The 57,671-nt window shown below is 71.9% G+C and carries 47 protein-coding genes; 22 read left to right on the plus strand and 25 right to left on the minus strand.

All coding sequences use genetic code 11. The annotated features are described in order from the left end of the window. The 12 genes from ACLF6P_RS00870 to ACLF6P_RS00925 form a co-directional block, all read left to right on the plus strand. A partial coding sequence (locus ACLF6P_RS00870; protein WP_415947318.1) for a condensation domain-containing protein occupies positions 1-1,707 on the plus strand: 1,707 nt, incomplete at its 5' end. After that, positions 1,704-7,385 (plus strand): amino acid adenylation domain-containing protein, encoded by a 5,682-nt coding sequence (locus ACLF6P_RS00875; RefSeq protein ID WP_415947319.1) that lies wholly within the window; start codon positions 1,704-1,706, stop codon positions 7,383-7,385. The genes ACLF6P_RS00870 and ACLF6P_RS00875, both read left to right, overlap by 4 nt. Positions 7,386-7,678: 293 nt before the next feature. Further along, a complete protein-coding gene (locus ACLF6P_RS00880; RefSeq protein ID WP_415947320.1) occupies positions 7,679-10,312 on the plus strand; it encodes an amino acid adenylation domain-containing protein in 2,634 nt (877 codons plus the stop codon). A gap of 91 nt (positions 10,313-10,403) precedes the next feature. Continuing rightward, positions 10,404-11,375: a TauD/TfdA family dioxygenase gene (locus ACLF6P_RS00885; RefSeq protein ID WP_415947321.1), complete on the plus strand. Its 972-nt coding sequence runs from the start codon at positions 10,404-10,406 to the stop codon at positions 11,373-11,375. Positions 11,376-11,425: 50 nt separating this feature from the next. Beyond that, positions 11,426-12,466, plus strand: coding sequence for a 2,3-diaminopropionate biosynthesis protein SbnB (gene sbnB, locus ACLF6P_RS00890; RefSeq protein ID WP_415947322.1), 1,041 nt, complete (start codon positions 11,426-11,428; stop codon positions 12,464-12,466). 100 nt (positions 12,467-12,566) lie between these two features. Next, the gene (gene sbnA, locus ACLF6P_RS00895; RefSeq protein ID WP_415947323.1) at positions 12,567-13,544 is read left to right on the plus strand and encodes a 2,3-diaminopropionate biosynthesis protein SbnA; all 978 of its coding nucleotides are present in this window, start codon (positions 12,567-12,569) and stop codon (positions 13,542-13,544) included. A 68-nt stretch (positions 13,545-13,612) separates the two neighbouring features. Next, positions 13,613-13,828 (plus strand): MbtH family protein, encoded by a 216-nt coding sequence (locus tag ACLF6P_RS00900; RefSeq protein ID WP_415947324.1) that lies wholly within the window; start codon positions 13,613-13,615, stop codon positions 13,826-13,828. Further along, positions 13,818-14,420, plus strand: a complete 603-nt coding sequence (locus ACLF6P_RS00905) for a YbaK/EbsC family protein (RefSeq protein ID WP_415947325.1) — start codon at positions 13,818-13,820, stop codon at positions 14,418-14,420. The genes ACLF6P_RS00900 and ACLF6P_RS00905 overlap by 11 nt, the downstream gene beginning before the upstream one ends. Beyond that, positions 14,417-15,394 carry a TauD/TfdA family dioxygenase gene (locus ACLF6P_RS00910; RefSeq protein WP_415947326.1) on the plus strand — a complete coding sequence of 326 codons (978 nt, stop codon included), beginning with the start codon at positions 14,417-14,419 and terminating at the stop codon, positions 15,392-15,394. The genes ACLF6P_RS00905 and ACLF6P_RS00910 overlap by 4 nt, the downstream gene beginning before the upstream one ends. Positions 15,395-15,490: 96 nt before the next feature. Continuing rightward, positions 15,491-17,005, plus strand: a complete 1,515-nt coding sequence (locus tag ACLF6P_RS00915) for an anthranilate synthase component I family protein (protein WP_415947327.1) — start codon at positions 15,491-15,493, stop codon at positions 17,003-17,005. Further along, complete coding sequence (locus tag ACLF6P_RS00920) at positions 17,002-17,595, plus strand: anthranilate synthase component II (RefSeq protein ID WP_415947328.1); 594 nt, start codon at positions 17,002-17,004, stop codon at positions 17,593-17,595. The genes ACLF6P_RS00915 and ACLF6P_RS00920 overlap by 4 nt, the downstream gene beginning before the upstream one ends. Beyond that, positions 17,583-18,296, plus strand: coding sequence for a response regulator transcription factor (locus ACLF6P_RS00925; RefSeq protein ID WP_415947329.1), 714 nt, complete (start codon positions 17,583-17,585; stop codon positions 18,294-18,296). Before ACLF6P_RS00920 ends, ACLF6P_RS00925 begins: the two co-directional genes overlap by 13 nt. Positions 18,297-18,416: 120 nt before the next feature. Here ACLF6P_RS00925 and ACLF6P_RS00930 read toward each other — a convergent pair whose 3' ends face one another. The 4 genes from ACLF6P_RS00930 to ACLF6P_RS00945 form a co-directional block, all read right to left on the minus strand. After that, positions 18,417-19,025, minus strand: coding sequence for a sensor domain-containing protein (locus ACLF6P_RS00930; RefSeq protein WP_415947330.1), 609 nt, complete (start codon positions 19,023-19,025; stop codon positions 18,417-18,419). Positions 19,026-19,167: 142 nt separating this feature from the next. Continuing rightward, entirely contained in the window at positions 19,168-19,488 is a 321-nt protein-coding gene (locus ACLF6P_RS00935) for a chorismate mutase family protein (RefSeq protein ID WP_415947331.1), read from the minus strand. Positions 19,489-19,649: 161 nt separating this feature from the next. Beyond that, complete coding sequence (locus ACLF6P_RS00940) at positions 19,650-20,249, minus strand: flavin reductase family protein (protein WP_415947332.1); 600 nt, start codon at positions 20,247-20,249, stop codon at positions 19,650-19,652. 83 nt (positions 20,250-20,332) lie between these two features. Then, positions 20,333-21,871, minus strand: coding sequence for a tryptophan halogenase family protein (locus tag ACLF6P_RS00945; RefSeq protein ID WP_415947333.1), 1,539 nt, complete (start codon positions 21,869-21,871; stop codon positions 20,333-20,335). Positions 21,872-22,158: 287 nt separating this feature from the next. On the opposite strand from ACLF6P_RS00945, the gene ACLF6P_RS00950 reads away from it, so the two are divergent. Then, positions 22,159-22,344: a hypothetical protein gene (locus ACLF6P_RS00950; RefSeq protein WP_415947334.1), complete on the plus strand. Its 186-nt coding sequence runs from the start codon at positions 22,159-22,161 to the stop codon at positions 22,342-22,344. Between the two features lies 1 nt (position 22,345). After that, positions 22,346-23,446, plus strand: a complete 1,101-nt coding sequence (trpD, locus tag ACLF6P_RS00955; RefSeq protein ID WP_415947335.1) for an anthranilate phosphoribosyltransferase — start codon at positions 22,346-22,348, stop codon at positions 23,444-23,446. Between the two features lie 224 nt (positions 23,447-23,670). Here the strand turns inward: trpD and ACLF6P_RS00960 are convergent, their stop codons facing one another. After that, positions 23,671-24,303: a DUF6875 domain-containing protein gene (locus tag ACLF6P_RS00960; protein ID WP_415947336.1), complete on the minus strand. Its 633-nt coding sequence runs from the start codon at positions 24,301-24,303 to the stop codon at positions 23,671-23,673. Between the two features lie 281 nt (positions 24,304-24,584). Between ACLF6P_RS00960 and ACLF6P_RS00965 the strand changes: the two genes are divergently transcribed. Together ACLF6P_RS00965 and ACLF6P_RS00970 are read left to right on the plus strand one after the other, a co-directional pair. Next, complete coding sequence (locus tag ACLF6P_RS00965) at positions 24,585-25,607, plus strand: trypsin-like serine peptidase (protein ID WP_415947337.1); 1,023 nt, start codon at positions 24,585-24,587, stop codon at positions 25,605-25,607. A 58-nt stretch (positions 25,608-25,665) separates the two neighbouring features. Continuing rightward, positions 25,666-26,277 (plus strand): hypothetical protein, encoded by a 612-nt coding sequence (locus ACLF6P_RS00970; protein ID WP_415947338.1) that lies wholly within the window; start codon positions 25,666-25,668, stop codon positions 26,275-26,277. A 322-nt stretch (positions 26,278-26,599) separates the two neighbouring features. Here ACLF6P_RS00970 and ACLF6P_RS00975 read toward each other — a convergent pair whose 3' ends face one another. The 7 genes from ACLF6P_RS00975 to ACLF6P_RS01005 form a co-directional block, all read right to left on the minus strand. Then, positions 26,600-27,370 carry a bestrophin-like domain gene (locus ACLF6P_RS00975; RefSeq protein WP_415947339.1) on the minus strand — a complete coding sequence of 257 codons (771 nt, stop codon included), beginning with the start codon at positions 27,368-27,370 and terminating at the stop codon, positions 26,600-26,602. An 11-nt stretch (positions 27,371-27,381) separates the two neighbouring features. Continuing rightward, positions 27,382-28,026, minus strand: a complete 645-nt coding sequence (locus tag ACLF6P_RS00980) for a hypothetical protein (RefSeq protein ID WP_415947340.1) — start codon at positions 28,024-28,026, stop codon at positions 27,382-27,384. 116 nt (positions 28,027-28,142) lie between these two features. Then, entirely contained in the window at positions 28,143-28,793 is a 651-nt protein-coding gene (locus ACLF6P_RS00985) for a hypothetical protein (protein WP_415947341.1), read from the minus strand. A gap of 159 nt (positions 28,794-28,952) precedes the next feature. Beyond that, a complete protein-coding gene (locus ACLF6P_RS00990; RefSeq protein WP_415947342.1) occupies positions 28,953-31,514 on the minus strand; it encodes a dolichyl-phosphate beta-glucosyltransferase in 2,562 nt (853 codons plus the stop codon). A gap of 6 nt (positions 31,515-31,520) precedes the next feature. After that, the gene (locus ACLF6P_RS00995; RefSeq protein WP_415947343.1) at positions 31,521-32,195 is read right to left on the minus strand and encodes a GntR family transcriptional regulator; all 675 of its coding nucleotides are present in this window, start codon (positions 32,193-32,195) and stop codon (positions 31,521-31,523) included. 161 nt (positions 32,196-32,356) lie between these two features. Then, positions 32,357-33,721 (minus strand): aspartate aminotransferase family protein, encoded by a 1,365-nt coding sequence (locus ACLF6P_RS01000; protein ID WP_415947344.1) that lies wholly within the window; start codon positions 33,719-33,721, stop codon positions 32,357-32,359. Between the two features lie 105 nt (positions 33,722-33,826). Then, entirely contained in the window at positions 33,827-34,234 is a 408-nt protein-coding gene (locus tag ACLF6P_RS01005) for a putative quinol monooxygenase (RefSeq protein ID WP_415947345.1), read from the minus strand. Between the two features lie 246 nt (positions 34,235-34,480). Between ACLF6P_RS01005 and ACLF6P_RS01010 the strand changes: the two genes are divergently transcribed. Both ACLF6P_RS01010 and ACLF6P_RS01015 read left to right on the plus strand, forming a co-directional pair. Further along, positions 34,481-36,445 carry a serine/threonine-protein kinase gene (locus tag ACLF6P_RS01010; protein WP_415947346.1) on the plus strand — a complete coding sequence of 655 codons (1,965 nt, stop codon included), beginning with the start codon at positions 34,481-34,483 and terminating at the stop codon, positions 36,443-36,445. 179 nt (positions 36,446-36,624) lie between these two features. After that, positions 36,625-38,157 (plus strand): PstS family phosphate ABC transporter substrate-binding protein, encoded by a 1,533-nt coding sequence (locus tag ACLF6P_RS01015; protein ID WP_415947347.1) that lies wholly within the window; start codon positions 36,625-36,627, stop codon positions 38,155-38,157. A gap of 40 nt (positions 38,158-38,197) precedes the next feature. Here ACLF6P_RS01015 and ACLF6P_RS01020 read toward each other — a convergent pair whose 3' ends face one another. Continuing rightward, a complete protein-coding gene (locus ACLF6P_RS01020) occupies positions 38,198-38,809 on the minus strand; it encodes a Uma2 family endonuclease (RefSeq protein ID WP_415947348.1) in 612 nt (203 codons plus the stop codon). A gap of 180 nt (positions 38,810-38,989) precedes the next feature. Between ACLF6P_RS01020 and ACLF6P_RS01025 the strand changes: the two genes are divergently transcribed. Beyond that, entirely contained in the window at positions 38,990-41,638 is a 2,649-nt protein-coding gene (locus ACLF6P_RS01025) for an MFS transporter (protein ID WP_415947349.1), read from the plus strand. Positions 41,639-41,687: 49 nt separating this feature from the next. On the opposite strand, the gene ACLF6P_RS01030 is transcribed toward ACLF6P_RS01025, so the two are convergent. The 3 genes from ACLF6P_RS01030 to ACLF6P_RS01040 all read right to left on the minus strand — a co-directional run bounded on the left by ACLF6P_RS01030 (position 41,688) and on the right by ACLF6P_RS01040 (position 43,584). Then, a complete protein-coding gene (locus tag ACLF6P_RS01030) occupies positions 41,688-41,939 on the minus strand; it encodes a type II toxin-antitoxin system RelE family toxin (RefSeq protein WP_415947350.1) in 252 nt (83 codons plus the stop codon). Then, entirely contained in the window at positions 41,936-42,187 is a 252-nt protein-coding gene (locus tag ACLF6P_RS01035; protein ID WP_415947351.1) for a type II toxin-antitoxin system Phd/YefM family antitoxin, read from the minus strand. The genes ACLF6P_RS01030 and ACLF6P_RS01035 overlap by 4 nt, the downstream gene beginning before the upstream one ends. Positions 42,188-42,300: 113 nt before the next feature. Further along, positions 42,301-43,584 (minus strand): adenylosuccinate synthase, encoded by a 1,284-nt coding sequence (locus ACLF6P_RS01040; RefSeq protein ID WP_415947352.1) that lies wholly within the window; start codon positions 43,582-43,584, stop codon positions 42,301-42,303. 184 nt (positions 43,585-43,768) lie between these two features. Between ACLF6P_RS01040 and ACLF6P_RS01045 the strand changes: the two genes are divergently transcribed. Then, complete coding sequence (locus ACLF6P_RS01045; RefSeq protein ID WP_415947353.1) at positions 43,769-44,656, plus strand: diacylglycerol kinase; 888 nt, start codon at positions 43,769-43,771, stop codon at positions 44,654-44,656. 15 nt (positions 44,657-44,671) lie between these two features. Here the strand turns inward: ACLF6P_RS01045 and ACLF6P_RS01050 are convergent, their stop codons facing one another. Then, on the minus strand, positions 44,672-45,169 hold the full coding sequence (locus ACLF6P_RS01050) for a GbsR/MarR family transcriptional regulator (RefSeq protein WP_415947354.1): 498 nt from the start codon (positions 45,167-45,169) through the stop codon (positions 44,672-44,674). A 92-nt stretch (positions 45,170-45,261) separates the two neighbouring features. Here ACLF6P_RS01050 and ACLF6P_RS01055 point away from each other — a divergent pair, with 92 nt between their 5' ends. Then, a complete protein-coding gene (locus ACLF6P_RS01055) occupies positions 45,262-46,257 on the plus strand; it encodes an ABC transporter ATP-binding protein (protein WP_415947355.1) in 996 nt (331 codons plus the stop codon). Continuing rightward, positions 46,257-47,915 carry an ABC transporter permease gene (locus tag ACLF6P_RS01060; protein WP_415947356.1) on the plus strand — a complete coding sequence of 553 codons (1,659 nt, stop codon included), beginning with the start codon at positions 46,257-46,259 and terminating at the stop codon, positions 47,913-47,915. The genes ACLF6P_RS01055 and ACLF6P_RS01060 overlap by 1 nt, the downstream gene beginning before the upstream one ends. Positions 47,916-48,003: 88 nt before the next feature. Here the strand turns inward: ACLF6P_RS01060 and ACLF6P_RS01065 are convergent, their stop codons facing one another. The 8 genes from ACLF6P_RS01065 to ACLF6P_RS01100 all read right to left on the minus strand — a co-directional run bounded on the left by ACLF6P_RS01065 (position 48,004) and on the right by ACLF6P_RS01100 (position 57,566). Further along, positions 48,004-49,218 (minus strand): cytochrome P450, encoded by a 1,215-nt coding sequence (locus ACLF6P_RS01065; protein ID WP_415947357.1) that lies wholly within the window; start codon positions 49,216-49,218, stop codon positions 48,004-48,006. Between the two features lie 303 nt (positions 49,219-49,521). Further along, on the minus strand, positions 49,522-50,208 hold the full coding sequence (locus ACLF6P_RS01070; RefSeq protein WP_415947358.1) for a response regulator: 687 nt from the start codon (positions 50,206-50,208) through the stop codon (positions 49,522-49,524). Between the two features lie 32 nt (positions 50,209-50,240). Then, the gene (locus ACLF6P_RS01075; protein ID WP_415947359.1) at positions 50,241-51,770 is read right to left on the minus strand and encodes a sensor histidine kinase; all 1,530 of its coding nucleotides are present in this window, start codon (positions 51,768-51,770) and stop codon (positions 50,241-50,243) included. A 230-nt stretch (positions 51,771-52,000) separates the two neighbouring features. Further along, the gene (locus ACLF6P_RS01080; RefSeq protein ID WP_415947360.1) at positions 52,001-53,194 is read right to left on the minus strand and encodes an NAD(P)/FAD-dependent oxidoreductase; all 1,194 of its coding nucleotides are present in this window, start codon (positions 53,192-53,194) and stop codon (positions 52,001-52,003) included. 121 nt (positions 53,195-53,315) lie between these two features. Then, positions 53,316-54,260 carry an RNA polymerase sigma-70 factor gene (locus tag ACLF6P_RS01085; RefSeq protein WP_415947361.1) on the minus strand — a complete coding sequence of 315 codons (945 nt, stop codon included), beginning with the start codon at positions 54,258-54,260 and terminating at the stop codon, positions 53,316-53,318. Positions 54,261-54,280: 20 nt separating this feature from the next. After that, a complete protein-coding gene (locus ACLF6P_RS01090) occupies positions 54,281-55,156 on the minus strand; it encodes an alpha/beta hydrolase family protein (protein WP_415947362.1) in 876 nt (291 codons plus the stop codon). A gap of 255 nt (positions 55,157-55,411) precedes the next feature. Continuing rightward, positions 55,412-56,635 carry a kynureninase gene (gene kynU / locus ACLF6P_RS01095; RefSeq protein WP_415947363.1) on the minus strand — a complete coding sequence of 408 codons (1,224 nt, stop codon included), beginning with the start codon at positions 56,633-56,635 and terminating at the stop codon, positions 55,412-55,414. Next, positions 56,628-57,566, minus strand: coding sequence for a tryptophan 2,3-dioxygenase family protein (locus ACLF6P_RS01100; RefSeq protein ID WP_415947364.1), 939 nt, complete (start codon positions 57,564-57,566; stop codon positions 56,628-56,630). Before ACLF6P_RS01100 ends, kynU begins: the two co-directional genes overlap by 8 nt. Positions 57,567-57,671: the final 105 nt, after the last annotated feature.

Below are 57,671 nucleotides of genomic sequence, written 5' to 3' on the forward strand. Positions count from 1 at the left end.
ACCACCCACGAAACAATCCTCTGCAACCTCTTCGCCGAAATCCTCGGACTCGACGGGCAACCCGACTGCGAGGCCGGGTTCTTCGCGCTCGGCGGCGACAGCATCCTCGCCATCCAGCTGGTGAGCAGGGCCCGTTCGGCCGGACTGCTGTTCTCGGCCCGCGATGTCTTCACGCAGCAGTCCGTCGCCCGGCTGGCCCTCGTCGCCGAAGCCGCTCCCGACGACCCGCACCCCACCGCCGACGACGACACCGGCAGCGGTGATCTCCTGGCCACCCCGATCATGCACTGGCTGCGTGAACTGGGTGGCGCCTGGAGCGGGTTCAACCAGTCGATGACCGTGCAGGTCCCCGCGGGCGCCGACGAACAGCGGCTCACCGACGCCCTCCAGACGGTCCTCGACCGGCACGACGCGCTCCGGCTGACCGCCCGCCAGGACGCCACCGGCTGGCAACTGCGGGTGTGCTCCCCCGGCGAGGTGCGCGCCGGCGATCTGCTGCACCGCGTCGACGCCCGGCGGTTCTACGGAAGTGCCCTCAAGGACACCATGGCCGCCGAGGGGGAGCTCGCCCGGCAGCGGCTCGACCCGGAGCACGGTGAGGTGATCCGCTTCGTCTGGTTCGACCGGGGCACGGACCGGCCAGGACTGCTGCTCGTCCTCGTCCACCACCTGGCCATGGACGGGGTGTCCTGGAGGATTCTGCTGCCCGACCTCGCGGCCGCCTGGCGCGGCGACGAGCCGGGGCCCGTCCCCGCGTCGTTCCGGCGCTGGGCCGCCGCCCTGGCCGCCGCCGCCCCGGCGCGGCGCGGTGAACTCCCGCGTTGGGAGGCCGTGCACGGCACTCCCGACCCGCGGCTCGGGCTCCGGGACCCTGACCCGGTGCGCGACACCGCCGTCACGGCACGCTCGCTCACCCTGTCCCTGCCGCCGGAGCTCTCCGAAAAGCTGCTCACCTCCGTCCCGGCCGCGGTGCACGCCGGCGTCGACGACGTGCTGCTGACCGGTCTCGCCCTGGCCGTGCGCGAGTACCGCGCGGCCCGCGGCACCGACCTGCCGTCCGTACTCGTGGACCTGGAGGGGCACGGCCGCCGTGAGATCGCCGACGGCCTCGACCTGTCCCGTACGGTCGGCTGGTTCACCACCCTGCACCCGGTGCGTCTCGAACCCGGTGACGGATCGCCGGGACAGGCACTGAAGCGGATCAAGGAACAGTTGCGGGAGCTTCCCGACCACGGCATCGGCTACGGCATGCTGCGCCATCTGGACGCGGACGGTGCAGCCGCCCTGGCCGGACGCGCCGCCCCACAGCTCGGTTTCAACTACCTGGGCCGTTTCCCCTCGGCCCCCGACCCCACGGAGTCCGGGTGGCTGGGCGGTGCCGACGACTGGACGGCCGTGTCCGGAGCCCCGTCCCCGGCACCCCGCGATCCGGACATGCCCGTCGGCCACGCCCTGGAGATCAACGCCGTCACGCGTGACCTGCCCGGCGGACCCGAGCTGAGCGCCACCTGGACCTGGCCCGGCGAACTGTTCACCGAGGACGAGGTACGGAGCCTTGCCACCGCCTGGTTCGCCGCCCTCGGCGCGCTCGCCGACGACGTACTGCAGAGCGGGACAGGCGGCCTCACTCCCTCCGACCTCTCCCTGGCCGGTCTGAGCCAGGACGAAATCGACGATCTCGAAGCAGAATTGAGGGACCTCGCATGAAGACATCGGGCCTCCAGGACATCCTGCCGCTCTCCCCGCTGCAGGAAGGCCTCCTCTTCCACGCCCTGGCCGACGCACCGGACACCGGCGCCTTCGACGCCGACGTCTACACGACCCAGATGGTCCTCGAGCTCACCGGCCCCCTCGCCCCGGCCCGACTGCGGTCGGCCGCCGAAGCCCTGCTGCGCCGGCACGCCAACCTCCGTGCCTCCTTCCGTCTGCGCGCGGGAGGCCAGCCGCTCCAGATCGTGCACCGTGAGGTGCCGCTGCCCTGGCGGGAAACCGACCTGGGACCGCTGACCGGCGAGGCCCAGAAGGACTCGCTGCGGGCCCTGCTGGCCGCGGAGCAGGCCGAGCCCTTCGACCTGGCCGCCCCGCCGGCCCTCCGCTTCCACCTGGTGCGCCACGGCGCACAGCGGCACACTCTGGCCCTGACCAACCATCACATCCTGTGGGACGGCTGGTCGGCCCCCGTCATCCAGCGCGAACTGCTCACCCTCTACCGCGACCACGGCGACCCCGGCGGACTGCCACCGGTCAGCCCGTACAGCAGCTACCTCGCCTGGCTCGCGCGCCGGGACCGCGACGTCTCGGCGCGCGCCTGGCGCCAAGCCCTCGACGGCCTGGCGGGGCCCACCCTGGTGGCCCCCGGGCCCGAGCGGGCACCCGTCCAGCCCGCATACGCGGAGACCGAGCTGTCCCCGGAGCTCACCGCCCGGATCCTCGACGGCGCCCGTACCGACGGCATCACCCTCAACACCCTGCTGCAGGGCGTCTGGGCGCTGACCCTGAGCGAGCTGACCGGCCATCAGGACGTGGTGTTCGGATCGGTGGTGTCCGGACGGCCGCCCGAGATACCCGGGATCGAGACGATGGTGGGCCTGTTCATCAACACCGTCCCCGTCCGCGTCCGGCTCGACGCGGCCCCGACGCTCACCGGGGTCCTCGCCCGTCTCCAGGACGAGCAGACCCACCTCCTCGACCACCAGCAGCTGCGCCTCGGCGACGTCCAGCGCATCGCCGGGGCGGGCGAACTGTTCGACACGGTACTCACGGTCGAGAACTACCCCGCAGGTGGCCAGGAACCCCCGTCCTACGACGGGGTGAGCGTCGCGAGCGTGTCCGGCAGCGATGCCGCCCACTACCCGCTGCGCCTGATCGCGGGCTTGTCCGGCGGACGACTGCTGCTGCGTCTGGAGCACCGCCCGGACCTGTACGGGCCCGATGCGGCGCGCACTGTACTCGACCACGTCGCACGGCTGGTCGAAGCGGCCGCGGACCGGGACGGACTCGCCGTGGCCGGGCTGCCCCGGCTCGGCGCACAGGAGCGGGCCGTGCTCCCCGCCTTCGCCGCCCCCGAGTCCGCGGCCCGGTCCGATGGCGCCAGGCCCGCCGCCACACCGCACCGCGGCGGGCCGACGAGTCCCCAACAGGAAATCCTGTGCGGCCTGTTCGGTGACGTACTCGGCCGTACCGGCCTCACGCCCGACGACAACTTCTTCGACGAGGGCGGCCACTCCCTGTCCGCGCTCAAGCTGCTCGGCCGGGTCCGCACCGTCTTCGGGACCTCCCTGCCCGTACGCGAACTCTTCGAGGCACCTACCCCGGCGCTGCTCGCCCGTCGCATCGAGCGGGCCGACACCGGCGCCGCCCCGGAACCCACGGCCCGCCCGCGCCCCCGGCACATCCCGCTCTCGTACGCCCAGCAGCGCCTGTGGTTCCTGCACCGCGTCGAGGGCCCGAGCCCCGCCTACAACGTGCCGATGCCGCTCCGGCTCACCGGGCGCCTCGACCTGCCCGCACTGGGCGCCGCGCTCGGCGACCTCACCGCGCGGCACGAGAGTCTGCGCACCGTCTTCCCGGACGACGCGGGCGAACCGCGGCAGCACATCCTGGCGACGGCGACGCCCCCGCTGGACGTCATCGACCTGACAGGTGCCGACGCGCCGCCCGCCGCCGGCGTGCTCGCCGACGCCGCGCGCCACGCCTTCGACCTCACCGGTGAGATCCCCCTGCGCGCCACCGTGCTGCGGCTCTCCGAGCGGGAACACATCCTGCTGCTGCTCGTCCACCACATCGCCGCCGACGGCGGCTCCGTGGCACCGCTGCTGGCCGACCTCGCCGAGGCGTACCGGGCCCGGCACTCCGGCACCGCCCCGACCTTCAGCCCACTGCCGCTGCAGTACGCCGACTACACACTGTGGCAGCGCGAGCTGCTGGGTGAGGAACAGGACCCCGACAGCCTGCTCAGCCGCCAACTCGACTACTGGCAAGGGGCGTTGGAAGGAGCACCGCCCCAGATCGAGCTTCCCCTCGACCGTCCGCGCCCGGCCGCCGCGGACCACCGGGGCGCCCTGGTGGACTTCCATCTCGACGCCGAGGCCCACCAGCGCCTGAGTGAACTGGCCCGCGGCTCGGGCTGCACCCTCTTCATGGTGGTACAGGCCGCACTGTCCACCTTGCTCAGCCGGATGGGCGCCGGTCACGACATCCCTCTCGGCACGGCGGTGGCCGGCCGCGGCGCGCCCGAGCTCGACTCCCTGGCCGGGTTCTTCGTCAACACCCTCGTCCTGCGCACCGACACCTCGGGGGACCCCACCTTCCGCGAGCTGCTGGGCCGCGTACGGTCATTCGACCTCGGTGCGTACGCCCACCAGGAGCTGCCCTTCGAGCGCCTGGTGGAGGCCATGAACCCGGTCCGCACGGCGGCCGTGCATCCGCTGTTCCAGGTGATGCTCGCCTTCCAGAACAACGCCGCCCCGCGGATGGAACTCCCCGGCCTCGCCGTCGGGTTCGAGGGGCTCGGCACCGGCACAGCCCGCTGCGACCTGTCGTTCAGCATCGGGGAGACCCACGCGGAAGACGGCACCGTGGCCGGACTGCGCGGCATCGTCGAGTACGCCACAGCCCTGTTCGACGCGGACACCGCACAGGATCTCGCCGACCGCCTCGCCCTGCTGCTCGGCAGCGCGGCCGAAGACCCGGACCGGCGGCTGAGCGCGCTGGACCTGCTGTCCCCGCAGGAGAAGGCAGCCCTGCGCGCCGCTGCCGCCGACGCGGAGGCCATCACCCCCGAGACGCTGCCCGCGCTGTTCGCCCGGCAGGCGGACAGCACCCCGCTGGCCCCGGCCGTCGAATGCGGTGACATCGTCCTGAGCTACGCGGAACTCAACTCCCGGGCCGAGGCCCTGGCCGCGCGCCTGGCCGCACTCGGCGCGGGCCCCGAGCAGTTCGTGGCCCTCGCCCTGCCCACCTCCGTGGAACTGGCCGTCGCCGTCCTCGCCGTCGCCAAGTCCGGTGCCGCCTATGTGCCGCTCGACCCGGACTACCCCGCGCAGCGGCTCGCCCTGATGCTCGCCGACACCCGGCCCAGAGCGGTGCTCACCACCGCCGGGCTCGCGGGCCGGCTGCCCGCCCACGACACCCCCACGCTGCTCCTGGACGCCGGAGGTGGGCAGGGGCTGCAGCCCGCGGACGCGCCGCCCACGCAGCCCGCGGACGCGCCGCCCACGCAGCCCGCGGCCTCGCAGGAAGCACCGCCCGCTGACCCACGGGAAACACCGCCGGCCCGCCGAGCCTTCCCCGCGCTGCGGCCGGACCACCCCGCGTATGTCATCTACACCTCGGGATCCACCGGCACCCCCAAGGGCGTCGTCGTCACCCACTCCGGACTCGCCGGGCTCGCCGCCGACAGCGCCGCCGTGCACGGGGCGGGCCCGGGCAGCCGGGTGCTGCAGTTCGTCTCGCCGAGCTTCGACGTGTCCGTCGCGGAGTTCTGCATGGCCTTGCTGACCGGGGCCTGCCTCGTCATTCCCGAACAGCGCCACGTGGGCGCCGAGCTGGCCCGGTTCCTCGCCGAGCGGCGGATCAGCCACGCCCATCTGCCGCCCGCCGTCCTCGCAGGACTGCCTGCCGAACCGCTGCCCGGCCTCCTCACCCTGATGTCGGGCGGCGAGGCCTCCTCCCCCACGCTCGTCGACCGCTGGGCGCGCGGCCGGCGGATGATCAACGCATACGGACCCACCGAGGCCACCGTCGAGGTGACGTACGCGGTCCAGGACCCCGACCGGCCCGAGGCCGCACGTTCCATCGGCCGGCCCGTCAGCGGAGTGAGGACGTACGTCCTCGACACCGCCCTGCGCCCAGTCGCCCCGGGCGCCGTCGGGGAGCTGTACATCGCCGGGCCCGGCATCGCCCGCGGCTATCTGCACCGTGCCGCGCTCACCGCCGCCCGCTTCGTCGCCGCGCCCTTCGGAACTCCCGGCGAGCGGATGTACCGCACCGGGGACCTGGTCCGCAGCCGCCGGGACGGGAGTCTCGACTTCGTGGGACGCGCCGACGGCCAGATCAAACTGCGCGGCTTCCGTATCGAGCGCGGCGAAATCGAGGCCGCGCTCCTGGCCGGGCCCGAAGTGACACAGGCCGCCGTCGTGGTGCGCGAGGACCGGCCCGGTGACCCACGCCTCGTCGCCTACCTGGTGCCGGGCCCCGACGGCCTGGATCCCGCCGGTGTGCTCGACGCGCTGCACGGCCGGCTGCCCGACTACATGATCCCGTCCGCGGTCGTCCCCCTGGAGGAGCTGCCGCTCACCGCCAACGGCAAACTCGACGAGCGCGCGCTGCCCGCCCCGGTGGCGACCACCGGCTCCGGCCGGGCCCCGCGCACCGCCCGCGAGGACACGCTGTGCCGCCTCTTCGCCGAGGTGCTGGGTCTCGACGAGGCCGGCATGGACGACAACTTCTTCGACCTGGGCGGCCATTCGCTGCTCGCCACGAAGCTCGCGGCCCTCATGGGACGGGTGCTCGGCGTCGAGTCAACCGTGCGCGATGTCTTCGAAGCCCCCACCCCGGCCCTGCTGCTGCGCCGCGCCGACGGCGAGCACGACGCCGCCGACGGGTTCGCGCCCCTGCTGATGCTGCGGCGCACCGGCTCACGCACTCCCTTGTTCTGTGTGCACCCGGTCAGCGGACTCAGCTGGTCCTACTCGACGCTGCTGCGCACCCTCGATCCGGAACAGCCCCTGTACGGACTGCAGGCCAACGGACTCGACGGGAAGGGCGAACCCGCCACCACCCTGCAGGAGATGCTCGACGGCTACGTGGCGCAGCTGCGCACCGTGCAGCCGCACGGCCCCTACCGGCTGCTCGGCTGGTCGCTCGGCGGTACTCTCGCCCACCTGATCGCCGGGGAACTCCAGCGACTGGGCGAGGAGGTCGAGCAGGTGGTGCTGCTGGACGCCTATCCGGTCGAGGAGGACAAGCGGACGGAACTGCCCACGGACCAGGTGCTGCGCGACCTGTTCCAGGCCTACGCCCGGCTGCACGGCGACGACCCCGATCAGGTGCCGGACCGGGTGGCTGTGCGGGAGCGCGTCATCGGGTACATGGGGCGCGGGGACAGCGAGCTGCGACACCTCGACGACGACGGGCGCGGCCGGGTCCTGGACGTCCTGGTCAACAACGTACGTCTCGTCTCGCCTGCTCGGCCACCGCTGTTCAAGGGCGACCTGCTGCTGGTGGCGGCCACCGAGAACGTGCGGCCCTGGGCCGATCAGCGTGCCTGGGAGCCGTACCTGTCCGGGGTGACCGAGCGCTTCGAGATCGCTGCCACCCATGAGGACCTGCTCGCCCCCGAACCGGCGGCAAGGATCGGGCGCATGCTCTCCGAGCGCCTGTGACGGCCCAGGGTGTGTCCGGCGGCATGTCGCCGGACACACCCTGGCCGCGTACGAGAACACGACGCGACCGCGGAACGGGCCCGGGTGCGGCGGCGAGCAGGTGCCGCCGCACCCGGGCCGTTCTCATGGGGCCGCTACGCGGGATTCCGCAGGCGCCCCGACGCGGTGTCCCACAGGCCGCGCCCCGACGCGGAATTCGGTCGATACTCCCGCGATAAAGCCGCTTTCTATCGTCGAGCGCGTCGAGGTGGAGCCGGTATCCGGGCCACCGGAGAAGACGTTGACTGTTCCCGATGGAGGCGACACCCGTGGTGAACGAGGCTGACGACGTCGGCGGTGTGGCCGGCCAGGAGTACTGGCGCGAGGTCACCCGCGCCGGCGGATTCACCGCCCTGCCGGGCTGGGCCGCCGACCCCGACGCCGACGGTACGGGTGAGGTCGTACTGCCCCTGACGGGCGGGACGGAGCACACCACGGCGCCGCTGCTCCTCGCGGCACACGCCAAGGTGGTCGCCGCGCTGACCGGCGACCCCGACACGGTCACCGGGTTCGTACCCGCGGGCGGCCGTGGTCTGATGACCCGGCTCACCGTCGAGGACGGCAGCTGGGCGGAGCTCGTCGACGTGGCCGCGGATGTGCTGCGGAGCGTCCGGGACTTCGCCGCCTGGGCCCCCCGCACCGCGATCCCGCTGTTCGACACGCTCGCCACCGAGCGGGCCGCCGACCTGCCGACCGAACTGCCGCGCGGCATCGTGCTCGGTGTCGCCGTCGACGCGGGCCGCCTGGTGGTACGTCACCGCACCACCGTCCTCGACTCCACCGCCGCCCGGCGGATCGCCGGCTACTACGACCGTGCGCTGCACCGAGCGGCCACCGAACCGGATGCCCCGCACGACGCACGGCACCTGCTCGACGCGTCCGAACTGCACTTCCAGTGGGAGCAACTGGCCGGTGCACAGCGTCCGTTGCCCGATCTGCGGGCGCACCAGCTGTTCGAGGAGCAGGTGCGGCTGCGGCCCGACGCGGTCGCCGTGAGCCAGGGCGGGCGCGCGTGGACATACGACGAACTGAACCGACGCGCCAACCGTGTCGCCTGGCGACTGCGCCACGCGGGGCTGTGGAGCGAGGACGTCGTCGCCGTCGTCACCGAACGCGACCTCCACTGGGCTGCCGCCGTGCTCGGGGTGCTGAAGGCGGGTGGCACCTACCTGCCCGTGGAACCGCATTTCCCGGCGTCCCGCGTCGCCTCCATGCTGCGTCGCAGCGACTGCCGGACCGTGCTGACCACCGGGCGGACGACCGGACCGCTCGATGCGGCCCTCGCGGAACTCTCCGGTGCGGGGGGCGCAGCTCCCACCGTGCTGCGTGTCGACGAGCTGCCCGGCACCGCCGACGGCCACGACCCGGACATCACGGACGACCGCCCCCCGGGTCTCACCGACGACCACGACCCGGACTTCCCCGTCGCCGCCGACGCCCTCGCCTACATCTACTTCACCTCCGGTTCCACCGGCGAACCCAAGGGCGCGATGTGCGAGCACGCCGGCTTCGTCAACCATCTCCTCGCCAAGATCGAGGACCTGGGCATCACCGCGGACAGCACGGTCGCGCAGACGGCACCGCAGTGCTTCGACATCTCCCTGTGGCAGCTCGTCGCCGCCCTGACCGTCGGCGGCCGCACCCATATCGTCGAACAGGACGCCGTCCTGGAGGTCGGCCGGTTCACCGAAATCCTGCGCAGCGAGCGGGTGCAGGTGGTCCAGCTCGTGCCGTCCTACCTCGAAGTGCTCCTGACGCACCTGGCGGGAGAGCACGATCCGCTGCCCGATCTGCGGGCTGTGTCGGCCACCGGTGAGGCTCTGAGACGTGACCTGACGGAACGCTGGTTCGCGGCCTTCCCCGGGGTGCCGCTGGTGAACGCGTACGGGCTCACCGAAACCTGCGACGACACCAACCACGAAGTGCTGCGCGAAGTACCCACGGGCCCCTCCGTGCCGCTGGGCAGGCCGGTCCGCAACGTCCGCGTCCAGGTCGTCGATGCCCGCCTGCGGCCGGTGCCGGCGGGCGCCCCCGGCGAGATCGTCTTCCAAGGGGTGTGCGTCGGCCGGGGCTACGTCAACGACCCCGAACGGACCGCCGCCGCCTTCGTACCGGTGCCCGGACGCCCCGGTGAGCGGCTCTACCGCTCGGGAGACTTCGGGCGCTGGGCCCCGGACGGGCGGCTCGAGTTCCGCGGGCGCCGCGACGCCCAGCTGAAGATCCGCGGCTTCCGGATCGAGATCGGCGAGATCGAGAGCCGCATGACCGACGTCACCGGGATACGCGACGCCGCGGTGGTGGCCGTCGGCGGCGGTGAGGAACGCTCCCTCGTCGGCTACTGCACCACCGTCGACGGCACGGCACCGGTGGGGCTGCGCGAGCGGCTTGCCGAGGTGCTGCCCTCGTACATGGTGCCCGCCCGGCTGGTCCACCTGGACGCCATGCCGCTCACCGCCAACGGGAAGACAGACAAGAAGCGGCTGGCCCGGCAGGCCGTCATCCCCGCCGAGCCGGCCGCCCCCGGTCTGCCCGGTGCCACCGGCCTGCCGGGCTCGGGCGACGCACTCGGCGCACTCGGCGCACCCGGCGCTTCCGGCGCACCCGGCGCTTCCGGCGCACCCGGCGCTTCCGACCTGCCCCGTACCGCCGTCGAGCACAGGATCGCCGAGCTGTGGAGCGCCCAGCTGAAGCTGCCGGTCGGGCACATCACGCGGGACGCGCACTTCTTCGAGCTGGGCGGCACCTCCCTGACCGCGATACGGCTCGCCATCGCTCTGGACCGGGTGGTCACCGTCGCCGAGCTGGCCCGCCATCCCGTCCTCGCCGATCTCGCCCGGCTCGTCGCCTCGCGTACCGGCGACGGTGCCGCCCATGCGACGGCCGGCTGAGAGCGCGTCGGCAAACCCGCTCCGAGTACCACCCGCCGCTGCCGGGAGCGCTTCCCGAGAACGCCGCCCGAGCGAACAAGGAGACAGCACCATGACGTCCGTCCTCGAACGCACCACGCCCGACCTGCGACTGCCGACCCTGACCGCCGACGCCCCCACCGGACCGACGGCCTGGGCCGAGCAGCACCGGGACGAGGTCCAGGCGGCCCTCGCCGCGCACGGCGCGGTGCTGGTGCGCGGCCTGGAACTCGACGGTCCGCGCTCCGTCGGCGCGGCCGCCGCCGCGCTCGGCATCCGGGCCATGCCCGAGCGCGAGGCGTTCGCGCCGCGCCGGGACCTGGCCCCCGGCGTGTACTCGTCCTCCGAGTGGCCCCCCGACGAGCCCATGTGCATGCACCATGAGGGCAGTTACGCCGCCGAGGTGCCGTCCGTCGCGGTCTTCGGCTGTCTCACCGCGCCCGCCTCCGGCGGGGCCACCGCGCTCGCCGACGCTCAGCGGGTTCTCGGGGCCCTGCCACAGGACCTCGTGGACCGCTTCGCCCGTGACGGCTGGCAGCTCACCCGCACCTACCGCGAGGTCGGCGTCGCGTGGTCCGAGGCCTTCGGCACCGAGGACCCGGCCGCGGTGGACGCCTATTGCGCCCGCTCGGGCATCGGCCACGCGTGGCTTGCGGACGGGGCGCTGCGCACCCGCCAGCGCCGGGCCGCCGTGATCACGCATCCCGCCACCGGCCGGCCGCTCTGGTTCAACCAGATCGCCTTCCTCAACGAACTGACCCTCGACCCGATGGTCCGCGACTATCTCACCGAGGTGTACGGACCCGACGCGCTGCCGTTCAACACGGCCCACGGCGACGGCGAGCCGATCGACGCGGACGTCGTCGAGACCATCGACCGGGCCTATCGAGACGCCACGTTCCGCGAGCCGTGGCGCACCGGCGACCTGCTGGTCGTCGACAACCTGCGGATGGCGCACAGCCGGGAGCCCTTCACGGGCGACCGGGAGATCGCCGTCGTGCTCGGCAACCCGGTCCGCCTGCCCGGCCACGTACTCGACCTGTGACCGGCCCGACCGGCGACCGGACCAACTCAACGACGAAACACGGAGCTTCCATGTCCCACGACACCGTGAGCCCCCCGCCGACGTTCGCCGTCGTCCCGGGAGCCGAGGTCGACCGGGTCCTCGGCGACCGGCATCGGGAGGTCACCGGCATCATCGAGGCGGCCTACCGCGCGCATGGCGCGGGCGCCACCGTCAATCCGCCCTCGTACTTCCTGCGCTTCCCCGACCGGCCGGACTCCCGCATCATCGCGCTGCCCGCATCGGTCGGCGACGGCATCGACGTCGACGGCCTGAAGTGGATCTCCAGCTTCCCGCAGAACGTCGCCGAGGGGCTTCCCCGGGCGTCGGCCGTACTGATCCTCAACGATCCCGTCACCGGCTACCCGCTGGCCTGTCTGGAGAGCTCCATCATCAGCGCCGCACGCACCGCGGCCTCCGCCGCGCTCGCCGCGGACCGGCTCTCCGCGGGACGCGAGCGCCCGCGCCGCGTGGGCTTCTTCGGCACCGGACTCATCGCCCGCTACATCCACGCCTTCCTCGCCGGCACCGGCTGGGAGTTCGAGGAGACGGGGGTCTTCGACCTCAGCCGCGATCATGCCGCCGGGTTCACCGACTACCTGGAGCGCGCGGGGGTACCGGGCGGCATCACCGTGCACGACAGCGCCGAGGAACTGATCCGCTCCAGCGACCTGGTCGTCTTCGCCACTGTCGCGGGTGAGCCGCATGTCGAGGACCCGGCCTGGTTCGACCACAACCCGTTGGTCCTGCATGTGTCGCTGCGCGATCTGTCGCCCGAGGTGGTGCTCGGCGCGACCAACATCGTCGACGACGTCGACCACTGCCTCAAGGCGAACACCTCGCTGCACCTGGCCGAACAGCGCACAGGCAACCGTGACTTCGTTGACGGAACGCTGTACGACGTGCTGACCGGCACCCTCGCCCTCCCCGCCGGCCGACCGGTGATCTTCTCCCCGTTCGGCCTCGGGATTCTCGACCTCGCGCTCGGCAAGCACGTCTACGACACCGTGCGCGCGGCGGGCGAACTCTCCGTCGTCGACGGCTTCTACCACGAGATGAGCCGCTACGGATGACCGCCCGGACATCGCATGCCCGAGCGCGGGAGGCGAAGGGTGCCGGGCCCCTCGGGCCCGGAGCGGGATTTCGACAACAGCTTCCAAGGCGGGAGGGCACATGCCGATCATCACGGCTCCGCAGGAATTCAACGAGGACGACCTCTACGTCGACCTCTTGCCGGTCCTCGGGGAATCCGTATTCCTCAAGTGCGAGGGATTCAACTTCAGTGGATCCGTCAAGCAGAAGGCCGCGCTCTCCATGATCGAGTCGGCCGAGCACAGCGGGGTGCTCACCGGGGACTCGGTCCTGGTCGAATCCTCCTCCGGAAATCTCGGCATCGCACTCAGCATGATCGCGGCGAGCAAGGGCTACCGCTTCCTGTGCGTCACGGACTCCCGCTGCAATCTCGCCTCCCGGCGCCTCATGGAGGCCCTTGGCGCCGAGGTGCGCGTGGTGACCGAACCCGACCCTGAAGGAGGCTTCCTCGGCGCCCGGCTGAATCTGGTGCGCCGGTTGTGCGACGCCGACGACCGCCACATATGGCTCAACCAGTATCTCAACGCCAACAACTGGCGCGCCCACCACCGCTGGACCGCGCCGCCGATCGCCCGCCGCTTCCCCGGCCTGGACGTGCTGTTCGTGGGAGCCGGGACCACCGGCACCCTGATGGGCTGCGCCCGCTGGTTCAAGGAGCACCGCCCACAGGTGCGCGTGGTCGCCGTGGACAGCGTGGGTTCGGTCACCTTCGGCGGTCCCGCGGGCCCCCGGATGATTCCCGGGCTCGGTGCCGGGGTGCGGCCCGCGCTCCTCGACGAGTCCCTCGTGGATGACGTGGTCATGGTGCCGGAGGCGGAGACGGTGCGCACCTGCCACCGGCTCGCCGCCCGCGGCTTTCTGTTCGGCGGCTCCACCGGGACCGTCGTGGCAGGCGCCCACACCTGGCTCGCCGGGAACGCCTCGGGCGCCTCCGCACCGGTCTCGGTGGCCATCTCACCCGATCTCGGCGAGCGGTACCTCGACACCGTCTACCAGAGCAACTGGGTGCAGGGCGTGTACGGCGACGCGGTGACGGACCCCGTGGAGTCGGCGGCCTGACCCCCTCGTACCGACGCGCGAACCAAGACAGCTCCCCGGACAAGACAGCTCCCCGGAAAGGAATCACGATGAGCAACCCGTTCGACGACACCGAAGGCCGCTTCCATGTACTGGTCAACGACGAGGACCAGTACTCCCTGTGGCCCGCCTTCGCCGAGATACCCGCGGGCTGGCGGCCTGTCCTGAAGGACGCCGGACACGCTCAGAGCGAGGCGTACATCACCGAGCACTGGACCGACATGCGGCCGCGCTCCGTCGTCAAGGCGATGGCCCGTGACGACTGACCTCGCGACCGCACCGGACACCAGGACACCCGGCCCGCCGGACACCAGGACACCCGGCCCGCCGGACACCACAGCGCCGGACGCACCGGACACCGCCTACACGCGGCTGATGCGACTGCTCGCAGACCACGGTGTTTGCCCCCGCGTCCTGGACCATCCGCCCGAGGGCGGCACCGCGGCGGTGAGCCTGCTGCGCGGGCATCCGCTGCACCAGGCCGCAAAGTGCATCGTTCTGCGGGTCCGTGGCGCCGCCCGGCCCTATGTGCTCGCCGTGGTGCCGGGCGATCACCGCGTGGACATCGACGCAGTACGCGCCCTGGTCGGAGGGACCCGTGCGGGCTTCGCCGACCGCCACACCGCTCAGCGGCTCACCGGCTGCGTCAGCGGAGCCATCACGCCCTTCTCGTTCGACGCGAGGCTGCGCCTCGTCGTCGACACCGGACTCCTCGACGAGGAGGAGATCTTCTTCAACGCCGCACGACTCGACCGTTCCCTGGCCGTCTCCACCCGGGACTACCGGCGCATCGCCGCCCCCCTGGTGGCGGACATCAGCGACCGCACCGCCGTGCAGAAAGCGACCACCGCCTCATGACCCTCGCACTCGACGCCCCGCTCACCGCCGCCCTGCCGGTCACCGAGGCCGACGCCGGCCGCATCGGCCGGATCGCCGCCGGTCTCACCTCTGTCGCCGACGGCCGCATCGACACCCCCGAATGGGTGGCCGCCGCCCGTGCGGCCTGGTGCGACCTGCCCGCCCCGCTGCGCCGCGGACTCCGCGACTTCCGACGCGACTCGGGCCCCACCGGATCCCTCCTGGTCAGCGGCCTGCCCGCCGGCGATCTGCCGCTGCCGTCCACACCGAGCACCCGCGGTTCCGTGCAGCGCACCGCCGAGGTGCCCGCGACCGTCCTGCTCATGATCGCCGCAGGCCTCGGCGACCCCGCCGCGTTCCGCCCGGAGAAGACCGGTGCCCTGGTCCAGGACGTGGTGCCGGTCCCCGGGCAGGAGGACTTCCAGGGCAACGCCGGCTCGGTACTGCTCTCCTTCCACAACGAGAACGCCTTCCACCCGCACCGCCCCGACTTCGTGATGCTGCTGTGCCTGCGCGCCGATCACGAGGGCGTCGCCGGACTGCGCACCGCCTGCATCCGGCAGGTGCTGCCGCTGCTCTCCGCGGGGAGCAGGGACGCGCTGTGGCAGGACGAGTACACCACCGACGCCCCGCCCTCCTTCGGCGCGATGCCGAAGGGAGCTCCGCACGCGGTGCTCACCGGCGCGGCCGACGATCCCGACGTACGCGTCGACTTCGCGGCCACCAAGCCTGTCACCGAGCGTGCCCGGCTGGCCCTCGCCGAGCTGGCCGAGCTGTTCGACATGACCGCGCAGACCGTCCGGCTCGCCCCCGGCGACCTGGCGATCGTCGACAACCGGGTCACGGTGCACGGCCGCACCGCCTTCCGTCCCCGCTACGACGGCAAGGACCGCTGGCTGCAGCGCAGCTTCGTCCTCACCGACCTGCGCCGCTCCCGTGCCGACCGGGCGGCCGACGGCTACGTACTGGACTGACACCGTACGTACACGACTGAACAGGTGTGTATCCGTCCACACCGCATGTATGCGTCTGAACCGGCCCCGAACGACGCTCCCAGCAAGGAGACCCCCGTGACGACCTTCCTCGAACCCCCGGCCCTCGCCGCGGCGCGGGGACCGGCAACCATCGACGTCCACGTCGAGGAGACGCCGCTGCCGCCGCACCAACCGCTCGGCCTCTACACAGCGTTGCTCGAACGGTTCGCGTCCGACGACGTCTATCTCCTGGAAAGCCCCGCAGGCCCGACGGCCGACCGCGGTTCGGCCATCGTGGGCTGCGGTCGGCTCGCCGACATCGAGGTGCACGCCGACCGGGTGGCGATCCGGGGCGCCGAAGGAGTGCGGCGGGCCCTCCTCGACGTGGCCGACGCCCTGGGGATGCCCGCCACCGCGCCGGACGAGCGTGCGCTCCCCGCACCCGGCCGGGTGTGGGAGTTCCTCGCCGCGGCACAGCGGGTGTTCACCGTGCACACCGACGTGCCCGCCGACTGCCTCGCCTTCGGTTTCCTCGCCAGCTTCGGATACGAATCGGCCTGGCACATGGAGGACCTGCCGGCCAGGACGGGGCCGCGGACCGAGCCCGACTGCGTGCTGAGCCTCTACCGCGACACCGTTCACTACGACCTCGTGACGGGCGAGGCGCGCAGACTCCGGGCCCACTCCACGGTCTTCCCCGACCCACGGCCGTACGACATCGAGGCCATGGCCCGGCGGGTCCCGGCATCGGGACCGGTGCCCGAGGCGACGCGGCCGCGCTCGGTGACCGACAGCACCGACAAGGCGACGTTCCTCGGACGCGTCGAGCGCTGTCTGCGTCACATCGGGGTGGGGGACGTCTACCAGATCCAGATCGGGCACAGCATCGACGTCGGCACCGACCTCAGCCCCCTGGACGTCTACCGCCGGCTGCGGGACCGCAACCCGTCGCCGTACATGTTCCTGGTGCCGCGCGCCGGCACCACCCTCGTCGGCGCCAGCCCCGAACTGCACTTCGCCGAGGACGGCGGACGCATCCTGATGCGGCCCATCGCGGGAACCACACCGCGCAGCGGTGAGCGGGCCGCCGACGAGCGGCGCGTGGCCGCGCTGCGCGCCGACGAGAAGGAGCGGGCCGAGCACATCATGCTGGTCGACCTGTGCCGCAACGACCTGGGGCGGGTCAGTCTGCCGGGCAGCCTGAACACCGACGACCTGATGACCGTCGAAACGTACTCGCACGTCTTCCATCTCGTCTCCACCGTCAGCGGCCGGCTCGATCCCCGCCACGACACCTGGGACGTGCTACGGGCCACCTTTCCCGCGGGCACCGTCACCGGCGCGCCCAAGATCCGCGCCATGGAACTGATCCAGGAACTGGAGGACGGGCCACGGGGCATGTACGCGGGCGCCGTGGGAGTGATCGACGTCCGGGGCTGGACCCGGCTCGCGCTCTGCATCAGGACCGTGGTGCACAACGGGACGACCTACCGCACCCAGAGCTGCGCGGGCATCGTCGCCGACTCCACCCCCGAGGCGGAGTGGCGCGAGACGCTGCACAAGATGGGCGCCGCCTACTGGGCGCTGACCGGAGAGGAGCTCGCCGCGTGAGAGTCCTGGTGGTCGACGCCTACGACAGCTTCACCCACATCATCGACCAGTACCTGCGGGGCCTCGGCGCCGAAACCGACGTGGTGCGCTCCGGAACCCGCGCCCCGGACCGGCTGCGCGCACTCGCCCCGGACGCCGTCGTCCTCGGCCCCGGCCCCGGCCACCCTGCCGACTCCGGACACGTCGAGCTCGTGGAGACCTTCGCGGGCCGCACGCCGCTGCTCGGCATCTGTCTGGGACACCAAGCGATCGCCCTGGCCCACGGCGGGCGGATCGAGGTCGCGGACCGGGTCCGGCACGGCAAGACCAGCCCCGTACGGCACGTCGGCGGGGGCCTGTACGCGGGCATCGATGACGGTGTGACCGTGGCCCGCTACCACTCGCTGGTCGTGGCCGAGCCGCTGCCCGACTCCCTGGCGGTCACCGGGCATGCCGCGGACGACGGCAGCGTGATGTCCTTCGTGCACCGTCGGCTGCCGGTGTGGGGCGTGCAGTTCCATCCGGAGAGCGTGGCCACCTCGGGCGGCATGCGGCTCCTGGACAACTTCCTGAACCTGGCCAGGCAGGAGACGGCCCGATGCGGATCGTGATCGTCGAGGGCTCCGCCGTGCTGCGGGCCGGTCTGGAGACCGTACTGACCCGGATGGGCCATCAGGTGGCGGCCGTCGTACCGGGTTCCGCCGCGCTGCCCGCGCTGATACGGCTCCACCGCCCGGACGCCGTGCTCGCGGATCTGCGCCGTCACGACACACAGACCGTCGTGACGGCGCTGCTCGCGGCGCGCTCCCAGCAGCCCTCCCTCGCGGTCCTGGTGCACACCCCGGTCCCCCGACCGGTCGCGGTGAGAAGGCTGTTCGCCGCCGGCACCGGAGGGCTGGCGGTGATGCCGAGCGAGGACGTCATCGAGGCCGCGGCGCTCGGCGCAGCCCTGACCCGCGTCGCCGCGGGCGGATCGCTCGTCGATCCGCGGATGGCCGGCCTGGACCTGGCCGCGCTCAGTGCCCGCGAACGCGATGTGCTGCGGCTCATGGCGCTGGGCCACACCAACGGCGCCATCGCCGAGGAGCTGTGTGTCTCCGCCGGCACGGTGGAGAAGCGGGCCGCGGCCGTCTTCAGCAAACTCGGTGTGCCGTCGGGCGGCGGCACCAACCGGCGAGTCCTCGCGGTACTGCGCTTCCTGTCCGCCTCACCTTCGGCAGGGGCCCCTGCCGCCCCTGCCCCTCTTCCTGCCCCTCTCCCGGTCCCGATCCCGGTCCCGGTCCCGGTCCCACTCCCGGTCCGGGCTGCGTAGGCAGCTCACGGAACCGCACCGGCAGGCAGCACACGAATCCACACCGCTCAGAACAAACGCCCGTGCCCCCGAGGTCTGTTCGGGCCTCGGGGGCACAATGTGGGGATGCGGAGCGCAGCGTCAGGCATCGCCGCCCAGGAAGCGCCGCGCCGCGGCACGCTGCCACTGAGTGAGCCGTACGACGACCCACGGCAGAGCGAAGAAGGTCACCACGCCGGCCGCGAAGTGCAGCGCCACCGCGCCGACCGGGGTGGGGCCGCCCCAGGCCTCGGTCGGGTAGGGCTCCCAACCCCAGATCGGGTACGTCAGATTACGGGCGGAGACGATGACCCAGGCGGCGGCTGCCGCGAACGACAGCGTGGAGAGCGCCATGTTCACGACGAAGAACGCCAGCCCGCCGCTCACCCGGCCCCTGTCGCGGGGCGCGATCACATCACCGAAGTAGAGCCGCAGCCGCAGCCGTTCGAAGGCAGGCCCCGCCAGGGCGACCACGGCGAGGGCCGCGATCAGGATCAGCGGGCCGAGCTCCTGGTACCCGTTGTCCTGGGAGGCCTTCATCGCGTACTGCAGGACGAAGATCAGTGTGAGGGCGAGCGGCAGCAGCAGGGCGAACAGCAGATGCCGCCAGGTGTTGCGCCGGAACGGCAGTCCCAGCAGCCCTCGCAGCCCCGGCACGGGCTCGGTGGTGAGCCCGTCGGTGGAGCGGGAGGATCGGGCGACGTACCCCATGAGAACGACTTCCTTCCTGGAACTTCCTGAACATCACCGGGACTTCCGGGGCTTTCAGGTGTGCGAATCGGATGCCTACCCGCCGGAGGCGAGGACAGCACCGGGCCGGTCCGTGACCCGGCGACGGTCCGGGCGCGGCGGGTCAGGCGGCGGACGGCATCCGCTGTTCCGGTACGGCGTCCAGGGGCTCGGCGGGATCGACGGGCCCGGCAGTCCCGGCCTTGGCGAGGGCGAGGAGTTGCAGGGCGATGGGTGTGCCGGGGCGGCCCAGCGCCTCGTGGTACTGGCTGAGCAGTTCGTTCTCCCGCGCCAGCTGGAACTCACGCAGTCCCGCGAGCCCGCGCAGCATGCGCAGCTGTGCGGCCGTCCTGGTGCGTTCGCGGACCAGGTGGATGATCTCCTCGTCGAGGGAGACCAGGCGCGCGGAGCGTTCGGCGATCCGGTCGGATCCGGGCGTTGACATGTCAGGCCTCCAAGGGGGCGTCGAGGGTACGGGTGCACAGGCCGGCTGGGCGGTGCCCGGAGGTAGTACGCCGGTCCCGGGTGATGCGGTGGTCTGCGGTGGTCGGGTGAAGGTACGGACGGGCCGGGGGCGGGGGCCACGGGCCCTCGCCCCCGCCCCCGTCATGACGCCAGCTCCCCGGCGGCCGGGAGCGGCGGCGGCAGCTCGCCTCCGGGCCACACGGCGAACTCCCGTGCGCCGTAGAGCAGCGGCGTGCCGGGTTTCCGCAGTACGTCGCTCACCTCGCCCAGCACCACCGTGTGGTCGCCGACCTCGGTCAACCGTGTCACCCGGCAGTCGGCCGTCACGAACGCCGCCTCGGTCAGCCACGGCAGCCCGGCTTCCGGTGAGGGCGCCCACGCGACCTCGGCGAACCGGTTCTCGGACCGCCGCGCGAAGACCTCCGCCGCGTGTCTGCCGTACCGGTGCAGCAGGTTGACCGCGAAGCCGCCGTGTTCACGCAGCGCGCGGAGCGTTTCCCCGCGGGTGGTCAGGCCCACGGACACGGTCGGCGGCTCCGCGGTCACACTGGCGAGCGACGAGCAGGTCAGCCCACGGGGGCGCCCGTCGGCGCCGTACGTCGTGATGACCGCCACCCCGGTCGGAAAGGCGCCCATCAGATCCCGGAAGCCCGCCACGGACACAGGCGGCTGCGTCCCGGAGCGGGAGCCGGGCACCGGGCGCGGCGGAGAACCAGCGGGCAGCGGGAAGAGCGTGGTCATGCCTGTTCACCCTTCGTGGGGTCAAAGGACACCGGACGCGGGACACCATGTCCACGGCCTCGGCTCGGCGTCGGACGTGAAGCTCAGTGGATCGAGGTCAGGTACTCGTGGCAGCTGGGCAGCGAGGCGACGAGCCTGCGCGACCTTTCCTGGAGCGCGGCCAGTTCGGCCTGTCCACGGGCGGAGTCGAGGTGGGCGAGCGCGGGCCGCGGACCGGCCGGCTCGTGGCCGAGACCGAGCAGCATGGTGGTCCAGGAGTACTGCTCGAACCCGTGGTAGTGCGGATAGATGTTGCGCTCGTCGAGCAGGTGCGAGGAGGCCAGCTCCAGCCTCTCGGCGAGCGCCTCGGGCAGCGGCCGGATCTTGGCCTCCTTCCAGTACGGCGTGTCGTCGCGGCCCGCGGCCGCGTAGTGCAGGACGAGGAACTCCTTGACGCCGTCGAGGACCTGGGCGACCCGGTTGTTGTAGTCGTCGGCCAGCTTCGGGTCCCAGTTCCGGTCCGGGAAGTGCTTCACCAGCTGCTCGATGCCGTGCTGGATGAAGAAGATGCCGGTGGACTCCAGCGGTTCGACGAAAGCGCTCGACAGGCCGATGGCCACGCAGTTGTTCACCCAGGAGCGCTCGTTGCGGCCGATCCGCATGCGGATGTGATTGGCTTCCAGATCCTCCTGGCCGGGTGCGGCGAACGCACGCAGGGTGCGTTCGGCCTCCTCCGGGGAGCAATGCTCGTCCGAGTACACATAGCCGTTGCCGTTGCGGCCGTACAGCGGGATCGTCCAGATCCAGCCGGCGTCCATGGCCGTCGCGGTGGTGTACGGACGCATCTCCCGCGACGCCTGCTCCGACTGTGGCACGCGCAGGGCGACGGCGCGGTTGTTGGGCAGCACGTCCTGGAAGGAGACGAACCGCTCGTCCAGCTTCTTGTTGATGAGCAGCCCGCGGAAGCCGGTGCAGTCGATGAAGAGGTCACCGGCCAGCTCGCCGTGCTCACGGGTGAGCACGTCGGTGATCCAGCCGCGCTCGTCCGTGTGCACGTCCACCACGTCGTCGACGACATGGCGTACGCCGCGGTCGGTGCCGTACTTGGTGAGGTACTGCGCGAGCAGCCCGGCGTCGAAGTGGTACGCGTAGGGGAACTGGTCGCGCTGGTCGTCCAGGGTGGAGCGGCCGAGCGAACCGTCGAGGTCCTCGGCGAAGAGCGCACCACCGAGCTTCCGCGGCGAGCGGTTCGCCTCGCACAGCGCCGGCGTGACGAAGCACGACTGGTCGAAGGGACGCTTGCGGTCGCCGGCGAGCCACCACTCGGAGAGCGGGAAGCCCTCGGCCGAGCCGAGACGCTCGAAGGGGTGGTAGAAGTGGTCGCCCTGCTTCCGCCAGTTCTCGAAGCGGATGGCCAGCTTGTAGGAACCCGCGCAGTGCGGCATCCAGTCCTGCTCGTCCAGGCCGAGGTAGTCGAAGAAGTGCCGGACGGTGCTGAACGTGGCCTCGCCGACGCCGATGCTGGAGACCCGGTCGGACTCGACCAGGGTCACGTCGATGCGGTCGCCGAACGCCGCCTTGAGATACGTGGCGCTCATCCAGCCTGATGTGCCGCCGCCGACAATGACAACTGAGTTGATCATGCTGCATCTCCGTTCGAGATGTTCGGAAGACCGGGTCGATGCAGCGAAGCTAGCCAGGAGCGGTTTTCTTTCGTTATCGCAGTCGTTCGCCCGGGAACGCCCACAGGGCGGAGGTCAACGGCTTCCACCGGCCGGGGCACCTCCGCTTATCGCCCTCTCCGAGCGACCTCCGGGCGGAGGAAGCGCAGACGATAACGAGGCGAAGTCGGACCTTTCTAGATTCTTTCTCGAAGCGAGCGGCGGTCGCCTCAGCGGCCGGCGAGTTCTTTCGTCGAGGGGGAAACACCATGAAGTTCACGCAGATCGTTCGTGTACGTGCGGTGGCCGGCCTGTTCCTCGCCGGCCTGACGGTGATCACCGTCACCCAGGCCGGAAGCGCGCTCGGGACGCACAGTGAGGGAGCCGTACGGACCACGGCAGCCGGCACCGGGACGGGTACCGAGACCGGCACCGACAGCGAGGACTGGGGCTGACATGACCCTCGCACCCGAGGTCCGCCCGGTGGCCGCCGAGCGGGGCCGTGGATGGCCCCAGCTGCTCGCCGCGCTCCTGGACGGCGAGGACTTGGCAGCGGCCGACACGGCCTGGCTGATGGACGCCATGCTGCGAGGTCAGGCGACCGACGCGCAGATCGCGGCGGTGCTGGTCGCCCTGCGCGCCAAGGGTGAGTCGACCGGTGAGCTGGAGGGCCTCGTACGCGGCATGCTGGCGCACGCGACCCCGCTCACGGTGTCCGGGGATGTCGTCGATGTCGTCGGCACCGGTGGAGACGGCGCGCACACCGTCAACATCTCCACCATGTCGGCGATCGTCGCCGCGGGCGCCGGTGCCCGTGTCGTCAAGCACGGCAACCGCGCGTCGAGTTCACGCTCCGGTTCCGCCGACGTGCTGGAGGAACTCGGTGTGCACCTGCGGCTCGGGCCGGAGGCGACCGCACGGCTCGCCGAGGATGTGGGCATCACCTTCTGCTTCGCACCCGACTTCCATCCGGCGATGCGTCATGTCGCCGGCGTGCGCAAGGACATCGGCATTCGCACGATCTTCAACGCACTCGGTCCGCTCACCAACCCCGCTCGGCCCCGTGCCCTCGCCGTCGGCGTCGCGGACATCCGGCTCGCGCCGCTGATCGCCGGGGTGCTGGCGCGCCGCGGTACAAACGCACTGGTCTTCCGGGGCGACGACGGCCTGGACGAGCTGACGGTGACCACAACCTCGCGTGTGTGGTGCGTGGGCGGCGGCACCGTGCGCGAGGAGAGCTTCGACCCGCGCACCGTGGGGATCCGGCTCGCCCGGCCCGAGGCGCTGCGTGGCGCCGACCCGGCCCACAACGCGGAGGTCGCACGCCGGATACTCGACGGTGAGCACGGCCCGGTGCGGGACGCGGTGCTGCTGTCGGCCGCCGCGGCGCTGGCGGCCGCCGTGCCGTCCACCCGTCCACTGACCGAACGTCTGGCCCCCGCGCTCACGGCAGCCGCGCAAGCGGTCGACTCGGGCCGGGCGCGGGCGGTCCTCGACGACTGGAGGCGGCGCAGCGCACTCCTCGCCACGGTCGGCCCGCAGCGGGCGGCGGCTTAGGGGGTGTCCGGCGGATCAGGCCGCCGGACACCCCTGGCGGCACCACACGGCAGCACGGCACACGGCGGCGGGTGGTGGTGGAGAGAGGGCCTCCTCTCTCCACCACCACCCGCCGCTTCGTCACGAGCCCGGCCGCCCACCACCCGGAGGCGCGCCGGCCTCCCCTCCGCCCGGAAGCAGGGACCCACGGCTTCCGAGCCGGCCGGCGCGCCATCCGATCCCTCTCACACGGCGGCGGGCGCCTGCTCCGACAGCTCACGCAGCGCATCGGCCTCCGCGGCCTCCAGCTGCTTCGTCCAGTACTCGTTGAGCTGCCCCTCGAAGTTCTTCCGAAAGGCCTCCAGACACCACAGCCGGTCGGCGGGATCCCGCTCGTGCTTGACGAAGAAGAACAGGTCCGCGGGAACGATATGGCGCATACCGAGCAGCGGCAGCGGACTGGTGAACGGGCGGAAGTCGTCGTTGTGCAGACCGATGGTCTCGTGGTCCGGCCAGAAGTCCCCGAGCATGTAGCCGGCTTCCACCCACTCCGGTTTGAGCGCCTGGTGCACGCGCCCCACCATCGCCCGTATCTCTTCGTCCGGCCTGCCGTAGGGCACCACCATGTTGACCAGATAGATCCGGTCCGGCCCCAATGCCTGGGCCTTCACCCGGAGTTGGTCGAGCAGTTGCCGGGCCAGCGCCATCAGCGCCGCGTCGCCCTCGCATGCGTCGAACTCCACCATGTGCACGTGGTCACGGCGCAGCGCCTTCACCATGTACGGGCAGACGACTCCGCTCCGGCCGAGCTCGGGATGGGGACTGGGGGTGTACGCGGCGAGCCAGTCGCGAGCCGTGGTCATCGAATCCTCGGACATCAGCCCTCATTTCGGTGGTGTGCGCGGTCGCGGTCACGATAGGCAGCGCGGATATCCCTTCGGCATCGCGCGCGCTTCGGACCATGACGCGGCTCCTTCCGGAAAACCCCCCTGGTTCCGCCCACCTCGCCTGGGCATCCTGAACGCCGCGGCAATCAGTCCGCATCCGCCGGACCCGGCGCGCGTCGCCCCCTGCGGCTCGTCGCTCGGTGCTACGGATTCCGCACATCTCCTCCACGAACGGAGTACTTCGCATGCCACTCCCCGGGTTTCCACGCCGCATGCGGCGCACTACGGGCCCGAGGGGCCAGTACGCCCCGCTCGCCGCACTGTGCCTGTCGGCCGTCGCCGTATTCGGACTGCCCGGCCAGGCCGACGCCGCCGATCGGACAGCCGACCAGACGGCCGGCCCGACGGCCGAGCTGCACCGTCCGGTCGTCGACGCACCGGGGGCGCAGGGCGACGGGGCATCGTCCCGGGACGATGCCCTGCTTGCGTACTGGACACCCGAGCGGATCGGCAGGGCACTGGCCCACGAGGCCGCCAGGACCGGCGGGGACCGATCCGTGGCAGCCGCGGTGACAGCGGCCGACGACCCCGCCGACGACGGTCCTCCGGCCGTCGAAGGAGCGCACTCCACCGCCGTCGGCAAGCTCGTCTTCGAGCACTCCAACGGAAAGCCCGACGCCTGCACGGGCACGGTCATCAACAGTGACTCCGAGGTCCTCGTCCTAACGGCGGCACACTGTCTGCACGAAGGCGGGAAGTACGGCACCTGGACCAAGAACCATGTGTTCTACCCGGGCTTCCACAACGGGAACATCCCGCACGGCGCGTTCACCGCCTGGAACATAGCGACCTCGCCCCGGTGGAGCGTGGGCGACAAGTCCGACAACGCATACGACTACGGCATGATCGTCGCCAACGACAACGCCGCCGGCGAGACTCCGTTGGAGGCAGCCGGCGGCTACCCGATGGCGAACGACATGCGCACCGGCGAGAACGTGACCGTGCTGGGCTACTCGGGACCGCCCTACGACGGCCGGCACCAGGAGATCTGCCAGGACCTGGTGGAACCCACCGTCCCGCCGCTCAACATGTGGCAGGTGGAGTGCGCGAACATGTCGCCGGGCTCCAGTGGCGGCCCCTGGTTGATGAATTACGACTATGAAACCGGCCAGGGCTACATCGGCGGGCTGAACAGCGTGAGTGACACCCAGAGCTTCATGGCGTCGCCCCGCTTCGGCTCGGATATGCAGGACTTCTACGCAATCATGGAACAGATCGGTGAGGCACGGCCCTGAGGCGACCTCCGGGCGGTGACGATCGACCCGGGACCCGGCGGCAGGAGGGCGGTCACCTATGACGTACGGACCCGAGCAGTGGATGCCGCCCTCCCGTCCCGGCGTGGGGTGGGCCGCACCGCATCCGCTGCTGACCGCCCCGCCGCTGGGTACGGCGCTCACGCAGGGTGGCGAGGACGAAGTCCCCGTCACCCTGCGCTCCTTGGTCCTGTCCCGGGAGCATGACGCCTCCGGCGCCCGGCGCGCGGAGGCGCTCGGGGAAGGCCTCATGGGCCTGCTGGCGGACTTCACGGGCTCCGCGCCGGAGCGTCTCGAACGCGTCGATGACTCATGTGGCGCGTGCGGCCGGGTACACAACTGCACCGCCCGCGGGCCCGACGGCACTCGGACCCACTTCTCCGTGGCCGCGCACGGGCGCCACGTCGTGTACGCCGTCAGCCGCCACCCTGTCGGCCTGGCCGTCGCACTGCCCGGGGGCGCGGGCCCCGAGGAGCTCGCCCGGGCGCGGAAGCGGGCCCGTCTGGCCGCGCACGCCCAGGCGGTCGAGCGGGGGCGCTGCACCGGGCCGCGCGACGGTCTGGTCGAGTACCTGGTCCGCTACGTCGAGACACCACCGGGCATGCCCGGTGTCGTCTCCGTGGTCTGCCAACTGCCGCTGCCACGGCAGTGACCACACCTCCCGGGCCCATCCGCACCCGCGTACCACCCGTTCCGCAGGCGCAGGTCCAGAGCCTGTCCGGCGGATCAGGCGGATCAGGCGGATCAGACCCTGGCCTCGGCCCAGGTCACTGTTCCGACCGAGCAGGGGTGACCTCCCGCTGGAGCAGGTCGAGTGTCTTCTCCTCGACCGCGCTCAGTCCTATCCGGGCGAGGTGGCGCTGCCCTGACTGCCCGACCAGCGCGAAGCGCACCGGAGTCCGGGACGCACGGGAGCCCGGCACGGGAGTCCGGCACGGGAGCCCGGCACGGGAGTCCGGCACGGGAGTCCGGCACTAGCCTCCCGTCGCCCCCGGGAACAGCGTCGTGAAGGCTTCGGTCAGGCTGTCCATGTCGCGGGCCGCCGGGGCGTCGAACTCCCAGACCAGGAAAAGGAGGAAGGCGATCAGGGCGGTGAACACCCCGGCCAGGATGAGTTCGCGCGGGGAGCGTCTCAGCTGCAGGGCGAAGAGCATGCCGACGCTGACGAGACCGCCGGCGAGCAGGCCGAACCAGACCAGCGGGCCGAGTGTCGAACCTGACTCCAGGGAACGGACGTTGCGCGCCTCGGCCGCCGCCGTCAGCTGATCGGTGAGGGCGTACGAGGCACGGCTCTCCATGTCGGTGCGCGGCTGGTGGTCGAGGATGGCCTGGCGCACGTCGGCAAGGAGCCGGTCCCCACGGTCGGTGAGTTCGCCCGTGTCGGCGTACGTGGGCCACTCCTCGGTGACCGCGTAGGCGGCGTAGGTGTCGACCGCGGCACGGATGCGGTCGGCCGCGGCCTCGGGGTATTCGGCGGCGCGCTCGTGCAGCTCGTGCAGCGCGAACGCCTCGGCGCGGGCGTTGTCCTCGGCGGCGGCCTTACCCTCCCAGACTCCGGCGATGGCCAGGCCCAGGACGATGGCGTAGACCACGCCGATCATCATCGTCATGTACTCGATGACGTCGGGAGTCTCGTCCGCGTCGGCTTCGTCGTCCCCTCCCCGGCGGTCTCGGACGAGTGCGGTGAACACGACCACTGCGACCGCGGCGGACATGGCGAGGCCGAGTACCAGCCAGCTGCTCAAGAATTGTCCCTTCAGGAGGAGTGGGAACGGCCGCCCGTGCCCGTCGCGCCCGTTCCGCCGCCGGCCGCCGCACCGAACGCTGCGGCGATCACCGCGGGTGCGACCAGGAGCAGCGTGCGCGTGACCGGCGAGCCCCCGGCTTCGGCGGTGCGGTGCGGGCGGGCCCTCGGCGGTGGCGGGAAGAACGCCTGCTCGGGGGTGGCGGACGGTGTGGGAGTCGGGGAGGGGGCCGGGGAGGGAGGCGATGTGGCAGGAGGAGACGGCGTCGGCCTCGGCGTCGGGGCGCGACTCGGCGGAGGCGGAGACGGTGATGGCGCCGGGACCGGGGCCGCCGTGGTCGGTGGTGGCGCGGGCGGCGGTGGCGGTGTCGGCGTGGGTGTGGGAGTCGGCGCGGGGGTGGACGGCGGAGGCGGTGGCTCGCTGTGGCAGGCCAGGCGTACGGCGACTTCCACGTCCTCAACGCGGGCGATCCGCCCGAGCTCGACCAGCGGCAGGTCCACCCCGACGTACGCGCAACTGTCCGTCCGCACCCCGCTCTTGACCCCGGCGGGGGCCGCGCGGGCCTCCGCCGCAGGGGCCAGCAGCAGCGCGCCCAGCAGGGCAGCGGCCAGCAGGGCAGCGGCGGCGGCCGCGCCACGCGCGGTATTCACTGTCACGTGGGCACCATGCGTCACGCGCGGCCCGATCATGTGCGTACGCCGTCTGCTTCGCCCGGAGGAGGGATCGTACGGCCGGATCGTGGACGCGGTCGTTCAGTTCTGGTAAGTGCGACTCAGCTGAAGACGATCATGGAGCCCTGGCCCAGGCTGCGGGTGGCCGCCGCGTGCAGGCCCAGCCAGACGTGGCGTTCGCGGGCGAAGGGGCTGGGGTCCGAGGGGGGCGGGGCCGCCGGCTGCTCCAGGTCCGTCGGGGCGGTGGGGGGAGCCGGGGCCGGGGGCGGGTTGGCGGGGTCGATGCCGATGGACGGGGCCACCTGTTCGAGTTCGCGCAGGAGGGCGTGGGAGGAGCCCAAGGGGCCGCCCGCGTCGAGGAGTTCGTCGGTGGCGAGCGGGGTCGGGAAGTCCACGGGGACGTAGGCGCCCGCGTGGTCGTAGTGCCAGACCAGGTGGGACTGCTGGGCGGTCGACTCGAACATCTCCAGGAGCTGTTCGTAGTCGCCGCCCAGTTCGTCGACCGGGGTGACCGCGAGGCCGCAGAGCTGGAGGAGGTAGGCGCGGCGCAGGAAGTGCAGCGCGTCGTAGTCGAAGCCCGCGACGGGGGCCACGTCGCCGCTCAGGCCCGGCATGTACGAGAAGACCGGCACCGGTGGGTGTCCCGCCTCGGCAAGGACCTTGTCGTAGAGCGCGAGCTCTTCGGAGAAGGGATTGTCGGGGCTGTGGCAGAGCACGTCGACAAGGGGGACCAGCCACAGGTCACAGGCCAAGGGGGAGCTCCTCGGGTCGGCAGACGCGTTCGGGCGAGCGTAGTCGGTCCGCTGCGGTGTGTGCAGAGCCCGGGGTGGGGTGAGTTGGCCCCGGGCGGGGTGAGTCGGCCCCCGGGCGAGGCGAGTCGGCCCCGGAGCGGGGTGAGTCGGCAGGGCCCCCTACGGTCCGCCGTCCTCCCACGCCCCCTCGGGCAGGTCCCACACCCACACGCCGCCCACGAACTCCGGTTCCTGGCCGTCCAGGAGGCGGGTGACCGTTTCGCGCAGGGCGTCCTGGTGGCGTTGGGGGGCCAGGACCAGGGCGCCGGCGTTCCAGTACGCGAGGTCTTCGCGGGCCTGGGCCTGCCAGGCCGGGGACAGGGCCGGGACCTCGCCGCTGCCGCGGACCTCCGCGAGGAGGTTCGAGGTGTGGCGGGGTGCGGCCCCGTAGATGCCCTTGCGTTCGGGGCCCCAGGGTCCGTTGAAGTAGCCGCGGGGAAGCTTGAAGCCGAAGTCGGCGGCCGTCTGCCAGTGCAGCCCTTCGGCGACAGCCGGGTCGGGGAGCGGTACGGGGACCAGGGTCTCGCCTTCGGCCACGTACGCCTCGTACATGCCGTCCGTGACGAACGCGGGGACGGGGATGCGGTCCACGGCCTTCAGCGGCAGCGGGATGATCGGGATCAGCGCCGCCGCGACCGCCGCGCGGCCCCAGCGCCGGTGCGCGGGGCGGGCCGTGCGCAGGCGGACGAGGGCGAGGGCGATGAGCAGGCCGAGGACCGGGGCGCAGATCATCGCGATGCGGGATTCGATGACGGCGGAGAGCAGCGGCTGGTTGGCGAGCGCCCGCCACGGCCCGGTGACGGTGATCGTCGTGCCGGGGAGGTCGAAGCGGGAGCCGAGGGAGAGCAGGGCGGCCGCGCAGCCCGTGAAGGCGAGGGCTTTGACGAGGGCGCGGTCCCACAGCCGTACGACGATGCCGAGGGCGAGTGCGGCGAGCGGCCAGCCGTAGAAGGCGTTCTGCTCGGTGATGTTCATCGCGAGGGACTGGGAGTTCTCACGGTCGCCGGCGAGGGAGCGTTCGGCGAAGGAGACGAGGGCGAGGGGGCTGTTGGCGGTGTTGGGGGCGTGCCCGATGCCCGAGTAGCTCTGCGGGCCGAAGAACTGCCACCAGAGGGGGAAGGCGACGATGGGGAGTGCGACCGCGGCTGCGATGCCGAGGCCGCGCAGGACCGGGCGCCAGGCCGCGAGGAAGACATCGCGGCGGACGAGGGAGTAGCCCGCCGCGAAGAGGAGCAGACCCATCACCGCGAGGAGGAGGGGCTCCTCGCCGAGGAAGATCTGGTACGCCGAGAAGAGGCCCAGGACCACCCCGTCCCGTACCACCCTCTCACCGGTCACCAGCCGCAGGGCGCGGTCGATGATCAGCGGGATCATGAACAGGACGATGAAGTTCGGGTGCGCGTTGGCGTGGCTGATCATCGGCGGCGCGAAGGCCGCGAGCGCCGCGCCGATCGCGGCCGGGGCGCGCTGCGGTACGGCGTGGCGGCGCAGCAGCCAGTACCAGGCGTACGCGGTGGCGGCGAGGCCGAGCGTCATCACCAGCTGCAGCGAGAGCGCCGGGCCGAAGAGCGCGGTGACGGGGGTGAAGGGCACGGAGAGCCCCAGCATCACCGTGTTCGCCATCAGGTTCACGCCGTCCGGATAGCCCTGGAGGTCGGTGAACAGGGGGTTCTGCAGGTTCAGGACGTTGTGTGCGGTGACGTCGAAGAACCATTCCCACTGGTTCTGGTCCTGCAGCGCGTCCGGGAGGTAGCGGCCGTCCGGGTCGGTCCAGCGGCGCAGGTAGAGGAGGAAGGAGGCGAGGACGAAGAGGCCGGCCACGGCGAGGGAGCCGCGGTCGAGGCGGCGGAACCTGGCCACAGGACCGCGAGGCGTGGGCGCACCGTCGGACGGGTCGACCGTGCCGTCGGACGGGACGACCGCACCGCCGGACTGAACGCCCCCGCCGTCGGACGAAACGACCGCACCGGACCCCGGCGCGAGGGAGCGTGCCTTCAGCGCGGTCACTTCGCGCAGCACGGACAGGTAGTCGCGGGCGCGCACCTTGGAGCCTTCCTGATGGGACCACCGCACGGGCACCTCCGCGACGGGCAGCCGCTCGCGCCGGAGGTGGTGCAGCACCTCGACGTCGATGCCCCAGCCGTCGATCCGGGCCGCTGCGAAGGCGCTGCGGGCGTGCTCGCCGTCGAAGAGCTTGAAGCCGCACTGGGTGTCGCGGATGCCGGGCACCGCGAGCAGCCGGATCAGCAGGTTGCCCGCGCGGCCCAACCCTTCGCGTACGGGATGCTGGTGGTGTTCGATCCGCGCGCCCGCGGCCGCGCGTGAGCCGATCGCGGCCGCGTGGCCGTCGGCGAGCGCCTTGTCGAGGCGGTCGAGTTCGCTGATCGGGGTGGCGAGGTCGGCGTCCGTGATGAGGACGCGTTCGCCGCGCGAGGCCAGCACGCCGCGGCGCAGCGCGTGCCCCTTGCCGTGGTTGGTGTCCCCGGGCAGCACCCGGATCCGCGGTTCGGCGACGGCGGCCTCGTGGGCGATGCGGCGGGTGCGGTCGCCGGAGCCGTCGTCGACGACGATCAGCTCCCAGTTGCGGGTGTCACCCAGGTACCCGGTGATCGCGTCCAGGGTGGGGCGCAGCCGCTCCTGCTCGTTGTACGCGGGGACGACGACCGTCAGCTCGATGGCCAACGGCCCTCACCCCGCCAGCTTGTCGACGAGTTCGAGCGCATGCCGGTTGTACGCCCGTACGAGCTCGTACGCGGCCGGTGCGTCGAGCCGTCCGACGGCGTCCACGAGCTCGGTGTGACCGTCCCAGAGCCGTCCTTCGAGCGGGCCCGCGGCGCGCAGCAGCGGCACCGCGAAGGCCCAGGACTGCACGCGCAGCCGGTGCAGGAAGTCGCTCAGGTACGCGTTGCCGAAGAGCGAGCTCAGCTCGTACCAGAAGCGCAGGTCGTAGCCGATCAGCACGTTCAGGTCGCCGCTGCCCGCGGCCCGCGCCGACTCCTCGGCGCGGCGGCGCACGGAGACCAGGAAGTCATCGGACTGTTCGATCCCGCGCTCCGCGATCCCGCGGAAGATCGCCTCGGCGAGCAGGGCACGGGCCTCGACCATGCCGCGGTAGTCCTCGACGGTGTACTCGTGGACCTTGAACCCGCGGTGCTGGGCGCTGTCGAGCAGCCCCTGCGCGGAGAGGTCGACCAGGGCTTCGCGGACGGGCGTCGCGGAGACCCCGTACTGCTCGGCGATCTCCTTGACGGTGAACTCCTGCCCCGGCGCGAGACGCCCCGCGAGCACCTCGTCACGCAGCGCGTCCGCGATCTGCTGGCGCAGGGTACTGCGGGTGACCGCACTGCTGCCGGCGGTGCGCATGGTGGGTTTCCCTCCCCGGTGACGGCGCTTTGTGCTGCGCCGTCACCTTACGCGCCCGGGGGCCGAAGGCACCCGTGGTGCGGCTTCGGAGTGTGGCCGCGGGGCGCCCGCGAGGGGTGCCCCCATCTCTGCCCGAGGGCGCCCCGACCGCTGCCGTCGGCTCACTCCGTGACGTACTCGTCCGCCACCGAGAGCGCCGTGTCCAGCGCCGCCAGGCCCTCCTTCGCCTCGGCCTCCGTGATCGTGCAGGCCGGGACGACATGGGTGCGGTTCATGTTGACGAAGGGCCACAGGCCCTCCTTCTTGCACGCCGCCGCGAACGCTCCCATCGGCGCCGCATCCGCCCCGCTCGCGTTGTACGGCACGAGCGGCTCGCGCGTCGCCCGGTTCCGTACGAGCTCCAGGGCCCAGAAGACACCCATGCCGCGCACCTCGCCGACCGAGGGGTGCCGGGCGGCCAGCTCGCGCAGCGCCGGGCCGAGGACATCCGCGCCGATCTTCGCGGCGTTCCGGACGATCCCCTCCTCCTCCATCACGTTGATCGTCGCGACCGCGGTGGCGCAGGCCAGCGGGTGCCCGGAGTACGTCAGACCGCCCGGGTACGGCCGGTGCGCGAAGGTCTCCGCGATCGCCGCGTTGATCGCCACGCCGCCCAGCGGCACATAGCCGGAGGTCACGCCCTTCGCGAAGGTCAGCAGGTCGGGGACGACGTCGAAGTGCTCGGCGGCGAACCACTTGCCCGTACGCCCGAACCCGGCCATCACCTCGTCGAAGACGAGCACGATGCCGTACCGGTCGCAGATCTCCCGTACACCCGGCAGATAGCCCGGCGGCGGCACCATGATCCCGGCGGTGCCCGGCACCGTCTCCATGATGATCGCGGCGATCGACTGCGGCCCCTCGTAGGCGATGGTGTCCTCGAGGTGCTTCAGCGCCCGCTCGCACTCCTGCTCCTCGGTCTCCGAGTGGAACGGCGAGCGGTACAGGAACGGCGCCCAGAACCGTACGACCCCCGCCGAGCCCGTGTCCGAGGCCCAGCGGCGCGGGTCGCCGGTGAGGTTGATGCCGGTGGCGGTCGCGCCGTGGTACGAGCGGTAGGCGCTCAGGATCTTCGGGCGGCCGGTGTGCAGCCGGGCCATCCGGGCGGCGTGCTCGACGGCCTCGGCGCCCGCGTTCGTGAAGAAGATCTTGTCCAGGTCGCCGGGGGTGCGCTCGGCGATCAGGCGGGCGGCCTCCGAGCGGGCCTCGACCGCGAAGGCGGGCGCGAACGTCGTCATGCTCGCCGCCTGCTCCTGGATCGCGGCGACGACCTTCGGGTGCTGGTAGCCGATGTTGGTGTAGACGAGTGCGCTCGTGAAATCGAGGTACCGGTTGCCCTCGTAGTCCCAGAAGTGCACGCCCTCGGCACCGGCCACGGCGAGCGGATCGATCAGCTCCTGGGCCGACCAGGAGTGGAACACATGCGCGCGGTCGGCGGCCTTCACGGCGGCGCCTTTCGCGAGGTCAGCGGCTTCATGAGGGGTCATGGACCGAGGGTAGATGTCCGGGATGCGGACATTCCATCGGCGTCCTGTCCGGGGTCGGGGGGTGTCGCTCGACAGGTTGGTGGGGGCTCAGGGGGTGCACGCCCCTCACTGCAGCGGCTCGCTCGCGAAGTGGCGCACTTCGAGCGGGCCGAGCAGATAGTCCTCCTCACCCGGAAGCATGACGGGCTGCTCCCGCCACCCCGGGCCCGCGTACGCGACGAGATCCGCCTCGCCGCGCCAGCGGCTCACATAGAGCAGGGAATGCGGCGGGGCGGCCAGCACCTCGTGCGCTACGAGACCGGGGTACCGCGCGGGGAACCCGCGCACCGCCGCGAGGATGTACGCGCGAAACTCCTCGAACCGCTCCGGCCGCACGCGGGCTTCGCTGACGCGGACGATCGTGGTCGTGGCTGTGGTCGTGCTCGCTGCCGTGGCCGTGGTCGCTGCGGGTGCCGCTGCCGTGGTCGTCGCCGATTCCGGCGTCCCTGATGTCTCCGATATCCCTGATGCCATACGCGGAATCCTCGCCCGCGCGCCGGCGGCCCGCACAGCGGCCGTACTGCCAACCCCCGGCACATTCGCGCCAGTTGCCGTGCGGAAGCAGGACAGAAGCGGCGCGGAGGCAAGGCAGAAGCGGGGCGAAAGCGTTGCCGAGCTGCAGCAGTCCGCGGAGCAGACGGCTCCGTGCCGCGCACTATCCTCAAGGTTGTCGGGCCAGGGGAGCCGGGGAAGCCGGTGGCATCGGGGAGGACGGCGGGCATGGAGCCACTGGGGGCGGACGATCCGCGGGCCATCGGGGCCTACCGGATTCTGGGACGGCTGGGTGCGGGCGGAATGGGCCAGGTGTATCTGGCGCGCTCCGAGCGGGGGCGGACCGTCGCGGTCAAGCTCGTACGGCGGGAACTCGCCGAACAGGAGGAGTTCCGGGCCCGGTTCCGCCAGGAGGTGCAGGCCGCGCGGCAGATCGGCGGGCCCTGGACGGCGCCCGTCCTGGACGCCGACACCGAGGCCGAGATCCCCTGGGCCGCCACGGGGTACGTCGCCGGGCCCTCGCTCCAGCAGGTCGTCGCCGCCGACCACGGCCCGCTGCCGGAACGCTCCGTACGTGTTCTGGCGACCGGCCTCGCGTACGCGCTCAAGGACATCCACACCGCGGGGCTGATCCACCGCGACCTCAAGCCGTCCAACGTCCTGGTGACGATCGACGGACCGCGCGTCATCGACTTCGGGATCGCCCGCGCGCTCGACACCGTCACCGACGGGGGCCTGACGCGGACCGGCGCGCTGGTCGGCTCGCCCGGCTGCATGGCCCCCGAGCAGGTACGCGGCGAGCGCCTCACGCCCGCGTGCGATGTGTTCTGCCTGGGCTCGGTCCTCGCGTACGCGGCGACCGGGGCGCTGCCGTTCGGGAGCGACGGGAGCGGGGTGCACGCGCTGATGTTCCGCATCGCGCAGGAGGAACCGGACCTCACGGACCTCCCCGAGAGCCTCCAAGCCCTGGTCACCGCCTGCCTCCACAAGGACCCGGCAGCCCGGCCCTCCCTCGACCGTGTCCTCGAACTGGCGGACGGCGCGGACACGGTGCACGACGGACGGGTCCGCGAGCCGTGGCTGCCCGGGATCCTGGTCGCCCAGCTGGGGCGGCATGCGGTGGAGCTGCTGGACTCGGAGGACCCGCGTGGGGTGGAGCCGGGGCGCGCGGAGGGGTACACGAGGACGGAGGACCCGGCAGCGGCGAAGGCGCCGGACCGTGCGAAGGGCCCGGGCGGCGCGAAGGAGCCGGCGGACGCCGCGAAAGCGGATGCTCCGCAGGGGCCGGTGGCACCGGGCGGACCGGAAGCCGCCCCACCGGAGACGGTCCAGGACCGCCCGGATGCGCCCGCGCAGGCGGAAGGACCGAAGCAGCCTGCGCAGCCCGAGGGCCACACCCTCGCGTACAGGCCGCCGAACCAGCCCACGATCACCCAGCCCCAGCCCCAATCCCAGCCCCAATCCCAGCCCCAATCCCACTCCCAGCCCCACTCCCACCCCGGCTACGGCTTCCCGCCGGGCCAGGCGCCGGGAGCGTACGGTTCCGCCGTGAACGGCGGCCCGCCCCAGTACCCGACCAACCCGCACCACGCCCCGTACGGCACCGGAGCCCCGCTGCCGCCGCCCCCGCACCGCAACGGCCGTGCCACCGCCCTCCTCGTCGCCGTCGCCGTGGTCGTGGCGATCGGGGCGGGCGGCACGGTGTACGCGGTGATGAAGGGTGATCCGGGCAACCGCTCGGAGGGCCGCCAGTCCCCGAGCCCGACCGGCGCCCCGACCCAGGACACCCCGCCCCCGCCGACCACGGACCAGCCGCCCGCGTCCACGCCGGACACCCAGCCGCCCTCCTCCCCGAACGGCGACATCCCCGAGGAGTTCACGGGCGTCTGGGAGGCGTCCTTCGGCGAAGGCGGCGTCAACAAGCGCCTCCTGACCCTCCAGCAGGGCAACACGGGCGATACGGTCATGTCCCTCACCGGCCGGGGCGCCAACTACAACTGCCGCTGGACGGCGAGCCTCCGCTCGGTGGACACCACGAGCATCCTGCTCAGCCCCTCGAAGGTCACCGCGGGCGATCCCGACAAGTGCAAACCGGGCGAGATCAGCGAACTCCGCCTCCTCGACGACGCGAGCCTCACCCGCGAACTCATCGGCAGCGGCGGCGAACCCCTCACGTACACCCGCGTCCGCTGACCCCGGGAGCCACCGCCGACCGCGGGAGCCACCGCCGACCCCGGGAGCCACCGCCGACCCCGGGAGCCACCGCCGACTCCGGGAGCCATCGCCGCCCGCGGCTGAACGCGGGGCGAACGTTCGCCGAAGCTCCGACGTCAACGCCCCGTGCCCGTACGCCTGTTCCTACCGTGCAGTCCATGGACTGGCTGACCGCCGAGAACATCATCGCCGTGGGGACCGCCGTGATCGGTGTCCTCGCCTCCGTCGCCGTACTCTGGTACGAGCGTCGGGTGCCCCGGCGCAAGCGGCTCGGCTACCGCGTCCAGTTGGACACGCCGATCGGCAGCAACGGCGTGGAGGGGCAGCCCAACGTACGCCTCGGTCTGTTCAACGACGACGAGGAGATGGCGGATGCCACCCTCGTCCTGCTGCGCTTCGAGAACATCGGCTCGCAGGCGATCACCGCCGAGGACTACGACAGCGGCGGACCCTACGGTCTGACCATCAGGTTCGAGCAGCGCGCCATCCGTGGCACGGCCGTCACGCTGCCGGCCGGCAGCTCCCACATGATGGGCCACTTCTCCCGGCCGCCCACACCGCTGCGGCACGAGGAAGGCCTGCTCCACGTCCCCCGCGTACCGCTCAACAAGGGCAAGCACTACAAGCTGCTCGTGCTGCTCAACGGCGGGGCCACAGAGGCACCGATCGAAGTCGTCGGCGATCTGGTGGACGGCGACGTCACCGAGACCCGCTCGACGACGCTCGACGACACCCCGCCCCTCTTCAGCCGCCCGGCCCGCCTCCTGACCGTCCTCCTCACGCTCTGCGTCATCACCCTGTCCTCGCTGGTGATGGTGCGCGGCGAGACCTCCTCGCCCATGGGCTGCGCACAGGGAAAGCTCAAGGTCGTCGGCTCCACCGCCTTCCGGCCGGTCGCCGAGGAACTGGCCGCCAAGTACGAACAGGACTGTCCCGGCTCCGAGATCACCGTCGACGCACGCGGCAGCACGGCGGGCATCCGCGAACTCGTCGCGGCCGGCGAGGCGGCGAAGAACGGCTCGCCCGCCGTGCTCACGCTCTCCGACGGCCCGCAACCGGGCGCGGACTCGGACGCCCGGCTCACCGAGAACCGGATCGCGGTCACGGCCTTCGCGATGGTCCTGAACGACGAGGTGTCCCTGGAGAACCTCTCCACCGACACCATCCGCAAGCTGTACACGGGCGAGATCCGCAACTGGTCCCGGCTCGGCGGCCCCGACCTCCCGGTCGTCCTGGTCAGCCGCAACTCCAACTCGGGTACCCGGGGCGTCTTCCAGCGCCGCGTCCTGCACGGCTTCGAACCGGCGGCGTCCTCCGCGGACTGCCGCCGGAAGCTGGACCCCGGCGCCGAGGTCCTGCGCTGCGAACTCGACTCCACCCAGCAGGTCCTGGACACGGTCGCGGAGCTGCCGGGCGCCATCGGCTACAGCGAGCTCCGCTCGGGCACCGACCTCAAGGGCCTGCACCGCGTCTCCCTCGACGGCCACGCGCCCGCCCTCGACGGCATCTCCGACTCCGCGTACCCCTTCCGCGAGATCGAATACGCCCACACCTACGGCCGCCCGCCGGCCGACTCCCTGGCCTCCAGCTTCCTCAACTACGCGATGCGCGGCAGCGGCCAGGACGTGGTCCGCACCCACGGGCATCTGCCGTGCTACACGCCGGAGGGACTGAAGATCTGCGCATCATGAGCGTCGCGCTCCGCCGGCCCGCCCCCGGCCGGGCAGCCGCTCAGTCGCGGTAGCGGGGGAACTGCGCGGTGTCGAGGGTCCAGGGGCCGACCGGGACGGTCTCGCCGAACTTGTAGCGGGCCGGGGGCTCCTCGTAGGCAGGGACGCCCGATGAGGTGTCGATACCGGAGTGGACGGTGACCTTGCCGTCGCGCGGGTCGACGATCGCGTAGACCGGGATGCCCATGCGGGGGTACTCGCGGAGTTTGGTGATGTAGTCGCGGCCCGGGTCCGAGATGGACACGACCTCGAAGGCCACGGAGACGTCGTGGGCGAGGGTGCCGAAGTCCTCGGGCTGCCGGTCCCAGGCATCCTCGGTCAGGACCAACAGGTCTGCTGTGCGACACATGCCGAGATCGGGGCGGTGCACACGGGTCTCGGGCAGCGCCACCGCGTCGCGGTCCTGATTCTCGATCTGCCTGCCGATCTGCATCACGATCCGACCGTGCGGATTGGAAGGGGACATCATGTGGACGGTGATCTCCTGGTTCGTGATGTCTGCCCGCGCCAGCTCGCCGCGGTTCTTCGCCTCGGCCTCGTAGACCTCGGCGAGCTCCTGGAGCTGCTGATACGTGACCGTCGGCCTGGTCGGCTCCACCGGCTGCGCACTCATCGGCCTACTCCTCGCTCGGGCATGTCGGAGATGCCCCTCCACGGTAACGCCGCTCGCTGCCATGCCCACAAGCATCGGCGCATATGCCGGAGCGCCGGGGCGGGTCCACGTACCGCCACCCCTTCGGGTGACCCGGAGATTGACCGGGTTCGGCTGAGCCGTATGGGCTACCGTCCCGGTGTGGACCAGTTGATCAGCGCAGACCCGACCTCCATAGGCCCGTACCGACTCATCGCCCGGCTGGGTGCCGGCGGGATGGGGCTTGTGTACCTGGGCCGGTCGGCAGGCGGGCGGACCGTCGCCGTGAAGGTGGTGCAGGAGGAGCACGCCGCGCACCCCGAGTTCCGGCGGCGGTTCGCGCGCGAGGTCGCCGCCGCACGGCGGGTCGGCGGGGCGTGGACGGCGGACGTGCTCGACTCCGACACCGAGGCGGACGTGCCCTGGGTGGCCACCCAGTACATTCCCGGGCCCGATCTCACCTCCGTCGCCAAGGACTTCGGGCCACTGCCCGAGCATTCGGTACGGGTCCTCGCGCACCGGCTCGCCGAGGCGCTGACCGCCGTGCACGGGGCCGGGCTCATCCACCGCGACCTCAAGCCGTCCAACGTACTGGTGACGGTCGACGGCCCGCGCGTCATCGACTTCGGAATCGCGCGCGCCATGGACGGCCTCGCCCCGGACAGTCTGCTCACGCACACCGGGATGCTGGTCGGCTCGCCCGGATTCATGTCCCCCGAGCAAGTACGCGGCCTCGAACTCACCCCGGCGAGCGATGTCTTCTGCCTGGGCGCGGTCCTGGTGTACGCGGCCACCGGGCGGATGCTCTTCGGTGCGGGCAGTAGCGGGCTCAACGCCCATCTGTTCCGGATCGCCGAGGAGGAGCCGGATCTGGCCGGGGTGCCCGACGCGCTGCTCGGACTTGTGACGGAGTGCCTGCGGAAGGATCCCACGCAGCGGCCCACGCCCGAGCAGATCGTGGAGCGTACGGCAGCCGACGGCGGGAGCGGCGGCGAGGACGAGTGGCTGCCGGGGCCGGTGCTCGCACAACTGGGGCGGCATGCCGCCCGGTTGCTCGACTTCGGGCCCGAGACCCGGATGGCGGACGGTCAGGGGCCGCCGGAACCGGCTGCGAGCCCCGCTGCGGCTTCGGCTGCGAGTCCGGCTGCGGCTGCGAATCCGGCGGTGAATCCGGCTGCGGACCCCCGTACGCCCTTCCAGCGCGAGCCCTCGGGCGCGGACCGGGCGGCCTCGCCGCTCCAGCAGCCCGGTCACCCCCCGCAGGGCGTCGCACCGGCCCCCGGCCACCCGCAGGCCGCCGTCCCGGCGCAGGGCTTCGGCCCGCCTCCGCTGCCCGCCGGACCACCCCCGGGCCCTTACGACGCGACCACACCCCTGAGCCCGAAACCGCACCCCCGGCGCCGCATGACCCTGGCGTGGGCCGTGCTCGCGCAACTGCTCGTGCTGCTCGGCCCGGCCCTGGTGCGCACGGTGCTGCCGGAGATCACCCGCGACCTCGACACCGGCTCCGACACCTGGGACTGGATGCTCCTCGCGTACTCCACGGGTTTCGGCGGCCTGCTGCTCCTCGGCGGGCAGCTCGCGGACCGGGTCGGGCGCAAGCCACTCCTGATCGCTGGTCTGGCCGGTACGGCGCTGTCGGGGGTCCTGCTCGCCGCGGCCCCCGGGGCGCCCGTGCTGATCGCGGCGCAGGCGCTGGCGGGAGTGAGTGCGGCGCTGACCGCGGTGTCGGCGCTCGCGCTGGTGAGCGCGCACTTCCCGACGGGCCGGGGGCGTGCCGGTGCGTTCGGGGTGTACGCCGCGGTGACCGGCGGCGGTGCGGCTCTCGGGCAGCTGCTCGCCGGGCTGCTCGGTGAGGGCCTCGCCTGGCGAGGTGCCTGGTACGGGTTCGCGGGGCTCGCGCTGCTGGTCCTTTTCGGCACGGCCCTGGGGGCGCACGACGTCAAGGTGTCGGCCGCGACGCCCGTCGCGCGCTTCGATCTGCCGGGCGTCGTGCTCGGCGGCACCGTGCCGGCCGCGTTCGCCTGGGTCACGCTCAAGAAGTACGAGGTGGGTCTGACCTCGCCCGCGGCCCTGATCCCGCTGGCCGTGGGGCTCGCGCTGCTGCTCGCGTTCGCGTGGTCGCAGCAGCGGGCGGGCGCGGGGCTGCTGCCGCGCGGCTTCCTGCGCGAACCCGACCGCCTCGGTGCGCTGTTCGCGCTGCTGCTCGTCGGCGCCGTACTGTCCTGCCTGATTCCTGCGGTCAACATCGACGCGCAGTACGCCCTCGGGTACCCGCTCCTGCGAGCCGGCGCGGCCCTGCTGCCGCTGGTCGCGGCGCTGGCCGTGGCGGCCGTCCTGGTCGCCGCCCGGGTGCTGCCGCGCAGCGAGCCGCGCGCGCTGATCGCGACCGGGCTGCTGCTCGCGGCGCTCGGCCTGCTGCTGCTCAGCACGTTCGGACCGGAGGGTTCCTACGCCGTGGGCCTGCTGCCCGGTCTGCTGCTCTGCGGCTTCGGCCTCGGGCTCGCCCTGGCTCCGCTGTTCGCGGCCGCGACGGCCGTTTCGCCGTCCCCGCTCGCACCGCGGCAGTACGCGAGCGTCGCGGCGGGCGTGCTGTTCGTGTACCAGATCGGCCTGGGCCTGGGCGGGGAACTGCTCTGGCGCAACCTCGAAGGAGGCGGGTTCGTGGCCGGCGAGGAACTGAACACCGCCTTGACGGACGCCAACGGCTCGACCCTGCTGCGCTCGGCGGGCGTCATGGTGCTGGCCGCGGCGGCGGGGGCGGTGGTCAGGGCGCGGGGCAAGGCGACGGAACCGGCGCTACGGGGGTAGGTGGGCCGGGGGTAGGTGGGCCGGGGGACGACGCTCGATGGCTGACGGCTCAGCGGGCGTTCCGGCCGACGTGCGTGACGAGGATGCGGACCACGTCGTCGTCGATGGTGTAAAGCGCCCGGTAGTCGCCCGCACGCAATCTGCGGTACGCGCCTCCGTACGGTGTCGATTGCGCCGGGCGGGGCTCCTCTTCGAGGCCGTCGATCGCCTCGTAGAGGAGCGCCAGGCCCTGCGGGTCGTCCTGCAGGAAGCGCACGGCCGCGTTGATGGCCTCCGGCTCCCAGATGATCGTGTAGGTCACGCGCGCAGCCCCAGGAGCCGGCCGACCTCGGCGTGCGAGGTGCCTTCACCCAAGGTGCCCTCCGACTTGCGCCGCTCCCGCTCGGAGATGGCGAGCGCGTCCTCGAGATCCTCTATCACCTGCGGAGATACGAGCAGCGCCGCGACGTGGCCGTGGTCGGTGAGCGCGATGGTCTCGCGGCCGTGCGCGGCGCGGCGCACCAGGTCCCCGAGCTCGGCGCGGGCCTTGCTGATGGGAACTTCAGTCATGCACTCATGATGGCAGAAGATTAATCTTGTGTACATGCCGCAGGTGGGCCAGTACGCCGAAGGGGGCGAGCCGCAGTCACGCAGGCCCGCCCCCTCGGTATGCAATCGGGTCTCTACAGGAACGAGTTGATCTCGATCGTCTCGGTCCGGCCCGGGCCCACGCCGATCGCGGAGATCGGGGCGCCCGACATGTCCTCCAGGGCCTTCACATAGGCCTGGGCGTTCTTCGGGAGGTCGGCGAAGGTCTTGGCCTTGGTGATGTCCTCGGACCAGCCCGGCAGGTACTCGTAGACCGGCTTCGCGTGGTGGAAGTCCGTCTGGGAGTACGGGAGTTCCTCCACCCGCCTGCCCTCGATCTCGTACGCGACGCAGACCGGGATCTGCTCCCAGCCGGTGAGGACGTCGAGCTTGGTGAGGAAGAAGTCCGTGAGGCCGTTGACGCGGGTCGCGTAACGCGCGATGACCGCGTCGAACCAGCCGCAGCGACGGTCGCGGCCGGTGGTCACACCGCGCTCGCCGCCGATGCGGCGCAGGTCCTCGCCGTCCTGGTCGAACAGCTCGGTCGGGAACGGTCCTGCGCCGACGCGGGTCGTGTACGCCTTGAGGATGCCGATGACCCGGTTGATCTTCGTCGGGCCGACGCCGGCGCCCGTGCAGGCACCGCCCGAGGTCGGGTTCGAGGAGGTGACGAAGGGGTACGTGCCGTGGTCGACGTCGAGGAGCGTGCCCTGGCCGCCCTCGAAGAGGACGACCTTGCCGTCGTCGATGGCGTCGTTGAGGATCAGCGTCGTGTCGGCCACGAACGGCTTGATCTGCTCCGCGTACTGGAGCATCTCCTCCACGATCTTGTCCGTCTCGATGGCACGACGGTTGAAGACCTTGGTGAGCAGCTGGTTCTTGGTGTCGAGGGCCGCCTCGACCTTCTGGGTGAGGATCGACTCGTCGTACAGGTCCTGCACGCGGATGCCGACGCGGTTGATCTTGTCGGCGTAGGTCGGGCCGATGCCGCGGCCGGTGGTGCCGATCTTCCGCTTGCCCAGGAACCGTTCCGTCACCTTGTCGACGGTGACGTTGTACGGCGTGATCAGGTGGGCGTTACCACTGATCAGGAGCTTGGACGTGTCGACGCCGCGCTCGTTCAGACCGCTCAGCTCGGAGAGCAGGACTGCCGGGTCGACGACGACGCCGTTGCCGATGACCGGCGTACAGCCGGGCGAGAGGATGCCGGAGGGGAGCAGGTGGAGCGCGTATTTCTGGTCGCCCACGACCACCGTGTGGCCGGCGTTGTTGCCGCCCTGGTAGCGCACCACATAGTCAACGGAGCCGCCGAGCAGGTCGGTGGCCTTTCCCTTGCCCTCGTCACCCCACTGAGCACCGAGCAGCACAAGTGCGGGCACAGGCGTACACCCCTTCCGGGCGGGGCATGTCCAAGGTCAGGGGCGTACGCACGTGCGTACACCTGGCGGACTTCATTGGCCGCACCCGTCGGACCGGTGCCCCGGAATAGACGAAACCCCTGGCGCAATAGCGCAAGGGGCTCTTGCACAAAGATGCTACCCCGTACCTTGAGGAAGGACCGAGGTGTCGGCTCAAGGACCCGCTGCGAACGGCTCCAAGCCGCTCCTTGTCGTTGTCGATCCCGCCGCCCGGCGCGCGGACGGGGAGTCCGTCCGTATCGCCAGGGACGTGCTCTGTGCGCGCTCCCCGGGCCCGGTGAAGGTGTGCCTGCCGGACGGGCCGGAGGAGTTCGCCCGGGCGCTCAGGCGCCGTGGAGCGCGCAGGCCCGTGGTCGTCGGGGACGACCGGGCGCTGCTGCGGGCGGTCTCGCTGCTGCACCGGGAGCGGGAGCTCTCCTCGTCCGTGCTCTCGGTGGTCCCGGTGGGTGCGCCGACCCGGCTCGCGCAGGGGCTCGGGGTGCCGGGCGGGGCGGTCGCGGCGGCCTCGGCGGTGCTCGACGGCCAGGCACGGCAGCTCGATCTGCTCGTGGACGACAGCGATGGCGTGGTCCTCGGTGACCTGCACATTCCCGTGCTTTCGGCCGGTGCGGCGGGGCGCGATCCGTGGTGGGCGCCGGGGCTGCGGACCTGCCAGTCGCTGGTACGGACGCTCGTACGGACCGCTCCCGGACCGCCGGCCGCCGCGGGGCCGCCGGACCCGGCGCCGCCTGCCGCGGGGCCGTCGGGCGGGCCCGCGCGGCTGCGGGTGGAGGCGGACGGGGTGACGCTGATCGACCTGGACCAGCCGGTCGAGGACGTCTCGGTCGCCGCCTCGCACGACGGCCGGGCCGAGGTCGAGATCCGCCGCACGGCACTGGGCGCGGCGAGCCCACCGCTGCGGGCCTCGGCCCACACGATCACCGTCTCGGGCCCGTCCTTCCACTACCGCGCCGACGCACTGACAGCGGGCCCGGTGCGGACCCGCACGTGGAGCGTACGGGCGGGGGCGTGGACGCTCACGCTGCCCGGCTGACACCGGGCGGGGCACTCACCCCGCCCCGAAGACCTGCGCCTTGTGCGCCTGCCACCGGTCCATCAGGGAACTCAGTTCGTTGTCGAGGAAGGTGAAGAACTCCAGCGTCTCCGCGATCCGCCGCCCCGCCTCCGTCTCCGGCCCGAGCGTCGAGATGCCCTCCCTGAGCGTGGCCTCCCAGCGCTTGAGGATCGCCTCGCGGTTGGTCAGCGCCTCGTACCAGGTGCTGCTGTGCACTCGGTACCGCTCCCGCCGGGAGCCGGGTTCCCGCTCGCGCGAGACCATCCGGACCTGGGAGAGATAGCGGATCGCGCCGGACACCGCCGCCGGGCTGACCTGCAGCGCCTCGCCCAGTTCCGCGGAGGTCATCACACCGGAGTCCGAGGCGAGCAGCCCGGCGAAGACCCGGGAGGGCATCCGGGGCATCCCGGCCTCCACCAGCTGCGCCGCGAACTTCTCCACGAAGTCGGACCATGCCGCGTCAGCCCCGTGCGGCTCGGATGCCTCGGCCATCCTCGATCATCTCCCCTGGTCACGGCGCCGACGTAGAGTTTATACACTTCCTTAACTTCACAAGTTTGTGAACGTACCGTACGTTCAGAAGCATGACGAAGGCAATCACGGTCTCCGGACTCCACAAGTCGTTCGGCCGGACGCAGGCTCTCGACGGCCTCGATCTCGACGTCGCCCAGGGCGAGGTCCACGGCTTCCTCGGCCCGAACGGAGCCGGCAAGTCCACCGCCATCCGCGTACTCCTGGGCCTCCTGCGCGCCGACTCCGGCGCCGTGCAGATGCTCGGCAGGCATCCCTGGGACGACGCCGTGGAGCTGCACCGGCGACTTGCCTACGTCCCCGGCGACGTGGAGCTGTGGCCGAACCTCACCGGCGGCGAGGCCATCGACCTGCTCTCCCGGCTGCGCGGAGGCATCGACCGGACGCGGCGCGACGAGCTGATCGAGCGCTTCGACCTCGACCCGACCAAGAAGGGCCGCGCCTACTCCAAGGGCAACCGGCAGAAGGTCGCCATCGTCTCCGCGCTCGCCTCCGACGCCGAGCTGCTCCTGCTCGACGAGCCGACCGCCGGACTCGACCCCCTCATGGAGGTCGTCTTCCAGGACGTCATCGGCGAGGCCAAGGCCGCGGGCAGGACCGTGCTGCTCTCCAGCCACATCCTGGCCCAGGTCGAGAAGCTCTGTGACCGCGTGAGCATCATCCGCCAGGGCCGGACCGTCCAGTCCGGCACGCTCAGCGAGATGCGCCATCTGACCCGTACGACCATCGAGGCCGAGACCGAGCAGCCCGCCGCCGGGATCGAAGCGCTGCCCGGTGTGCACCAGGTGCGGACCGAGAACGGCCGGGTGCGTTTCGCCGTGGACGGCGCCCAGCTCGACGGCGCGGTCCGCAAACTCTCCGAGTTCGGCATCCGCAGCCTCGTCAGCCACCCGCCGACGCTGGAAGAGCTGATGCTGCGCCACTACGGCGACGAACTCGCGGCCAACGGCGGCCACGCACACGACAGGAGCCACTCGAACGGCGAGAGCGGCAGCAAGGACGGCAAGGACAGCAAGGACGGCAAGAGCCACTCCACCGGAGCCAAGTGATGACCACCGCCACCAAGGCCGAGGCCCCCGCGCCCGCCACCCCGGTCGCGGGCGGCAACAACCTGGCCGGAACCCGCAGCCTCATCCGCTTCATCCTGCGCCGCGACCGCATCCGTATCCCGGTGTGGATCCTGGCGCTGTGGATCACCACGGTGTCCACCGCGAACAGCTTCAGCACGCTGTACAAGACGCAGGCGGACATCGACGCGCTCAAGGACAGCATGAACAGCCCGGCCGCCCTGTCCATGACCGGACCGGCCCACTACCTCACGGACTTCAACTACGGCTCGATGCTGAGCCAGCAGATGATCAGCACCATGGCCGTCATGGTCGGCCTGATGAGCGTCCTGCTCATCACCCGGCACACCCGCAACGAGGAGGAGACCGGCCGCGCCGAACTCCTGCGCTCCACCGTCGTCGGACGGCACGCCCACCTCGCCTCCGCGCTGACCGTCGCCGTCATCGTCAACCTCGCCCTCGGCCTGCTGATCGCCGTCACGCTGCCCGCGCTCGGAGTCGACGGGATCGACACCGCCGGTTCGTTCCTCTACGGGCTCACCCACACCGCCATCGGCGTCTTCTTCGCCGCCGTCGCCGCGGTCACCGTGCAGTTCACCGCCCACACCCGCGGCGCCTCCGGGATGGCGCTCACCGTCATCGGCAGCGCCTTCGCGCTGCGCGCCGCCGGTGACGCGGGCGGCAACGACGTCCTGTCGTGGCTCTCCCCGATCGGCTGGGTGCAGCGCACCTACCCATACGTGGACAACCTGTGGTGGCCACTGCTGCTCACCTTCGCCGCCGCGGGCGCACTCGCCTGGACCGGCTTCCGGCTGTCCACGCGGCGCGACGTCGGCGCCGGGCTGCGCGCCGCGCGGCTCGGCCCGGCGACGGCGAGCGACCGGCTGACCACCCCGCTCGGCTTCGCCCTGCGGCTGCACCGCGGGCTGCTCATCGGCTTCCTGTGCGGCATGCTCCTCTTCGGTGCGATGTACGGCTCGCTCCTCGGCGACGCCGAGGGCATGCTCGGCAACGTCGAGGAGATCAAGGAGGCCCTGGACCGGATCGGCGGGGCGAGCCTCGCGGAGTCCTTCGCCTCCATGGTCCTGGTCATCCTGGCGATCGTGTCCTCGGTCTTCGTGGTGATGGCGGCGCTGAAGCCGCGCGCCGAGGAGAACGCGGGCCGCGCCGAACCGCTCCTCGCCACCGGCCTCTCCCGCACCCGCTGGGTGGGCAGCCACCTGGTCTCGGCACTGTCCGGCGGCACCCTCGTCCTCCTCATGGCGGGCCTGGGCCTGGGCCTCGCGGGCGCAGGCTCGACCGGCGACGGCGCGATGGCCCTCGACCTGACCGGCGCGGCCCTCGCCTACGCCCCGGCGATGTGGGTCACCGCGGGGGTCGGGGTGCTCCTCTTCGGCTGGTTCCCACGGGCGACCTCGGCGGTGTGGATCGTCCCCGTGTACGCCTTCGTCGTCGGCTACCTCGGCCAGATCCTCCAGTTCCCGGCCTGGCTGAACAACCTCTCCCCGTTCGGCCACGTCCCCCGGATGCCGGCCGCGGACATGGACTGGCTCCCGCTGATCACCCTGACGGCGGTCGCGGCGGCCCTGATGTGGGCGGGCCTGGCGGGCTTCCGCAGGCGGGACCTGGAGACGAAGTGACGCCGGACAGACCCCTCCCGCCCGGGGGCCGAGCCCCTTTCAAGGCTATCGGCCCCCACTGACAACCGGCCGATCCACCCCGCTCCCGTCAGACCACCACGGGCAGCGACCGCAACCCGCGGATCACGAACCCGTCCTTGCGCTCCGGCTCATCCGCGAGCCGGAGCGCAGGCGCCTGTGCGAGCAACTGCCCGAAGGACGCGGCCAGTTCGACACGGGCCAGCGGGCCGCCCAGGCAGTAGTGGATCCCCGCGCCGAGCGAGACATGCGGATTGTCCTCGCGCGTCAGGTCGAGCCGGTCCGGCTCGGCGAAGACCGCCGGGTCGTGGTTGGCGGAGCCGAAGAGCAGCGCCACCTCGGAGCCGCGCGGGATGCGGACCCCGCCCACCTCGATGTCGTCGAGGACCCAGCGCTCGAAAAGGTGCAACGGGGTGTCGTAGCGCATCAGTTCTTCCACAGCTGTGGACAACATTCCGGGATCCGGCTCCGCGCGGAGCGCCGCCAGCTGCTCCGGGTTGCGGAAGAGCGCCAGCCAGCCGTTGCCCGTGGTGTTCACCGTGGCCTCGTGGCCCGCGTTGAGCAGCAGCACACAGGTGGAGATCATCTCCTGCTCGGTGAGCCGGTCGCCCTCCTCGTACGCGGCGATCAGCCCGGAGATCAGATCCTCACCCGGGTCCTTCCTCCGCTCCGCGATCAACTCGCGCAGATAGGCGGAGAATTCGAGGGAGGCGGTGACCGCCCTGCGGGCGGTCTCCTCGGCGGGGTTCAGCTCGTACATCCCGCAGATGTCGGCGGACCAGGGGCGCAGCAGGTGCCGGTCGCTCTCCGGGACCCCCAGCATCTCGGCGATCACCGCGACCGGCAGCGGTTCGGCGAGCTCCGCGACCAGATCGCCTCCGCCGTTCGCCACGATCCGGGACACCAGCGTGCCGGCCAGCTCCGTCACGTACGGCTGGAGCTCGCGCACCGTGCGCGGGGTGAACGCCTTCGAGACGAGGCGCCGGATCCGGGTGTGGCGCGGGGCCTCCAGGTCGAGCAGGCCGTTGTCGTTGAGCGTGTGGAAGGGCTCGTGCTCCGGCGGGGGCGGCGTGCGGCCGAACTCCTCGTGGGTGAAGCGGTGCAGATACGTCCGGCCGAGGCGGCGGTCCCTGAGCAGGGCGGACACATCCGCGTGGTGCGGGATCAGCCACTGCCGGCTCGGCTCGAACCACAGCGCCCGCCCCGCGGCACGCAGCTCGGCGTAGGCGGGGTAGGGGTCGGCGGCGAACGCGCGGGAGTCTGGGGCGAAGGCGGACGTCGTCATGACCTGACTCTAGTGCCGCGTCAGGGAACCTTTGCCCGTCAAGGAGCGGCGTCCGGTGCGTACTCTCGGCGTGCGGGCCGGAAGTCCTCGTACTGGACGTACTCGGGCTTTCGGCCCGTGCGGCGAGAGTGCGTGCCGGGCGTCGCGACGGGGCAAAGGTTCCCTGATGCGGCACTAGGAGCCCGGCGGCCGCACGGGGAGGCCTCGGCGGTACAGGAGTGCCCCGGCCGGATGGGGATGCCCCGGCGGTACGGGGCTCCGCGCTCCGGGGGCCGCGAAGCCCCGGTCGTACGCGGCCGGGGCTCAGCCCGGGGTCACCAGCCGTGCCTCGTAGGCGAAGACCGCCGCCTGGGTGCGGTCCCTGAGGCCCAGTTTGACCAGGATGCGGGAGACATGGGTCTTGATCGTGGACTCGGCGACGACGAGATGCCCGGCGATCTCCGCGTTCGACAGGCCCTGCGCGATCAGGACGAGCACCTCCGTCTCGCGTTCCGTGAGCTCCCCGATCTGCTCCATGGCCGGGGACCTGAGCCCGGTGCGGGTGTCGAGCCGCGTGAACTCGGAGATCAGCCGCTTCGTCACCGTCGGCGCGAGCAGCGCCTCCCCGGCCGCCACCACCCGCACGCCTTCGGCGAGTTGGCGGGCGGAGGCGTCCTTGAGGAGGAAGCCGGAGGCGCCCGCGCGCAGCGCCTCGTAGACGTACTCGTCGAGGTCGAAGGTGGTCAGGACCAGGACCTTCGTCGCCGCCCCCGAGGCCACGATCTCGCGGGTCGCCTCGATGCCGTTCAGCTCCGGCATCCGGATGTCCATCAGGACGACGTCCGGGCTCAGTTCGGCGACGCGGGCGATGGCCTCGCGGCCGTTGACCGCCTCGCCGACGACCTCGATGCCGGGCATCGCGTTCAGGAGGACGGAGAAGCCCTCGCGGACCATCATCTGGTCGTCGACGATCACTACACGGATACCGCTCACGCCCCTCGCGTCACTCACGCTCCTCGCGTCACTCGCGTCACTCACGCCGCTCACGCCGCGCCACCCTCCATGCGCCGCGTGTCCTCCGTGCCCTGTATGCCCTGTATGCCCTGTGTGTCCCCGACCTCCGCCTCGGCGGGCTCCACGTGCTCGACCGGCAGGAACACGCTCACCTCGTAGCCGCCGTCCCCGCTCCCGCCCGCCGTGATCGCCCCGCCGAGCATCGTCACCCGCTCCCGCATCCCCGTGATCCCGTGTCCGGCACCGGGCGAGGCCTTCACCAGGCCCGTCGCGGGGCCGTTGACGATGCGCAGCCCGAGACCGCCGAGCACATACGCCACCTCGACCTTCGCCTGCGCGCCCGGCGCGTGCCGCAGCGCGTTGCTGAGGGCCTCCTGCACGATGCGGTACGCGGAGAGCTCGACGCCCGGCGGCAGTTCCCGTACCGCGCCCGTCACCGTCAGGTCCACGACCAGGCCGATCTCGCGCACGTTGTGCACAAGGGAGTCCAGGTCGGCCAGAGTCGGCTGGGGTGCGTCCGGGGCCTCGTAGTCCTCCGCGCGTACGACACCGAGGACGCGGCGCAGTTCGGTGAGCGCGGCGACCGCGTTCTCGCGGATCGTCGCGAAGGCCTGCTCCAGCTCCGGCGGCGGACTCTCCACCCGGTACGGGGCCGCCTCGGCCTGGATCGCCACGACGCTCATGTGATGGGCGACGACATCGTGCAGCTCGCGGGCGATGTTGGTGCGCTCCTCGAGCCGGGTCCGCTTGAACCGTTCGGCCTGCGTGTCCTCCTCCTTGGCGGCCACCTCGGCCTCCTTGGCCGCCACCTCGGCTTCCTTCGCGGCCACTTCGTGCCACGCCGTGTTCCAGCCGCCGATGGCGACGGCGGCCGAGAGGGAGAGGGCGGAGAAGATCACCATCGCGACCAGGGCCTCGTCGCCGTACCCCGCGGAGCCGACGACGACGGCGCCGAAGCCGAAGGTGATCAGCCACATCTCGGCCGCGACCCGGGGCCGACCGCGCAAGGCGACCTGGGTCATGACGACCAGGTGAGACAGGAAACCGGCGACGGTCCAGGGAAACACCCCGCTGTACCCGGCGCCGCCGATCACCACCATGAAGGCACTGACCGCCATCGACACCCAGAACGCCGCGATGGGGCGGGTCAGCGTGAGCAGCACGGGACCGGCGGCGGCCAGGCCGGTGAGCAGGGCTTCGAAATCGGCGGTACTGCCGCGTTCCAGACCCAGGAGGAAGACGAGCACCGCGGCGAGCACCACGGCACCGTGCGGCAGCCACCGCGCACGCCGGACGGTCCGCTCGGGCAGCCGCCGAAGGAGCCGGTGGTCCGCCGCCAGCGGAGGCAGCGGACGCAAGGCGAACGCGCCGCCGAACAGGTCGGCGCGCAGCGCACGGATGGCGCCGCGCAGGAGACCGGCCTCGGTGCGGGGGCCGGGACCGGGGGCCGGGTGGGGGCCGGGGTGGGCACCCGGCCCGGCGCCCGGGCGGGCTCCCGGCCCGGCTCCCGCGTGGGCTCCTGCCCGGACACCCGAGGATTCGTGCGCTGTCTCGTTCACGCCGACGACGGTATGCGCCGCCGCGCCCCGTGTCGTCAGCTGCGGGCGGGATCCTCGGGGGTCCGTCTCAGGTACTACGCGAACGGGGTTCGCGTACACACGGGACCGGGCCGGGATCTCCTCCCGACCCGGTCCAGTACCCGTACCCATACCCATACCCGTACCCGTACCCGTACCCGTACCGATGCTGATACCCGTACAGGCGCTCGTACGCGTACGCGCAGCAGCGCTCACGCAGCGGCCGGAGCCGCCTCCGCGGCCTTCACCCTGCGCCCCCGCGCCAGCACCATCGCACCCGGGTTGGCCACACCCCAGGCCGCGCCCTTGCAGACCAGCTCCTTGTAGACCGCGGCCTTCCGCCCGGTCAAAACCCGGTCCTTCGAGACGTCGTCGGCCGTGACGAACTGGATCAGGCCCTCCTTGCGGCCGAGCGAGATGCACTGGTTGAAGTAGCGCACCGGCAGCTTCGGCTCCTTGCGGCCGGTCAGCTCGGCCGTGATCGCGTCCGCCGCCTGCCACGCCATCGGCGTGCCAGAGGCGCAGGACATCCTGAGCGGCTTGTCGCCGGGGCCGATCGCGTACCCGGCGTCGCCGACCGCGTACACCTCGGGGTGCGAGACCGAACGCATCATGTCGTCGACGATGATCTGCCCGCTCTCGGTGGTCCGCAGGCCGCTGGCCTGCGCGAGCGGGTGCACCGCGAAGCCGGTGGTCCACACCGTGACCTCGGCGGCGATCGGCTCGCCGTCCGCCGTCTTCACCCGGCCGGGCTCGACCGCGGCGACCCGGGTGTTCTCGTACGCCGTGATGCCGAGGTTGCCGAAGACCTTGCGCAGGTGGGCCGTGCCCTTCTCGCTGAGCCAGTCGCCGAGACCGCCGCGGGCGGCCAGCGCCACATCGAGGTCGGGGCGGGACTCGGCGATCTCGGTCACGGCCTCGATACCGGTGAGCCCGCCGCCGACGACCAGTACCTTCTCTCCGGCCGCCAGGGAGGCGAGGCGCGAGCGCAGCCGCAGCGCGCCCGGCCGGTTCGCGATCTCGTGGGCGTGCTCGGCGACACCGGGGACACCGTGGTCGTTCATCTGGCTGCCGAGTGCGTAGACGAGGGTGTCGTACGCGAGGTCCTCCTCGCCCGCCGCCCCCGCCAACCGCACCGACCTGCGGTCCGCTTCGACGGCGGTCACCTTCGCGAGCTTCAGCCGGACCCCCAGCTGACCGAACATCGGCTCGAAGGGGCGGTGCTTGAGGTCCTGGCCCACGGCGAGCTGGTGGTTGCGGACCCGCTCGACGAAGTCGGGCTCGGCGTTGACGAGGGTGATCTCCACGTCGTCGCGGTGCAGGCGCTTGGCGAGGCGGCCGGCGGCGCCGGCACCCGCGTAGCCGGCACCGAGGACGACGATGCGGTGCTTGCCGGTTCCAGTCATGTCCCTGCTCCTGTCTGTTCCTCTTCGCGGTGTGCCCCTTGAACCGGGCAGCCCGCGGAAACCTGACAGCAACCTGATGTGACCTGCGTCACGCACGGCGACACAGGCCGTCACGACCGTCTCAGAACGCCGCGAACAGGGGTTCTCCATGCTCGCTCGCACCCCACAGCTCGGTGGCGCGCTCCAGCTTGTCCGGATTGACCTGGCTGCGGACCGCCAGGATCCCGCCCTCGGCGTGCTCCAGGCACATCACCCCGACGACCCGCCCCTCCACCACGACGACGATGGCCGGGGCGCCGTTGGCGCCCGAGAGATACACCTCCGCGGCGCCGCCGAGCAGCCTCCGCTTGGACTCGGTCGGCTTGAACAGACCGCGCAGGAACTTCGCCACCGCGACCGCGCCCGCGAACGGCGTGGCCTTCGCCGGGACCTTCCCGCCGCCGTCGCCGACCGCGATCGCGTCCGAGGTCAGCAGCTTCACGAGCGGCTCGGTCCGCCCGCTGGTCGCGGCCGCAAGGAACTCCTCGACGATCCGCCGCGCCGCCGCCTCGTCGATCTCGGTGCGCGCCCGGCCGTCCGCGAGATGCTTCCTCGCCCGGCTGAACGCCTGCTGGCTCGCGGCCTCGCTGATCTCCAGGATCTCCGCGATCTCACGGTGCCCGTACGCGAAGGCCTCCTTCAGGACGTACACCGCGCGCTCGTTGGGGCTCAGCCGCTCCATCAGCGTCATCACGGCATACGAAACGGACTCGCGCTGCTCCGCCGTGTCCGCCGGGCCGAGCATCGGATCGCCTTCGAGCAGCGGCTCCGGCAGCCACTGGCCGACATAGGTCTCGCGGCGGACGCGGGCCGAGGTGAGCTGGTTGAGGCAGAGGTTGGTGAGCACCTTGGTCAGCCAGGCCTCGGGGACCTCGATCCGCCCGGTATCGGCGGCCTGCCAGCGCAGATACGTCTCCTGCACGAGATCCTCGGCCTCTGCGGACGACCCGAGCATGCGGTAGGCGATGGCTTCGAGGCGGGGGCGGGCGGCCTCGAAACGGTCCACGTCGGTCGTCATCAGCGGCATGAACGGATCGTAGCGCCCGCTCAGAAAGCGAGCTGGGCGATCTCCTCCGCGACGAGCGCGCACGCGTCCGAGGCCGGATCGATCAACGGGAAGTGCCCGACCCCTTCGAGCAGCGTCAGCCCGACGATCTCCCCCTTCTTCGCCGCGGCGTCCGCATACGCCTCCGCGACGGCGAACGGCACATCCGCGTCCTCCCGCCCCTGCACCAGAACCGTCGCGATCCCGCTCGGCAGCAGCGCCGCGGGGTCCGACAGCGCGGCCCGCTCCTCGAACTTCTCCTTGCCGCCCAGGAGTTGCACCGTCGCGTCATTGCACACCCGCAGCTCCCGCGCGAGCGCGAAATCCGCGATCGGCGCGAGCGCGACGACCCCCCGCAGATGCGTCGGATACGGCGCGTGCCACGGCGAAGCCTCCGGCAGCACATGCCGGGACGCGGCCCACAACGCGAGCTGCCCGCCCGCGGAATGCCCGGTCAGCACGGTGCGCCGCGGATCCGCCTGCGGCAGATGCTCCCGTACCAGCCCGGGCAGCGCGTCGAGCGCGGCCGCGACGTCGTCGAACGTCTCCGGCCAGCGCCCCGCGACATGCACCCCGCCCTGCGCGGGAATCGAACTCCCGCGCCGGTACTCCACATTGGCCACGGCGAACCCCCGCCGGGCGAGGAAGTCCGCCAGCGGAGTGACATGCCGCCGGTCGTACGGAGCCCGCCAGGCACCACCGTGCAGCAGCACCACCAGGGGCACGAGCGGGCCGAGCGTGCTCCCCCTGGGAGCGTAGAAGTCGACGACCTGATCGGGATGCTCGCCGTACGCCGCCGAACCATCCGGATCCACCGCCGGATGCGAGAACGCCGAGGCCTCCTCGGCGGCGGCGCGTGCACTGGGATCGTCGGACATGGCGGGCCCTTCATGACGCGGAGCGGCGTCGGACATGACGCGGAACGGTGTCTGGTTCGCGCTGGCGCGAGTGGCTCGATTTTTCCCCACCCCCGCCGCTTGGGGAAACCGGGGTCTGCGCGAACGGAGCCTGCGCGCGGGAACGGCCTGATGGTGTCGGCGGTACGCCGTCTCGCCCACGGGTGAGACGGCGTACCGTCAATCGGCGGCCGGTGTCCGCGGTCCGGTGTCCGTGGTCCGCCCGGGTGGCGCCGGCTACAGGACCTCGGCCAGCACCCGCGCCGCGCGCTCCACGTCCGCGAAGCCCAGATACAGCGGCGTGAAGCCGAACCGGAGCACGTCCGGAGCCCGGAAGTCCCCGGTCACGCCACGCCGTATCAGCTCCTCCATGACGGCGGAGGCGTCATCACAGCGCAGGGCCACCTGGCTGCCGCGCGAGTCGTGGTCGAGCGGCGTGAGCACCGAGACCCGCCCCTCGGGGACGTACGCGCTGACGCATTCCAGGAAGAAGTCCGTCAGGGCGAGGGACTTGGCGCGGACCGCCGCCACCGACACGCCCGACCAGACCGACAGGGCCGATTCGAGCGCCGCCATCGAGAGGATGTCCGGGGTGCCGACGCGCCCGCGCCTGGCACCGTCCACCGGCACGAACTCCGGTCGCATGCCGAAGGGTTCGGCATGCGAGTTCCAGCCGGGGAGCGGGGACTCGAAGGCCGCCTGGTGGCGGGCGGCCACGTACAGGTACGCGGGCGAACCCGGGCCGCCGTTCAGGAACTTGTACGTGCAGCCGACCGCCAGGTCCACCCCGTGCGCGTCGAGCCCGACCGGCAGCGCGCCCGCGCTGTGGCACAGATCCCACACCACGAGCGCCCCGGCCGCCTGCACCGCGGCCGTCAGGGCGGGCAGGTCGTGGAGCCGTCCCGAGCGGTAGTCGACGTGGTTGACGAGCACTGCCGCCGTACGCGGGCCCACGGCCGAGGCGAGCTCGTCGACCGGCACGGGCCGCAGCGTGCAGCCGGTCAGGCGGGCCGCCGACTCGGCGATGTAGCCGTCCGTCGGGAACGTCCCCTCGTCCACGAGGATCTCGTCCCGCCCGGCACCGGCGAGACGCACCGCGCCGACCACGGCCTTGAACACGTTGACGCTCGTCGAGTCACCAACCACGATCTGGCCCTCGGCGGCCCCCACGAGCGGCGCGATCAGATCACCGATCCGCTCCGGCGCCTCCCACCAGCCGGACTCCGTCCACGAGCGGATCCGCAGCTGTCCCCACTCGCGCGCGACCACGTCCGCGACATGCGCGGGCACGGCGGCGGGCAGCGCGCCGAGCGAGTTGCCGTCCAGGTAGACGCCCGCGTCGTCGGCCGTGTGACCGGGCACGGCGTCGAGCACGAACTGTTCGCGGATCTTGCCCAGTTCATCGGCCGCGTCCAGCTCCGCGGCCTTCGCGGCGAACGAGACCTGCGTGTGCTCAGACATACGACCTCACCGTCCACAGCTCCGGGAAGACGTTCTTGCGGGCCCGCTTCTCCAGCCAGGCGACCCCGGCCGAGCCGCCCGTCCCCGTCTTCGACCCCATCGCCCGCCGCGTGGCGACGAGATGGTCGTTGCGCCAGCGCCACACCAGCTCGCCGACATCCGTCAGCGCCTCTCCGAGGCGGACCAGTTCGCCGTCCTGGTCACCGCCGTACACCTCGGCCCACACGGCCTCCACCTCGGCCGAAGGCTCGTACTTCTGCGAGAGGTCGCGTTCGAGAACGGCGGCCGGGACCGCGTAGCCTCGGCGGGCGAGCAGGCGCAGCACCTCGTCGTAGAGCGAGGGCTCGTGCAGCGCCTTCTCCAGCTCCATGTGGACGCGCGGCGCGCCCCGGTGCGGCACCAGCATCGAGGCGGACTTGTCGCCGAGCAGGAACTCCATCCGCCGGTACATCGCCGACTGGAACCCGGAGCCCTCGCCGAGCGCGGCGCGGTAGGAGTTGAACTGGGCGGGGGTGAGCCCGCTGAGCGGCGTCCAGGACGCGTTCAGCGCCTCCAGCTCCCGTACGGAACGCTTCAGGGCGTCCTTCGCGACGGTCAGCTCGTCCTCGCGGATGGCCCGTGCGGCCGTCTCCCACTCGTGGACGATCACCGTGAACCAGAGTTCCATGACCTGCGTGGTCACCAGGAAGACCATTTCGCCCGGGTCGTCCGAGAGGGTCTTCTGCAGGTGGGTGAGGACGTCGGCCTGGACGTAGTCCTCGTACGGCGTGGTGCCGGCGAAGTCGAGATGCGGGGTCTCCGGGGCGTCCGGGGCGTCCGGGGTCTCCGGCGCTTCGGGGGCCTGGGCGGCCTGGGCGGCCTGGGGAGTCTCCGGGGTTTCCGGGTTCTCCGGGCTCCGGCTGTTTCCCGCCTCTGCGGTCTCGTGGGACATCACTGTCTCCTCGGTACTTCGGGTAGCGGTCCGCCCCTGCCGATTCCGGCACGGGGGCCCCGGTCCCCACCCGCATCCTCCGCAATCCTCCCCCGGATCGGCAAG

The sequence above is a fragment of the Streptomyces lothianensis genome (assembly GCF_047779955.1).
GTDB lineage: Bacteria > Actinomycetota > Actinomycetes > Streptomycetales > Streptomycetaceae > Streptomyces.

Coding starts and splice junctions, on each gene's coding strand:
- ACLF6P_RS01035 (WP_415947351.1), bottom strand. CDS start 42,187: ATGACTGAAGTTCCCATCAGCAAGGCCCGCGCCGAGCTCGGGGACCTG.
- ACLF6P_RS00945 (WP_415947333.1), bottom strand. CDS start 21,871: ATGATCAACTCAGTTGTCATTGTCGGCGGCGGCACATCAGGCTGGATG.
- ACLF6P_RS01090 (WP_415947362.1), bottom strand. CDS start 55,156: ATGTCCGACGATCCCAGTGCACGCGCCGCCGCCGAGGAGGCCTCGGCG.
- ACLF6P_RS00875 (WP_415947319.1), top strand. CDS start 1,704: ATGAAGACATCGGGCCTCCAGGACATCCTGCCGCTCTCCCCGCTGCAG.
- ACLF6P_RS01065 (WP_415947357.1), bottom strand. CDS start 49,218: ATGACGACGTCCGCCTTCGCCCCAGACTCCCGCGCGTTCGCCGCCGAC.
- ACLF6P_RS01100 (WP_415947364.1), bottom strand. CDS start 57,566: ATGTCCCACGAGACCGCAGAGGCGGGAAACAGCCGGAGCCCGGAGAAC.
- sbnB (WP_415947322.1), top strand. CDS start 11,426: ATGTCCCACGACACCGTGAGCCCCCCGCCGACGTTCGCCGTCGTCCCG.
- ACLF6P_RS00970 (WP_415947338.1), top strand. CDS start 25,666: ATGACGTACGGACCCGAGCAGTGGATGCCGCCCTCCCGTCCCGGCGTG.
- ACLF6P_RS01060 (WP_415947356.1), top strand. CDS start 46,257: ATGACCACCGCCACCAAGGCCGAGGCCCCCGCGCCCGCCACCCCGGTC.
- ACLF6P_RS00935 (WP_415947331.1), bottom strand. CDS start 19,488: ATGTCAACGCCCGGATCCGACCGGATCGCCGAACGCTCCGCGCGCCTG.
- ACLF6P_RS00960 (WP_415947336.1), bottom strand. CDS start 24,303: ATGTCCGAGGATTCGATGACCACGGCTCGCGACTGGCTCGCCGCGTAC.
- ACLF6P_RS00910 (WP_415947326.1), top strand. CDS start 14,417: ATGACCCTCGCACTCGACGCCCCGCTCACCGCCGCCCTGCCGGTCACC.
- ACLF6P_RS01055 (WP_415947355.1), top strand. CDS start 45,262: ATGACGAAGGCAATCACGGTCTCCGGACTCCACAAGTCGTTCGGCCGG.
- ACLF6P_RS00950 (WP_415947334.1), top strand. CDS start 22,159: ATGAAGTTCACGCAGATCGTTCGTGTACGTGCGGTGGCCGGCCTGTTC.
- sbnA (WP_415947323.1), top strand. CDS start 12,567: ATGCCGATCATCACGGCTCCGCAGGAATTCAACGAGGACGACCTCTAC.
- ACLF6P_RS00900 (WP_415947324.1), top strand. CDS start 13,613: ATGAGCAACCCGTTCGACGACACCGAAGGCCGCTTCCATGTACTGGTC.
- ACLF6P_RS00995 (WP_415947343.1), bottom strand. CDS start 32,195: ATGCGCACCGCCGGCAGCAGTGCGGTCACCCGCAGTACCCTGCGCCAG.
- ACLF6P_RS00885 (WP_415947321.1), top strand. CDS start 10,404: ATGACGTCCGTCCTCGAACGCACCACGCCCGACCTGCGACTGCCGACC.
- ACLF6P_RS00965 (WP_415947337.1), top strand. CDS start 24,585: ATGCGGCGCACTACGGGCCCGAGGGGCCAGTACGCCCCGCTCGCCGCA.
- ACLF6P_RS01085 (WP_415947361.1), bottom strand. CDS start 54,260: ATGCCGCTGATGACGACCGACGTGGACCGTTTCGAGGCCGCCCGCCCC.
- ACLF6P_RS01080 (WP_415947360.1), bottom strand. CDS start 53,194: ATGACTGGAACCGGCAAGCACCGCATCGTCGTCCTCGGTGCCGGCTAC.
- ACLF6P_RS00930 (WP_415947330.1), bottom strand. CDS start 19,025: ATGGGGTACGTCGCCCGATCCTCCCGCTCCACCGACGGGCTCACCACC.
- ACLF6P_RS01050 (WP_415947354.1), bottom strand. CDS start 45,169: ATGGCCGAGGCATCCGAGCCGCACGGGGCTGACGCGGCATGGTCCGAC.
- ACLF6P_RS00940 (WP_415947332.1), bottom strand. CDS start 20,249: ATGACCACGCTCTTCCCGCTGCCCGCTGGTTCTCCGCCGCGCCCGGTG.
- ACLF6P_RS00925 (WP_415947329.1), top strand. CDS start 17,583: ATGCGGATCGTGATCGTCGAGGGCTCCGCCGTGCTGCGGGCCGGTCTG.
- ACLF6P_RS00880 (WP_415947320.1), top strand. CDS start 7,679: ATGGAGGCGACACCCGTGGTGAACGAGGCTGACGACGTCGGCGGTGTG.
- ACLF6P_RS01000 (WP_415947344.1), bottom strand. CDS start 33,721: ATGACCCCTCATGAAGCCGCTGACCTCGCGAAAGGCGCCGCCGTGAAG.
- trpD (WP_415947335.1), top strand. CDS start 22,346: ATGACCCTCGCACCCGAGGTCCGCCCGGTGGCCGCCGAGCGGGGCCGT.
- ACLF6P_RS01020 (WP_415947348.1), bottom strand. CDS start 38,809: ATGAGTGCGCAGCCGGTGGAGCCGACCAGGCCGACGGTCACGTATCAG.
- kynU (WP_415947363.1), bottom strand. CDS start 56,635: ATGTCTGAGCACACGCAGGTCTCGTTCGCCGCGAAGGCCGCGGAGCTG.
- ACLF6P_RS01015 (WP_415947347.1), top strand. CDS start 36,625: ATGGACTGGCTGACCGCCGAGAACATCATCGCCGTGGGGACCGCCGTG.
- ACLF6P_RS01010 (WP_415947346.1), top strand. CDS start 34,481: ATGGAGCCACTGGGGGCGGACGATCCGCGGGCCATCGGGGCCTACCGG.
- ACLF6P_RS01005 (WP_415947345.1), bottom strand. CDS start 34,234: ATGGCATCAGGGATATCGGAGACATCAGGGACGCCGGAATCGGCGACG.